Source organism: Caenispirillum bisanense (assembly GCF_900230255.1).
GTDB lineage: Bacteria > Pseudomonadota > Alphaproteobacteria > Rhodospirillales > Rhodospirillaceae > Caenispirillum > Caenispirillum bisanense_A.
Map to the genome: position 1 here is coordinate 278,564 of NZ_OCNJ01000007.1, position 41,396 is coordinate 319,959.

Genomic DNA, 41,396 nt, shown 5'->3' on the forward strand with positions numbered 1-41,396 from the left:
CTGCTCAACTCCACCCGCTCCACCGACTTCATCACGCCCAAGAGCGCCATCAGCCGCGCCTTCCGCGATGCGACGCTGGACCTCGCCCGCGACCTGCCCTTCGCCCGCGGCCTGGTGAACTCGGGCCGGCTGTCGCTGCCGACGCCCTATGTCGGCAGCCGCCTCAACACGCCCGACCGAGACGCCTTCCAGGGCCGCATGGCGCCGGGCTGCCCGGCGGCCGATGCGCCGCTGACCGTGGACGGGCGCGACTCCTGGCTGCTCGACCACCTGGGCGGCTGCTTCACCCTGCTCTACTTCAGCCCCGACGGCACGGTGCCCGAGGCGCTGACGGCCTTCGAGCAGGACCCGGTGCCGGTGAAGGTGCTGGCCGTCGGCACGCCCCGCATCGCCGACGCCAAGGGCGTGGTGACCCAGCGCTACGACGGGCGGCCGGGCACCCTCTACCTCATCCGCCCCGACCAGTACGTCGCCGCCCGCTTCCGCGCCTTCGACCCGCGACTGGTGCGCATCGCCCTCGACACCGCCTGCGGCAAAGGATGATCCCCGTCGCCGGCCTGCCGGCGACGGCAAGGCCGACCGGCCGCCGCGCCCCCTGGCGCGAGAGCCCGCGTGGCACCTGAACGCATCCCGCGGCGGCCGCAGGGCGTCGCGGGCAAACAAAAACGGAGGACCGGGAGATGTACATGAAGACCGACGCCACCACGGCACCACGCAGCGCCGCCCTCGTCACCGCGCCGAACATCGGCCGGCCCGACGACTTCTACGAAGCGCTCATCGACACCCATCGCGGCCTGACCGACGACCAGAGCCGTGACGTCAACTGCAAGCTGGTGCTGCTGCTCGCCAACCACATCGGCGACATGGACGTGCTGCGCGAGGCCATGGCGATCGCCCGCCGCGGCTACGACGACCAGGCGTGACGGGACCGGAGCGGCGGGCCTGCGCCCGTCGCTCCGCCGCCCTCAACTCACCGGCGCGGCGTCGTCGACCACCAGCTGGGCCTCCGTGCGGCCCTGCCAGGTGTCGGCCCGCAGGGTGCCGGCAATGTGCAGCAGGCGGCCCGACGCATTGAGCAGCATCTGGCCGAGGTCGCCGTCGACACAACGGAAGGCGATGGCCTTCAGGCGCCCGACGCCGCTCGCCCCCGACAGGAACAGCCGCACGTGGCCCGACCCCACCACGTCGGCCCGCGCCACCCGGCAGTTGGCGACCACGAAGCGCGGTTCCTCGTTGCCGGCGCCGTAGGGGCCGCACTGGGCCAGCGTCGCCACCAGATCGGCCGAGGCGGCGCCGACGTCGAGCGCGCCGTCCAGTTCCAGGGTCGGCACGATGCCGCCGGCGTCGAGCTGGGCGCGCAGGCGCTCCACCAGGAAGGCGCGGAAGGCCGGCAGCTTCTCTTCCGCCAGGGTGAAGCCCGCCGCCATGGCGTGGCCGCCGCCGGCCATGAGCAGCCCGGCCTCGCGCGCGGCGATGACGGCGCGGCCGAGGTCCAGCCCCGGCACCGAGCGGCCGGAGCCCTTGCAGATGCCGCCTTCCACCGCCAGCACGCAGGCCGGCATGGCGTAACGTTCCTTCAAGCGGCTGGCGACGATGCCGACCACGCCCGGATGCCAGCCCTGGCCGTGGACGAAGACCAGCGGGTCCTCGCTCGGGGTGCCTTCGGCCAATTCGATGGCGTCGAGCAGGCAGGCGGCCTCGATCTCCTGGCGCTGGGAATTGTACTCGTGCAGGCGCATGGCGAGCGCCACCGCCTCGTCGCGGTCGTCGGTGGAGAGCAGCCGGGTGCCGAGGTCGGATTCGCCGACGCGCCCGCCGGCGTTGACCCGCGGCCCCAGGATGAAGCCCAGGTGATAGGCGTCCAGCCGGTCCTTCACGCCGGCCACGTCGGCCAGGGCGGCGATGCCGGCGTTGCCGCGCTTGGCGGCGACCTTCAGCCCCTGCGTCACCAGCGCCCGGTTGAGGCCGGTGAGCGGCACCACGTCGCAGACGGTGCCGAGCGCCACGATGTCGAGCCACTGGCGCAGGTCCGGTTCCTTGCGGCCGGCGGCGGCGTACCAGCCGCTGTCGCGCAAGGCCCGGTTGACGGCGACGCACAGCAGGAAGGCGACGCCGACCGCCGCCAGATGCCCCTGGCCGGAGGTGCAGTCGAGCCGCTTCGGGTTCACCACGGCGACGGCGGCGGGCAGCGTCGGCTCCGCCTGGTGATGGTCCACCACCACCACGTCGAGCCCGGCGTCGTAGGCCGCCTGCAAGGGCTCGTAGGCGGTGATGCCGCAGTCCACGGTCACCACCAGCGAACAGCCGGCCTCGCGCAGCTTCAGCAGGGCCGGGGCGTTGGGGCCGTAGCCCTCGGCCATGCGGTCGGGGATGTAGGCCCGCACGTCGGCCCCGACGGCGCGCAGGAAGCGCAGCAGCAGCGCCGAGGAGGTGGCGCCGTCGACATCGTAGTCGCCGAACACGGCGATCTTCTCGCCGCCTTCCAGGGCCACGGCGACGCGCTCGGCGGCATCGTCCATGCCGGCGAAGGTGGACGGGTTGGGGATGAGGTCGCGCAGGGTGGGGTTGAGGAAGCCCTCGGCCGCCTCCAGGCTGACGCCGCGCGCCGCCAGCACTCGCCCGACCACCTCGGGCAGCGCCAGCCGCTGGCTGATGGCCAGCGCCATGCGCTCGTCACCCTGCCGCAGGGTCCAGCGCCGGCCGTTGACCGAGCGGTCGACACCGAGGAAGGGCGGGACGGTCATGCGGGGGCTCTCCGACGTGAGGGGCGATGGAACCACCGTATCATAGGGAGGCGGCCGGCCTGCGTCCACCGGGCGCCTCCCCGTCTCCCCGTCGCGCTCAGTCGGCGTGCTCGGCGTCGAAGGCCCAGACGCGCTCGAAGCCCATGAGCTTGCTGAACTCGGTGAAGGAATACAGGTCACCGGCGATGGCCTGCGACGAGCCGTCGCGCCGGATGGTCTCGTAGGTGCGGCGCAGGGCCGCACCCGCGGCCAGGAAGCCGGTGCCGGGGAAGATGGCGATCTTGTATCCCAGTTCCTCCAGCTCCGCCTTCGAGAGGATCGGCGTGCGGCCGCCTTCAACCATGTTGGCGAGCAGCGGCTTGTCGATGGTGGCGCAGATGCGGCGCATTTCCTCCACCGTCTCCGGGCTTTCGACGAACAGCACGTCGGCGCCGGCTTCGGCATAGGCCTCGGCGCGGCGCAGCGCCTCGTCCAGGCCGTGGGCGGTGCGGGCGTCGGTGCGGGCGACGATGAGGAAGTCGTCGGACTCGCGGGCCTGGACCGCCACCTTGATCTTCTTCACCATGTCGGCCATGGGGATGACGCGGCGGCCGGGGGTGTGGCCGCACTTCTTGGGGAATTCCTGGTCTTCGAGCTGGATGGCCGCGGCGCCCGCCGCCTCGTAGCCCTTCACCGTGAAGTCGACGTTGAGCAGGCCGCCATAGCCGGTGTCACCGTCGGCGATCAGCGGCGTCGCGGTGCCGCCGGCCAGGGTGCGCACCCGCGTCACCATGTCGGTGTAGCTGGCGAGCCCGGCGTCGGGCAGCCCGAGGTGGGAGGCGACCGTGCCGTACCCGGTCATGTAAAGGGCGTCGAATCCCATGCCGTCGGCGATCTTGGCCGAGATCATGTCGAACACCCCGGGGGCCACGATGAGCCCGGGGGCAGTCAGGCGTTCGCGCAGGCTGGTCACGCATCGTCTCCTTGTCGTCACTTGGTCTTTCTGCGGCCATTGTATACAATGGATGCATCCCAAATCGAGTCCGGAGTTGCCATGACCGTGCCCGACCCCTCTCCGCCGCCCGCCGACGGCGGTGAACGCGCCGCCGATCGCGCCTACAAGCTGATCCGCGAAGGCATCCTGCGGCAGCACTGGAGCGGCGGCGAACACCTGCGGGAGCACGACCTGGCCGCCTTCACCGGCGTCAGCCGCACGCCGGTGCGCGACGCCCTGCGGCGGCTGGCGGCGGAAGGGCTGGTGGAACTCACGCCCAATGCCGGCGCCCGCATCTGGGAATGGACGACGGAGGAACTGGACGACATCTTCGACCTGCGCTCGCTCATGGAGGGTCACGCCGCCAACCTGGCCGCCGCCCGCATCGGCGCCGAGCAACTGGCCGAACTGGACGAGCTGTGCGACCGCATGGAAGCGGTGGTGGAGGGCTCCGGCGACTCGCAACTGGCCTTGGCCGAACTGTCGCCGCTGAACGAGCGGTTCCACGGCGTCATCCTGGAAGCCTCGGGCAGCCGGCGGCTGCGACTGGCCCTGCGGCAGGTGATCCAGGTACCGCTGGTGATGCGCACCTTCGCCGTCTACAGCGCGGCGGAATTGCGCCGCAGCATGTCGCACCACCGCGAGATCGCCGAGGCCCTGGCCGCCCACGACGGCGTGTGGGCAGAAAGCGTCATGCGGTCGCACCTGCACGCCGGCCACGCGGTGATGACGCGAGGTCGCGCAAATATTGACCGAGCGGCGGAGTAGTGTATACAATCCCTCCCTGACCGGCCAAAAGAGCCGGGTCGCCCGCGGCTACCGCGCCGCGACCACAACGGGTTTCGACACGCGAAACCACAGGGAGGAAACCATGCGGAAGATGCTCACCGCCGCGGCCATGGCCGTCGGCATCGCGGCCCTGTCCATCAGCCCCGCCCTGGCCGAGCGCACCCTGCGCCTGTCGCTGCAGGTGTCCAGCAGCCATCCCATCGGGCAGAACATCGACTACTTCAAGAAGATGGTCGAAGAGGAATCGGGCGGCGACATCAAGATCGAGGTCTACGATTCCGCGCAGCTCTACAAGGGCAGCGAGATCCCGCAGGCCGTCGCCTCGGGCGCCATCGACATCGGCCTCGTGCTGATCGACGAATTCGCCGGCACGGTGCCCGTCACCGGCATCTTCGGCGTCGCCTTCATGTTCCCGAACTACGATGTGCTCGCCCGCGCCGCCGCCCCGGGCAGCGAGGTGCGCACCATCATCGACGAGGAAATCCGCAAGACCGGCGCCCGCGTGCTGTGGTGGCAGGATTACGGCCCCGTGCAGTTGCTGTCCAACGGCGAGGCCATTCGCCTGCCGTCCGACCTCAAGGACAAGAAGATCCGCGTCCTCGGCAAGCCGTCGGGCGACTTCATCAAGGCGGTCGGCGGCGTGCCGGTGAAGATCGGCGGGTCGGAACAGTTCCTCGCCTACCAGCGCGGCACGGTCGACGTCGGCATGACCGGCACCACCGCCATCGAGACCCGCAAGCTGCACGAGGTGATGGACCACGTCACCATCACCAACCACGCGCAGACCGAATTCCTCATGGTCATCAACGACAAGCTGTGGGATTCGCTGACCGACGAGGAACGCGCCATCCTCGGCAAGGCGGCCCAGGCGGCGGAAGACAAGCTGCGCAGCGAGACCGAGGCCAACAACATCGCCTCGGAAAAGGTCATCGCCGAAAAGGGCATGACCGTCGTGCACCTGACGCCGGAAGAGCTGGCCGAGTGGCAGCGCGCCGCCGCGCCGGCGGTGGAAGCCTTCATCGCCTCGTCGGGCGACGAGGGTCGCAAGCTGGTGGATGCCATTCGCGTCCTCTACTGATCGCGCGCAGGCAGGCCCGGTGACGCCCATGACCACGACCGCCCGCAGCACCCCCGACACCACACCTCCCTCTGGTCCGCCCGGCCGCGGCGGCGGCTCGCGGCTGCTGTCGGCAGTCGACTGGATTTCCGACCAGTGCGCCCGCCTCGGCATGGTCATGGTGGCGCTCATCGCCGGCTTCCTGTTCTACGAGGTGGTGGCGCGCTACGTGTTCCTCGCGCCCACCATCTGGACCCAGGACGTCTCGGTGACGCTGCAGGTGTGGTTCACCTACCTGGGCATGGCGTGGGTGCTGCGGCATCGCGACATGATCCGCATCACCGCCGTCACCGGGCTGCTCGGCCGCGGGCCGCGCAAGGTGCTGGAGGCCTTCTCGCTGCTCGTCATCGTCGCCTTCAGCGTCATGGCGGTATGGGAAGGCTGGCGGGTGGTGGAGGACAGCATCCGCCTCGGCCGCCGCCAGCCCACCATGCTGGAACTGCCCAACTGGATCGCGGAAGTGCCGGTCATCCTCGGCTTCCTGCTGCTGGCCGTGCAGGGCGTGGCGGAGTTGATCCGCCTGCCCTCCCGCACCGACGACGACAGCGCCGGCGGCAGCCACTTCGCCCCGCCCGAGGGCGCCGACGCCGAGCCCGTTCCGCCCCCTGCTCCCACCGGCCGGAGGGCCGCCGAATGACCCTGATCCTGATCGTCGGCCTGCTTCTGCTGCTGCTGTTCAGCGGCCTGCCGGTGGCCTTTTCCCTCGCCGGGCTGGGCGCCGCCATGCTGGTCGCCAAGGGCCTGCCGCTGGTGATGGTGGCGCAGAACCTGCACGGCGCCATCGACAACTTCGTGCTGCTGGCGGTGCCGCTGTTCCTGCTGATGTCCAACATCCTGCTGCGCGGCGGCGTCGGGCGCGACCTGTTCGAGGCGGTGCAGAGCTGGGTCGGCCACTGGCCGGGCGGTCTCGGTGTCGCCACCCTGCTGTCGTGCGGCCTGTTCTCGGCCATCTCCGGCTCGTCCGTCGCCACGGCGGCGACGGTCGGCACCGTCGCCATCCCCGAAATGACCAAGCGCGGCTACAAGCAGCCCTTCGTGCTCGGCCTGCTGGCGGCGGGCGGCACGCTCGGCATCCTCATCCCGCCGTCCATCCCGCTCATCGTCTACGGCGTCATCACCGAGGAGAGCATCGGCAAGCTGTTCCTGGCCGGCATCGGCCCGGGCCTGCTGCTGATCGTGCTGTTCGGCGCCTATTCCATCCTCAACGCCGCCTTCACCGGCGACTACGAGCGCATGCCCAAGGCGACGTGGGAGGTGCGGCGCCGCGCCTCGTGGCGGGCCATGCCGACGGCCGTGCTGGCGGTGCTCATGGTCGGCGGCATCTACAGCGGCGCCTTCACCCCGACGGAAGCCTCGGCGGTGGGCGCCGTGGCGGCGCTGCTGCTGACGACGCTGGTGCTGCGCACCCTGACCTGGGCCGCCTTCAAGGACGCCGTGCGGGCGACGCTGTCGACCAGCGTGGTGCTGTTCCTGGTGGTCATCGGCGCCAAGATCTTCGGCAAGGCGGTGACGCTCTACCAGGTGCCGGCGCAGGTGGCCCAGTTGGTCGACACCCACGTCGCCGACCAGACCGTGTTCCTGCTCATCGTCGCCGCCATCCTGCTGTTCATCGGGCTGTTCCTGGAAAGCCTGAGCATGCTGCTCATCATGGTGCCGGTGCTGTTCCCGACGGTGCTGGCGCTGGGCGTCGACCCGGTGTGGTTCGGCATCTTCTTCGTGGTGCTGATCGAGATCGCGCTCATCACCCCGCCGGTCGGCCTGAACCTGTTCGTCATCCAGGCGGTGGCACGAACGCCGCTCGGGGTGGTGGTACGCGGCGTGTCGCCGTTCATCGCCCTCATGCTGCTGTCGGTCGGCCTGCTGTGGCTGATCCCCGGCATCGCCCTCTACATCCCGTTCGGGCTCTGACGAGCCTGCGCCCCGGAGACTCTGCAATGCGCAAGACCACCCGCCTGCGCCGCCTGATGGAAGCGCCCGAGATCCTGCGGCTGCCGGGCATTCATGATGCCCTGTCCGCCAAGCTGGCCGAGGAAGCCGGTTTCGCCGCCGTCGGCCTCGGCGGCTTCCCGGCGACCGGCACCCTGCTGGCCGAGCCCGACAGCTCGCAGCTTTCGCTCTCGGAACTGGCCGAGCATCTGGCGCGCATCTGCGATGCCACCAGCCTGCCGGTTCTGGCCGACGCCGACACCGGCTTCGGCAACGTCACCAACACCGCCCGCACGGTGCGCACCCTGGAGCGGGCCGGCGTCGCCGGGCTGTTCATCGAGGACCAGGTGTTCCCCAAGCGCTGCGGCCACACGCCCGGCAAGGCGGTGGTGCCGCCCGCCGAGATGGCGGCCAAGATCGCCGCCGCCTGCGACGCCCGCCACGACCCCGACCTGCTGATCATGGCGCGCACCGACGCCATCGCGGTCAACGGCCTGGACGACGCCATCGCGCGCGCCAACCTCTACCGCGAGGCGGGCGCCGACGCCCTGTTCGTGGAGGCGCCGGCGACGATCGACGACATGCGCCGCATCGTGGCGGAAGCACCGGGCCTGCACATGACCAACATGGTCGACTTCGGCATGAGCCCCGCCCTGACGGGGGCCGAGGCCCAGGCCATGGGCTTTGCCTGCATCATCTGGCCGGTCACCACCATCCTCGCCCAGGTGAAGATGCTGCGCGACCTGTTCGCCCGCCTGAAGGACGACGACGGCACGGCGGGCCTGGCCGACCGGCTGGCGCCCTTCGACGACTACACCCGCCTCGTCGGTCTGCCGCGCCTGCGCGAGCGGGAACAGGCCTTCCTCGACCATGCCGCGGCCCTCGCCGACGGCCGGTAACCACCTGCGGGACGCATGGCGCGCGACCTTTTCGCAACCAGGTAGAACGGGGCGCGGCGGCTGGACGTTGTTGGCGAGCACTCCCGCTTGACGAGGTTCGCCATGAACAGAACAGACACCCTGGCCGTCTGGGCGCCGCGGGCGCTCGCCGTCCTGCGCATCGTCGCCGCCCTGATCTTCCTGGAACACGGCACGCAGAAGCTGCTCGGCTTCCCCGACGGCGAGCGCGCCGGCGTCGCCTTCGGCACCCTGTCGTGGTGGGCCGGCGCCATCGAACTGGTGACCGGCGTCCTGCTCGTGATCGGCCTGTTCACCCGCGCCGCGGCCTTCATCGCCTCGGGCGAAATGGCCGTCGCCTACTGGATGGCGCACGCACCGCAGAACTTCTTCCCGGTGAACAACGGCGGCGACGCGGCCATCCTGTACTGCTTCGTCTTCCTCTACCTGGTCTTCGCCGGACCGGGCGCATGGAGTATCGACGGCCGCAGGAGCAAGGTGTAGAGGAAAGGGCAACACACGCCCGGAGGAGCATCATGTCGTCCGTCGCGGCGTCGCCGGCGGCAGTTTGTTTTCCTCTCGCCGGGCGGCGCATCTGGGTCACCGGCCACACCGGCATGGTGGGCGGCGCCTTGGTGCGGCGCCTCGCCGACCTCGACTGCCACGTCCTCACCGCCCCGCGCGCCGCCGTCGACCTGACGCGGCAGGCAGCGGTGGAGGACTGGATGGCGCGCGAACACCCCGACGTGGTGATCGTCGCAGCGGCCAAGGTCGGCGGCATCCATGCCAACGACAGCCGACCGGCGGAGTTCATCCACCAGAACCTCGCCATCGCCACCACCGTCATCCACGCCGCCCACGTCTGCGGCGTGCGGAAGCTGCTCTATCTCGGCTCCTCGTGCCTCTATCCGCGCCTCGCGCCCCAACCGATGACCGAGGACGCACTGCTGACCGGGCCGCTCGAGCCGACCAACCAGTGGTACGCCGTCGCCAAGATCGCCGGCCTGAAGATGTGCCAGGCTTATCGTCGGCAGTACGGCGACGATTTCATCGCCGTCATGCCGACCAACCTCTACGGCCCCGGCGACACGTACGACCACGCGACGGCCCACGTTCCGGCGGCACTCATCCGCCGCTTCCACGAGGCGCGCCTGCGGGGCGATCCCGCGGTGGTGGTATGGGGGACGGGCACGCCCCGGCGGGAGTTCCTCTGCGTCGACGACCTCGCCGATGCGTGCGTCTTCGTCCTGGAGCGCTGGTCGTCGGAGGAGCCGCTCAACGTGGGTACCGGCGAAGACGTCACCATCGCCACGTTCGCCGCCATGGTGGCCAAAGTGGTGGGCTATGACGGCCGCATCGTCTTCGACCCGTCCCGCCCCGACGGAGCCCCCCGCAAGCTGCTCGACGTCTCCCGCCTCGGCGCACTCGGCTGGCGTGCCCGGACACCGCTGGAAAGTGGCCTGCGGGCCGCCTATGCCGACTTCCTGGCCGGCGGCGGGCGTTAGCGGCGGCGTCATTTCCAGGACCGAGGAACCGAATGCGGAGTTCCCCCACCCATCGGTAAAGGTCACGTCCGCGCACCCCTCTTCTCGCCGCTCGCGGCGCGGTCGGACGGGTCCGCACAAGTGCGAAACAACTCATGAAATGGCCCAGTGCGTCATCGGCGATGCCCCGGAGCTAACGGCGGTCCACGTCAACCGGACGGTGAAAGCCCTGCGCGCCGAGGGACTCCTCCGTGCCACCGCCCGCCATGAGGGCGCGGTAGGCCATCTGGTCCTCGTAGAGGCGCAGGAAGACGCGGTACTTGCGGTCGTGGTAGGCACGCACCGCACCCACCGCCGGCTCGATCACTCGCCCCGGCCGCGTCATGGCGGCCATGGCGGTGGCGATGTCGGCGTGGGTTCCGGCGGCCACGGCACCGAGCAGGGCGGCGCCCAGCAGCACCGCCTCCGGCTCCTCGGGCAGCACGAGGCGGCAGCCGGTGGCGTCGGCGTGGGCCTGGAGGAAGACCGGGTTCTTGGTGCCGCCGCCGCAGGCCAGGATGGTGTCGATGGCGTAGCCGGCGGCGTTCATGGCCTCGACGATGTGCCGCGTGCCATAGGCCACCGCCTGCACCGTCGCCAGATAGAGCAGCGCCAGGTCGTCACGCTCGGCCGACAGGCGCAGGCCGCTCACCATGCCGCGCAGCCACGGCTCGGCGCGCGGCGAGCGGTTGCCGTGGAAGTCGGGCAGCACGTGCAAGTCGGCGGTCAGCTCCGCCACCGGCACACCCTGCTCCACCGCCATGGCGTCGAGGTGCTCGTTCAGCAGTTGATAGACGGTGCGACCGCCGGCGTCGGCCTCCGCCGCGAGGTCGGCATGGGCGGCATGGCTGCGCACGACGTGGTCGATGAGTGCCCCCGTCGCCGACTGGCCGCCCTCGTTGAGCCACAGGCCCGGCACCATGGCCGAGTAGTACGGCCCCCACACGCCCGCAATGAAGCGCGGGTCGCCGGGGCTGACGGTCATGTGGCAGCTCGACGTGCCGCCGATGAGGGCGAGACGACGGTCGAAGTCGACGGCGCCGCCCGCGCCGTCCTCGGGCAGGCGGGCGCCGATGACGCCGAGGCCGCCGGCGTGGGCGTCGATGAGCGAGGTGCCGACGGCGATGCCCGGCGCAAGCCCCAGGTCGGCCGCCGCCTGCGCCGTCAGGCCGCCGGCGATGGCGCTGCCGACGGCGCCGACATCGGTGCCGATGCGGCAATGGGCCTCGTCGGCCAGATCGCCGAGGCCGACCGCCCGCAGATAGGCGTCGTCCCAGCGGTCCTCGTGGCCGAGATAGGTCCACTTGCACACCAGCGAGCACAGCGACCGCCGCGGCGAGCCGGTGGCCCGCCACGTCAGGAAGTCCGGCAGGTCGAAGAAGTGCGCCGCCCGCGCCCAGGTCTGCGGCAGAGTCTCCTTCAGCCACAGCAGCTTGGGCGTCTGCATCTCGGGCGAGACGCGGCCGCCGACGTAGCGCAGCACGTCGTGCCCGCCGGCGTTGATGCGCGCCGTCTGGTCGAGCGCCCGGTGGTCCATCCAGACGATGACGTTGCGGGCATCGTCGCCCGCCGGGTCCACCGTCACCGGCCGCCCCTCGCCGTCCAGCACCACCAGCGAGCAGGTGGCGTCGAAACCGATGCCGACCACGTCGGGCGGCTCGGCGCAGGCTGCCACGGCCTCGCGCACGCAGGCGCAGACGGCGGCCCAGATGTCGTCGGAGGACTGCTCCGCCCACTCCGGTTCCGGGTGCCACATGCGGATGGGCCGCACCGCCATGGCGAGGCGGTGGCCGTCGAGGTCGAAGATGCCGGCGCGGGCGCTGCCGGTTCCGACGTCCACTCCGATGACCGCGCGGACCATGGCGGGGCTCCCTTCCTCCGGTGTGGCTCAGGCGTCGCAGGTGGCGCAGAAGGCCTCGAAGGCCTCGCGCGTGGCGTAGGACTTCTGCGTCCCCGGCCGGGTGATGCTGTCGGCGGCATAGCGCACCGCCTTATGCAGCGAGGCGTCGAGGTCGTGGGTCTCGACGTAGTAACGGGCGAAGCTGCCGATGAAGGCGTCGCCGGCGCCGGTGGTGTCGACCGGGGTGACGCGCACCGGCTCGATGCGCCGCGTCGCCTCGCCGGCCGTCACCAGCAGGGCGCCGCGGGCGCCGAGGGTGACGATGACGGTGCGGATGCCGCGGGCGACAAGGGTGCGCGCCGCCGTCTCCGCCTCGGCCTCGGACGTCACCGGCAGGCCGGTGATGGTCGCGAGTTCCGTCTGGTTGGGCACGAAGAAGGTTACCTGCTCGATGCGCGCGGGATCGAGGTCGGGCGCCGCCGGGGCGGGGTTCAGCAGCGTCTCGATGCCGTGCGCGGCGCCGAAGGCGATGGTGTGATAGACCGTCTCCAGCGGCACTTCCAGTTGCATGACGATGAGGTCGCACTGCTTGAGCGCCTCCGCCGCGCGGTCGACGTCGGCCGGCGACAGCAGGGCGTTGGCGCCCTTGACGATGAGGATGCTGTTCTCGCCCGACGGCTCGACGAAGATGGGCGCGACGCCGCTGGAGGTGCCCGGCACGCGCTCCACGAAGCGGGTGTCGATTCCCGAGGTTTCGAAGTTGCGGATGGTGTTGTCGGCGAAGATGTCGTCGCCGACCTTGGTCAGCATCATGACGTCGGCGCCCAGGCGGGCGGCGGCGATGGCCTGGTTGGCGCCCTTGCCGCCGCAGCCCATCTCGAAGCGCGGCGCCTCGATGGTTTCGCCGGGGGCCGGCATGCGGTCGGTGTAGGTGATGAGGTCGACCATGTTGCTGCCGACCACGGCGATCTTGCCCGACATGACGGGGGCCTCCTCTCTCACAGGCTGGCGATGACGGCTTCGGCGGCGTCCGCCTCGGACGCGGTCAGGTAGCCGAGGCGCACGGCGAAGCGGCGGGTCTCGCCGCCTTTCAGGGTCTGGACGTTGCCCTTGGCCTGCTCGGCGAGGAAGCCCTCGGGCTCGCAGGTCGACGGCAAGGCGAAGGCGGCCACCTTCTGGTCGCTGTTGACCAGAATCCACCGCACCGTCTTGGGGAAGTCGGCGGTGTCGTAGGCGATGTGGAAAGCATCGCCCTCGCGGCGGCGCATCATCAGGGCGGTGCGGCCGGCGGCATCGGTGCGCAGGCCGCGGATGTAGAACACCTGCTCGGGGTCGTAGCGGCCCGGCTCGTCGAGCACTTCCATGACCGACGGGTCGGCCGCCAGGTCGGCCAGCAGGGCGTCGTAGGCGGCACTGCGCGGCACGTGGGCCGGCACCTCGGTGCGCACCGCCGTCGCCTCCGGCGTGAAGGGCGCCGGCTGGACGATGCGCGCGCCCTCGCAATAGGCGAAGTTGACGTGGCACATGTACATGAGGTCCATGGCCGCGCCCGACAGGTTCTCGACGCTCATCTCGATGTCGAACAGGGTGGCGTCGGGGCGCAGCACGACGCGCGGCCGGGCGACGTAGTGGGCGCCGAAGCCCATGACGTACTCGCGCCGGCCGGTGAGCGCCATGTAGGGCCCCTCGGCGTCCTCGCCGATCTCCAGCCCGGCGGCGTCCATGGGGGCGCAGGGCATCTCGCCGTGCAGCGGATGGGCGTCGCGCGGCCCCGGACAACCGTTGCGCAGCAGGCCCGAGTGGAAGGCGAAGCAGCCATAGGTGCCGACGATGACATCGGCCGGGCGCGGCATGTCGAACATGTTGGCCATGGTCAGGTCGACGCCGTCGAACACCGCGTCCCAGATCATCTGCCCGAAGTACGGCAGCACCACCAGATGGCCGCGCCGGTTGGTCAGGCGCACCGCCTCGATGCCGCTGTCGTAGCGGAACAGGCTGGCCGACAGGCCGTCGATCTCGGCGACGGGGCGCTCGGTCTCGCCGAAGAAGCTCTTGCGGAAGTGGATGGTCGTGCGGACGCTCATGATGTCCTCCGGCACCCTTTAGCGGGTACGGTTCTTGTAGGCGTTGATGGCGATCACCAGGAGCAGGAAGGCGCCCCAGATGAAGTCGATCAGGTGGTTGGAGAACCGCAGGATCTGGAAGCCGCTCGACAGCAGCATGAGGGCCACCACGGCGATGGAGACGCCGAGCACCGTTCCCTTGCCGCCGGCCGGGTTGGTGCCGCCGAGCACGGCGATGAGCACCGCCTGCAGCAGGTAGGACGTGCCGTAGTCCGACTTGGCGGCGTTGGTGCGCCCCGACAGGATGATGCCGGCCACCGACGCCAGCACGCCGGTCAGCATGTAGCTGTAGAAGATCATCCGCTCGCGCTTCAGGCCGGCGAACAGGGCGGCCTTCGGGTTGGTGCCGATGAGCAGCAGGTTGATGCCGAAGGCGGTGCGCGACAGGATGAAGGCGATCACTATTGCCAGCACCACGAACAGCACGAAGGGCGTGGCGATGCCGAGGATCTTGCCGTTGCCGAGGAAGGCCCAGGCCTGCGGGAAGCCGACGATGGCCGGCCCGCCGGTCAGCACGATGGCGAGGCCGGTGAATACCTGCCCGGTGCCGAGGGTCGCCAGGATCGGCGTGATACGCAAGCGGGTGATGAGGAAGCCGTTCAAGGCCCCGGCCACCACGCCGGTCCCCACCGCCACCACGCCGCCGAGCAGCACCGTCATCACGCCGGTGTCGGCGACGCCCGTCTCCTGCGCCAGGCGGTGGAACAGCACGCCGGCCAGGATGCCCGACAGGTTGGCGATGCCCACCACCGACAGGTCGATGCCGCCGGTCAGCATGGCGATCATCATGGCGATGGACAGCAGGCCGAGTTCGGGGAAGATGTAGGTGATGGACTCGAAGTTGTAGTAGCGCAGGAACTTGTCCGGGCTGAGCGCCGTCATGACGACGAAGATCAGCACGGTCATGATGAGCAGCTGGGCGATGTTGTTGTCGCGGTTCAGCAGGCTGCGGAAATCCGTCTGGAACTTCATGATCGGCCTCCTCACGCCTGCCGGCGGCGATCGCGCCAGGCGGTGACCGCCGTGGCGATGACGATGATGACGCCCACCACCACGCGCTGCCACGTGGTGTCGACCTTCATGATGATCAGGCTGTTCTTCACCATCACCAGCATGAAGACGCCGAGCATGGTGCCGAGCACCGTGCCGCGCCCGCCGAAGATGGAGGCTCCGCCCAGCACCACGGCGGCGATGACGTCCAGCTCCAGCCCGACGAAGTCGCGCGGGTTGGCGAGCCAGATCATGCCGCTGTGCAGCAGGCCCGCGAAACCGGCGAGCGCACCGGCGGTGCAGTAGATGAAGAAGATGGTCTTGCGCAGGTCGAAGCCGGCGCGGCGGGCCGCTTCCGCGTCCCCACCGAGGGCATAGACGCTGCGCCCGATCATGGTGTAGCGCAGCACCACGTGCATGAGCACGGCGATGCCGACATAGACCAGCACCATGGCCGTCAGGCCGTAGGTGGTGCCGTCGACCTTGGTCAGGCTGATGACTTCCGTCTTGGCGAAGTCCATCAGCGCGTCGGGCATCTTGTTGATGTTGACCATGCTGGTGCCGACGACGCCGAGCAGGAAGCCGCGCACCATGCTGCCGGTGCCGAGCGTCACGATCAGCGGGATCATGCGGAACTTGTAGACGAAGAAGGCGTTCAGGCAGCCGAACAGCAGGCCCATGACCGCCGCCGTCAGGAACGGCAGCGCCACCCCGTCGTAGCCGAAGTAGATCATGCCCTTCACGGTCAGGTACATGGCCGCGACCGCGAAGGCCGGGAACGACACGTCGATGCCGCCCGAGATCATGACGAGCAGCACGCCCAGCGCCATGATCCCGATGATCACGTTGCTGCGCGCGAGGCTGAACAGGTTGTCGAGCTGCCAGAAGGCAGGGTTGACCAACCCGATGAGGATCATGGCGAGCACCAGAATGCCCGCGATGACCACTTCCGAACGGCGGAGCCAGGCCATCACATCCCCCTCACGCGAACGTCTTCAGCGTCTCGCTGACCTGCTCTTCCGAGGTCGCGGCGCTTTCCCTTTCGTCGACGAACCGGCCGCGGTGCATGAGCACGATGCGGTTGCAGTTCTGCACCAGTTCGAGGACGTCGTCGGAGATCATCAGGACGGCGAGCCCGTGGTGGACGGCCAGTTCCCGGATCTTGCGGTGAATTTCTGCCTTCGAGCCGACGTCGACGCCGACGGTCGGCCCGTTGAGGATGAGCACGCGGGCGTCCGTCAGCAGCCAGCGGGCCAGCACCACGCGCTGCTGGTTGCCGCCCGACAGCTGGATCACCGGCTTCTCGCCCGAGGGTGTCGCGATCTGCATGGCGCCGATCATGTCGGCCGCCATGCCGTCGGCCTTCTCGCGGTCGACCACGAGGCGCGGTGCCAGCCGCTCGTAGATGGTCGCCAGCATGTTGCGGTCGATGCTCTGGGCGAGGAACAGGCCTTCCGTCAGCCGGTCTTCCGGCACGTAGGCGATGCCCGCCTCGATGGCGTCGTGGGTGGAGGTCAGGCGCACCGGCTCGCCGTCGATGCGGATCTCGCCGCGGTAGCCGGGCATCATGCCGAACAGCGTCAGCGCCACCTCGGTGCGCCCGGAGCCGAGCAGGCCCGACAGCCCGACGATCTCGCCCGGCCGCACGGCCAGGTTCAGGCCCTCGAAGTGGCAGGGCAGCGTCAGGTCGCGGATCTCGACGCGCGGCGCCGGTGCCGTGCCCGCGGGCGGCGTCCAGACGTAGGGCTCGTTGAGGATGTCGGTGCCCGTCATGTGGCGGGTGATGGAGGCTTCGTCGAAGTCCGACGTCGGCCCCTCGGCGACCTTGCGGCCGTTGCGGATGACGGTGATGCGCTCGCTGATCTCCAGCATCTCGCGCATCTTGTGGCTGACGAACAGAATGGCGATGCCGCGCGCCTGGATGTCGCGGACGATGCGGAACAGCGTCTCCACTTCCTTACGGGTGAGCGCCGTGGTCGGCTCGTCCATGACGATGAGGCGGGCGTCGGACATGAGCGCGCGCGCGATGGCGACCAGCTGCTTGCCGGCGGTCGGCAGGTTGCCCACCTCGGCGTCCAGATCGAGGTCGACGCCCAGCCGGCTCACCGCCTCGCGGGCGATGCGGCGGGTGCGGCCCCAGTCCATGAACCGGCGCTTCTCGCGCAGGTGGACGTTCATCGCCAGGTTCTCGGCGACGGTCAGGTTCCCGAACAGCGAGAAGTCCTGGTAGATCACCTGCACGCCGTGACCGATGGCGCGGATGGGGGAGAGCTTGTCGACGGGCTTGCCGTCGATGAGCATCTGGCCGCCGTCCGGCTGGTAGACGCCGGACATGACCTTGATGACGGTCGACTTGCCCGACCCGTTCTCGCCGGCCAGGCAATGGATTTCGCCGGGGCGGATGACGAGCGAGATGTCGTCCAGGGCGACGACGCCGGAGAATTCCTTCCGGATGTCGCGCAGTTCGATGAAGGCTTGCGGTGACATGGTCGGGCCCGCCTGCTGGGGACTGAGGAACGTGCGAGGCGGCGGGCGGCGAAGGCACCGGCGGTGAAGCCGGCGCCTCCGCGCCCCGCGGTCAGGCTCAGAAGTCGTACTTGTCCATGTTTTCCTGGGTCACGCCGACCCAGCCCTGGCCGTACAGCAGGTTGCCCTTGCTGCCTTCCGGCGCGGACAGGTCGGTGTAGCCGGGCAGGCCGAGGTCGAGACCGGCCTTGATCTGGTCGGCCTTGCCGTCGAGCGCCATCACGGCCAGCATGTTCATGGCATAGCCGGCGACGGCCGGATCCCAGAACTGGATGTACTGGATGTTGCCGTTGGCCAGGTACTCACCGGCGACCGACACGAGGCCGGTGCCCGCGAAGTACAGCTTGTCCTTCAGGCCGCGCTCGGCGATCAGGCGACCGGCGCCCGCCGAGGTCGGCATCGGACCGCCGACGATCCCCTTCAGGTCGGGATAGGTCGTCAGCACTTCCTTCAGCTTGTTGTAGTCGGTGTTGGCGTCGTCGTAGGTCTCGAGCCGGTTAGTGACCATTTCCATCTTCGGGAAATGCTGCTTCTGGTACTCGATGGCGCCGTCGATCCACTCGTTCTGCGACTTGGAGGTCAGGCTGCCGACGGTGGCGATGTACTTGCCCTCGCCGCCCATGTACTCGCCCAGCACTTCCATCAGCTTGGCGCCGTAGGCCTTGTTGTCGAAGGCTTCCAGGACGAAGTCGGCGTTGGTGATGTTGGACGCCTCGTGGGCGATGACGACGATGCCGCGGTCACGCGCCTTCTTCAGCACCGGCTCCACGGCCTCGACCGAGAACGGCACGATGGCGATGGCGTCGACGCCCTGGGCGATGAGGTTCTCGACCAGCTGCACCTGCGCCGCGGCGTCGGCCTGGCTCGGGCCGACCATCCAGGTGTCGTGGCCGGTGTCGGCGCCGAACTGCTTGACGCCGTCGCGCATGCGGTCGAACCAGGCGATGCCGTCCACCTTCACGACGGTGGCGATGGAGTAGGTCTTGCCCGTCGCCTCGGAGGTGAGGGTCTTGACGGCGTCCGGCGTTTCCACCGGGTCGGCGGCGAGCGCCGGGCCGGCGGCCAGCGCGCCGGCGATCATCAGCGATGACAGAAGCTTCTTCATGACGGAACTCCCTTGGAAGTCGTGCCCTTAAGTGAAGCGGTCCCCTAAGACCGTGGCGCGCCGGCCGGTTGTTGGTGCCGGTTCTGCGGTTCCGTGGCGCTGCGGCACGCGGCCGGGCGGACGGACGGAACGGGCCGCCGCCGGAAAAGGCGCGTCAGCCGCCGATGATGGCGACGCTGGCGCTGGCTCCGATGCGCGAGGCGCCGGCCTCGATCATGCGCAGGGCATCGGCCGTGGTGCGCACGCCGCCGGAGGCCTTCACGCCCATGTCCGGGCCGACGGTGCGGCGCATGAGCGCCACGTCGGCGACGGTCGCGCCGCCGCCGGCGAAGCCGGTGGAGGTCTTGACGAAATCGGCCCCGGCCTCCTGCGACAGACGGCAGGCGAGCACCTTCTCGTCGTCGGTCAGCAGCGCGGTCTCCAGGATGACCTTGAGCAGCGCGTCGCCGCAGGCCTGCTTCACGGCGGCGATGTCGGCGCGCACGGCGTCGGCGTCGCCGGCCTTCAGCAGACCGATGGGGATGACCATGTCGACTTCGCGGGCGCCCTGCTCCACCACCCACGCGGCTTCCGCCGCCTTGATGGCGGTTGGGTCGGCGCCGAACGGGAAGCAGATGACGGCGCAGGTCGCGACGCCCGACCCGGCGAGACGCTCGGCCACCAGGGGCACGAACAGCGGGTTGACGCAGACCGCCTTGAAGGCGTGCGCGCGCGCTTCGTCGCACAGCCGCACCACGTCGGCGGGCTGGGCGTCGGGGCGCAGCAGCGTGTGATCGATGTAACGCGCCAGATCGGCCGGCGCGGGGGCGACGGGATGCTCAGACATTTTCTACTCCCGGCCGGCGCGGGGGATCGCCGGGCCACGTTGGATGTTATCATCCTAACAAATCTTGATATGATGGTTTCACGTTGACGCGACTTACGTCAAGGTTAAACCATTCCTGCGGGAGGGCGGCTTACGCTTCGGGCGGAGGCTCGCCCTCGAACACCGCAGAATCCGGGGCTCGGACGGCCGGTCCGGCCCTTTCCGACAACGCGAGGCTGCCATGTCGAAACAGAGGAAGCACCGCCTGGACCAGTTGCAGGCCGCCCTGGCGGCCGGCGGATTCCTGCGCCTGAAGGACGCGGCCCGCCTGCTCGACGTGTCGGAAATGACGGTGCGCCGCGACATCGCGGCCTGCGACGGCTGCGTCACCTACCTCGGCGGCTACATCATGGCGGCCGGCGAGGCGCCCGGCAGCATGGGCTACATCCTCGACCGCGAGCGCGACTCGCACACGCCCCTGAAGCGGGCCGCCTGCGACGCGGCGGCCACGCTGCTGAAGCCCGGCGAGACCATCTTTCTCGATTGCGGCACGACGATCCCGCATCTCGCCAGCCGGATCCCGCCCAACAGCGGCATCACGGTGGTGTGCTACGCCATGAACGTGGCCGAGATCGTGTGCAAGAAGCCGGGGGTGCGGGTGGTGATGCTCGGCGGGCTCTATCACAGCTCGTCGGCATCGTTCTCGAGCCCGGAGTCGCTGGAGACCCTGCGCGGCATCGGCATCAACACGGCCTTCATCTCGGCCGGCGGCATCCATGCGGCGTTCGGCGTCAGCTGCTCCAACTTCCACGAGGTCGCCGTCAAGCAGACCGCCATCGGCAACGCGGTGAGCAAGGTGCTGGTGGTCGATTCCAGCAAGTTCGACGTGGTGAAGCCGGTGTTCTTCGCCGGCCTCGACCGCTTCGACACCGTCTGCTGCGACGACGCGCTGAACGCCGCCGGCCGCGACCTGGTGGCCGACGCGAAGTGCCGGCTGCTGACCGCCTCCCCCGGCGCCGGCCGCGGCTGACCCGACGCGGCCGGACCGGACGGAGCAGCGCCCCGCCCGGTCCGACTCAGCGGACCGCCGTCACGACAGGTGATGCACCTCCTGCAGGCCGTAGACCGGCGTCGGGATGTCCTCGTACCGCGCCTTCAGTTGCAGGGCGAGGTAGAGCGAGTAGTGGCGCGACTGGTGCAGGTTCCCGCCGTGGAACCACAGCGCCTCCTGCGCCGTCGGCTTCCACATGTTGCGCAGCTCGCCCTCCCACGGGCCGGGGTCCTTGCGGGTGTCGGAGCCGAGGCCCCACACCTTGCCCACCTTGTCCGCCACCTCCTGCGAGATCAGGTCGGCGGCCCAGCCGTTCATGGAGCCGTAGCCGGTGGCGTAGACGATGAGGTCGGCCGGCAGCTCCGTGCCGTCGGAGAAGGCGATGGCGTGTTCGCGGATCTCGTCCACCTCCACGCCGCTCTTCAGCTTGATCTGCCCGTCCACCACCAGCTGCGAGGCGCCGACGTCGATGTAGTAGCCCGAGCCGCGCCGCAGGTACTTCATGAACAGGCCCGAGCCGTCCTCGCCGAAGTCGAGCATGAAGCCGGCCTTGCGCAGGCCGTCGTAGAAGACCTTGTCCTCTTCCTGGATGCGGTCGTACACGGGCTTGTGGAACTCGTGCATGATGCGGAACGGCACCGAGGCGAAGATCAGGTCGGCCTTGGCGGCGGTGATGCCGGCGGCCACCGCCCGCTCCGAGTAAAGGTCGCCGAGCGCGTATTCCATCAGCGGCTCCGACCGCACGATGTGGGTGCTGGACCGCTGCACCATGGTGACGTCGGCCCCGGCCTCCCACAGCGCCGCGCAGATGTCGTGCGCCGAGTTGTTGGAGCCGATGACCACGGCCTTCTTGCCGGCGTAGGCGTCGGGGCCGGGATGCCGCGAGCTGTGGTGCTGGTCGCCCTGGAAGCGGTCCATGCCCTTGATCTGCGGGATGTTGGGCTTGCCCGACATGCCGGTGGCCAGCACCATCTGCCGCGGCCGCAGCACCACCTCTTCCCCGGCCCGGTCGACCACCAGGGTCCAGGTGCCGGCGGCCTCGTCGTAGGTGGCCGACTTGCAGGTGGTGGAGCCCCAGTAGTTCAGCTCCATGACCTTGGCGTACATCTCCAGCCAGTCGCCGATCTTGTCCTTGGGCGCGAAGACCGGCCAGTTGGCGGGGAAGTCCATGTACGGCAGGTGGTCGTACCAGACCGGATCGTGCAGGCAGAGCGACTTGTAGCGCTTGCGCCAGGAATCCCCCGGCCGCTCGTTGCGTTCGACGATGATGGTCGGCACGCCCAGCTGGCGCAGCCGCGCCCCCAGCGCGATGCCGCCCTGGCCGCCGCCGACGATGACGACGTAGGGCTGCGTCGTATAGCCCAGCTCCCGCGCCTCTGCCTCGCGTTCCTCCAGCCAGGTGCGGCGATTGCGGTCGGCGCCGTGCTTGGCGCCCTTGGGGCGGCGGGTGCGCAGGGGCTCCTCGTGCCCCTTCAGCTCCTGGATGGCGGTCAGCATGGTCCAGCACTTGCCGTCCTTGAGGCGCAGCAGGCCGCGGCCGCGGGCGACGGCGGTCTCGAAGGTGAACCAGCTTTCGGTGACCCCATTGGCCTCCGTCGGCTCCTCGTCGATGGCGAAGGCGTGCGGGCCGGTGTGGGCGAGGGTCGCGTCGAGCAGGGCGCGGACGTCCGCCTTGCCCTCCACGGTCTTGATGTTCCAGGTGAAGGTGACGAGGTCGCGCCAGAAACAGACGTCGGCGAACAGCTCCGTCGCGCCGGCCGCGTCGCCGGCGGCGAGGGCGATCTCGAAGTCGGCCAGCCAGCGGGCGACGGTGTCGCGCGGGGTGGCCGGGGCGGTTCGCGTCTTGTCGAGCAGCGTGGTCATGCAGATCCTCCCATGGCGGCGGCTTGTGTGCCGCTCGTGTGATGGTGGGCGGGCGGTTAGGCCCACCCCGCCATCAGCACGCGCCGTGCCAGGAGGATCGCGACGGAAGACTGCGGCTCACCGGCTCCTGACGGCCTCCGGCTGCGACAGGTGTGGCGCCACAGGACGCCTCAGGTGTGGCGGCGGTTGGGCGGCACGAGCCCGAGCCGCTTCATGCGCCGGTGGACGGTGGTGCGGTCGACGCCGAGCCGCCGCGCCACCTGCGACACGTTCCAGCCGCAGGCCGCCAGCACCGCCGCCAGCTCGTCGTCCGCGTCTTCGGCCGCGGCGGCGACGGGCACCGCCCGCCGCGCCAGCACCGTCTCCGGCAGGTCGGCGGCCTCGATGGCGCCGTCGCCGGCCATGGCGGCGGCGAACTGCAGGGCGTTGACCAGCTCGCGGATGTTGCCCGGCCAGTCGTGGCGGATGAGCGCGAGGCGCGCGCTTTCGCCGACCACCCGCCCGGCCGGCAGCAGGCGGCGCACCAGCCACTCGAAGTCGGAGCGCGCCCGCAAGGCCGGCAGCGCAAGCTCTGCGCCGGACAGGCGGTAGTAGAGGTCTTCGCGGAACCGCCCCTGCCGCACCAGGTCGGCGAGGTCGCGGTGGGTGGCGGAGACGATGCGCAGGTCCACCGGCACGGGCCGCGCGCCGCCCACCGGGACCACCTCGCGCTCGGCGATGACGCGCAGCAGGCGGGCCTGCAGCGCCAGCGGCATGTCGCCGATCTCGTCCAGGAACAGGGTGCCGCCGTCGGCCTCGCGGATGAGCCCCTTGTGGCCGCCGCCGACGGCGCCGGTGAAGGCGCCCGGCACGTGGCCGAACAGTTCGTTCTCGATGAGGCTTTCGGGGATCGCCGCGCAGTTGACGGCGACGAAGCGGCCGCGCCGGCCGCGGCACTCGTGGATGGCGCGCGCCATGCGCTCCTTGCCGCTGCCGGTCTCGCCGCAGATCAGGATGGGCAGGTCGGTGCGGCTGAGCTTGAAGGCCTTGTCGATGGCCGCGTCCATGACCGCGTCGCCGCCCGACAGCTCGGCCAGCGGCGAGGCGACGGGGCGGCGCTGGGGCGCGCTGACCACCGGCTGCGGCGCGATGGCATGGGCGAAGACGGCGCCGCCGCCGCGCGTCAGCACCAGGCGGTCGCGGGCGGCGCGGCTGCGGGTGAGCGACGGCAGGTCGTCGGGGTCGACGTCGAGGAAGTCCGACAACCGCCGCCCGATGACGCCGCCGCCGGCGGCACCGGGCGCGCCCTGCCCCACCGCCTCGCAGAGCATGCGCTGCGCCAGGTGCGTGGTGGCGGTGATGCAGCCGCTGCCGTCGACGGCGACCGCGCCGTCGGGATCGACTTCGATGAACTCGGGCGAGCGCGAGAAGCGGATCACCCACTCGCCGCGGGCCTGCGCCATGAGGGTCGCCAGCTCGATGCGCCGCGCCGTCGCGCTGACCATGTGCAGCACCAGGTTCTGGCTGGTCTTGGCCTCCGCCGAGCGCAGCGCCGAGACGTCGAGCACCGCCGCCAGATTCCCCAGGCTGTCGTAGATGGGGGCGGCGCTGCACGTCAGCGGGACGTGGGTGACGTCGAAGTGGTCCGACTGGTGGATGGTCAGCGGCTCGCCGGTCACCAGGCAGGCGCCGACGGCGCAGGTGCCGGCGCGCCGCTCCGACCACTCCGAGCCGAGGTAGAGCCCCGCCTTCTGGAGGGCGCCGTCGAAGGCCGGGTCGCCGATGAAGTCCACCGTGACGCCGCGGTCGTCGGACAGGAGAAGGACGTAGCCGAGCCCGGCGAGTTGCTGGTGCAGCGTCTCGATGCCGCCTCGGGCGGTGCGGATCAGACCCTCCGCCCGCTCGCGGTGCTCACGCAGGCGCGACCGCGGGACGATATAGGCCTCGCAGGCCCGCGCCGGATCGAGCCGGTAATCGTCGAGGCAGCGCCGCCACGACCCGAGGACCACCGCGTCCCGACGCGAGGGCGCGCCGAGGGCGACGCTCTCCAGTTCGCGGATGTGGTCGATGCCCGTGGCCATGGCGCGCCTCCCGCCGAATCACCGTCTCCCCTGACGGTGCCGGAGCGATGCGCGCCCTTCAACCACAAGAAAGAAGGTCCAAAGGCCCCATCCGACCGCCGACCGGCTGTGACGGCCCTATTCGATGCGCCCGAGGGGTCGGGTTCGGCATGCTCCCGATCGCCGCCGCCCGATGACGCCGCACCGCGGGCGTGTTCCATCCATTGGGGACACGCCCGCGGCGGCCGGTCAGTGCGAGGGCAGCCCGACGACGCAGCGGGTGCGGTGATCGCCGACGACGCTTTCGTCCGGTGCGGTGACGGAACAGGTCGCGACGGCCTCGGCGCAGCGCGGGTGGAAGACGCAGCCGGACGGCAGGTTCATGGCGTCCGGCTGAACCGCCTTCAGCGGCACCGACGGCGGCCCCCGGTGCGGGTCGGGCACCAGGATCGAGGCGAGCAACGCCTTCGTGTAGGGGTGCGCGGGCGCCCGGAACAGGGTTTCCGCGTCCGCCTCCTCGACGATCTGCCCGAGGTACATCACCGCCACCCGGTCGGAGATATGCTCGACCACCCCGAGGTCGTGGCTGATGAACAGGTAGGTCAGGTCGAATTCCGCCCGCAGGTCCATGAGCAGGTTCAGCACCTGCGCCTGCACCGACACATCGAGCGCCGAGGTCGGTTCGTCGCAGATGACGACGTCGGGCTCGGTCACCAGCGCGCGGGCGATGGCGATGCGCTGGCGCTGGCCGCCCGACATCTGGGCCGGGTAGGCGTCGATGACGCGCGACGGCATCCCCATCAGATCCAGCATCCGCCGCACGCGGCGCTCGCGGTCGGCGCTGTCGCGGTTGCCGTGGACCACCAGCGGCATCTCGATCAGCTGGCGCACCGTCTTGCGCGGATTGAGCGACGAATAAGGGTCCTGGAAGATCGGCTGGATGCGGCTGCCGAAGACCTTGCGGCCGTAGTCGGCGATGGGCCGGTCCTCGAACAGGATCTCGCCGCCGGTGGGCCGGTCGAGGCCGAGCAGGATCTGCGCCAGCGTACTCTTGCCGCAGCCGGACTCGCCGACCAGCCCGAGCACCCGGCCCTTGGGAATGTCGAGGGTGATGCCGCGCAGGGCCTGCAGCGGCCGGCGGCCGCGAAACAGCCCCTGCGAGACCTGATAGGTCCGGGTGACGTCGCGGATCTTCATGATCGGGTCGCCGGGACGGGTCATGGCGCCGAAGCCTCCTGCACGAGGGGAGCGGCCGCGGCCGCATCGGCCAGGGCGACGCAGCGGGCGCGGTGCCCGTCGGCGACGGCGGCGGCGGGAACGGCCTCCAGGCACGCATCGCGGGCGAGCGGGCAGCGCGGCCGGAACATGCACCCCGACACGTCGCCGATCAGCGACGGCACCACGCCGGGAATGGAGCCGAGCGGCGCCCCGCGCGCCACCAGCCCGCTGTTGGGCAGGCAACGGAACAGGCCTTGCGTATAAGGATGGGCGGGGGTGCCGAACACCTGCGCGGTGCTGCCGCCCTCCACCTCGCTGCCGGCATACATGACGCTCACCTTGTCGGCGACGCGCGAGATGACGCCGAGATCGTGGCTGACGAAGATCATGGCCGCCCCGCTCTCGCGCTGCAGCTCGGCCAGCAGGGCGAGGATCTGCGCCTGGATGGTGACGTCGAGCGCCGTCGTCGGTTCGTCGGCGATGATGAGGTCGGGGTCGCACATGAGCGCCATGGCGATCATCACCCGCTGGCGCAGGCCGCCCGACAGCTGGTGCGGATACTGGCCGAGGCGGCGCTCGGCCGAGGCGATGCCGACACGGTCGAGCAGGTGCAGCGCCTTCTCGCGCGCTTCGCGGCGGCCGGCGGCGCGATGGCGGCGGAAGGTCTCCATCAGCTGCTCGCCGATGGTCAGCAGCGGGTTGAGCGCCGTCATCGGCTCCTGGAAGATCATCGCCATGCGGTCGCCGCGCAGGTCCGCCAGGCGGCGCTCCGGCAGGCCGAGCAGGTCCATGCCCTCGAACCGCAGCGTCTCGGCCCGCACGGTCACATGGCGCGGCAGCAGGCCCATGATCGCCATGGACATCATGGACTTGCCGCAGCCGGACTCGCCGACGATGCCCAGCGTCTCGCCGCGATCGAGGGTGAAGCTCACCGAGCGCACGGCGGACAGGATGCCGGCGGGCACGGGAATGGAGACCGACAGGTCCTCGACCGTCAGCAGGGGTTCGGTACGGTTCGTCATGACGCCCCCTGCGGTGCGACCACGTCCTGGAAGCCATCGCCGATCAGGTTGATGCACAGCACCAGCAGCGCGATGGCGGCGCCGGGAATGGCGACCAGACGGGCGTCGAAGAAGATCATGCCCTTGCCCTCCGCCACCATCAGGCCCCACGACGGCGTCGGCGGCTGCACCCCGAGGCCGAGGAAGGACAGGGCCGATTCCAGCAGGATGGCGTGCGCCACCTCGAGACTTCCGACCACCGCGAGCGTGCTCCCCAGGTTGGGCAGCACCTCGCGCACCAGGATGCGGCCGGTGCTGCAGCCGACGGCGCGGGCGGCCTTGATGTAGTCGTTGGCGCGCACCTGCTTGGTGGCCGAGCGCACCACCACCGCGAAGCGGTCCCACAAGAGCAGGCTCAGGACCACGATCACCACGGTCAGCGAGCCGCCGAACAGCGACACCACCGCCAGCGCCACCAGCACCACCGGCAGGGCCAGCCGCGCCGAAACCAGGAAGCTGACCACCGCGTCCACCCGCCCGCCGAAATACCCGGCGAGCAGGCCGAGGGTGGTGCCGATCAACCCCGAGCCGAGGGCCGCGAAGAAACCGATCAGCAACGACACCCGCGCTCCGTACAGCAGGCGCGACAGGTAATCGCGGCCGAGCGCGTCGGTGCCGAGGATGTGGGCCCAGCTGCCAGCCTCCGCCCACACCGGCGGCACCAGGCGGCGCGACAGGTCCTGGGCATAGGGGTCGTGCGGGGCGAGCCACGGCGCCAGCAGCGCCACCGCCACCACCACCGCAAGGCCGCCGAGGCCGATCATCAGGCCGACATGGCCGGTGATTCGCCGCCACATCAGGCTGCGCGGCGACGGGCCGGCGACGTCTTGAATCGTGTAGGCTGTCGTCATGGTCAGGCCACCCTTATGCGCGGATCGATCCAGGCGTTGAGGACATCGGCGAGGAAGGTCAGGCAGACGTAGATCATGGCATAGACCAGGATGATGGCCTGGATGGTGGGGAAGTCGTTGCGCCCGATGCTCTCCCACGCCAGGTAGCCGATGCCGCGCAGCGAAAACACGCTCTCCACCACCACCGAGCCGCCGAGGATGAAGCCGAACTCCACCGCCGCGACGCTGACCACCGGCAGGACGGCGTTGCGCAGGGCGTGCTTCAGGATGATGGTGCGCGGCAGCATGCCCTTGGCACGGGCGGTGCGGATGTAGTCCGAGCGCAGCGCCTCGATCATGCCGCCGCGGGTCAGCCGCATCATGGACGGCGAGGCGTAATAGCCGAGCACGATGGACGGCAGGATGAAGTGCGCCAGCGTGTCGGCCCCGGACACCGGCAGCCAGCGCAGGTTGACCGCGAACAGGACGATCAGCATCAGCGCCAGCCAGAAGCTGGGCGTCGCCTGCCCCACCGTCGCCAGCGCCAGCGACAGCCGGTCGGCCAGGGAATTGCGCTTCACCGCCGCCAGGATGCCCAGCGGAAGCGCCAGCAGCAGGGCGAAGCCGATGCTGAAGACGGCCAGCGTCGCCGTCACCGGCATGCGTTCGGCCAGCAGTTCCACCACCGGCTGGTTGAAGTAGAAGCTCTGCCCGAAGTCGCCGCTGGCGGCGCCGGAGATCCAGTCCCAGTACTGGACGGCGAAGGACCGGTCGAACCCGAAGGTGCGGCGGATCACCTCGATATCGGCCTCGGTCGCCCCTTCGCCGGCAATGGCGATGGCGGGATCGCCGGTCAGGAACATCAGGCTGAAGCTGATCGACGATACGAAGATCGCCACCAGCAGAGCAAGCGCCAGGCGCTTGGTCACGAAGGCTGCCACGGCATCGCCCCTCTTTGTCGCCAACTCGTAAGAAGCCGGAGGGGGAGGCGGCCGATGCGCCGGCCTCCCCGCCCCGTCAGGTTACTTCCAGCTGGCCCGGAAGAACCGGGGCAGTTCGTCGGGCGTCGGCGCGAATTGCAGATCGGCCGAGAAGGCGTAGTTCTTGGTGTAGGTGAACAGCGGCACCCAATAGGCCGCCTCGGCGATCTTCGCCAGCGCCTCGGCATAGGCCGCCCGCCGCTCGGCGGGGTCGGTGGCGCTGTCGCCGCGGGCGATGATCGCCATCACCTCCGGGTCCTTGGCCGGATCGTCGGGGCCGCCGCCGAAGAAGTAGCTGGTGATGGCCGAGACGTCGGGGATGGAACTGGACCCCCAGGTCATGTTGGCGACCCCGACCTTGCCCTCGCGGATCATGTCGCGCAGGGCGGCATACTTCAGCCACCGCAGGTCGGACTTCATGCCCGCCGCCGCCAGATCGCTGGCGATCGCTTCCGCCACCTGGCGGTCGCGGTAGCCATAGAACTCGAACGTCAGGCCGTCGGGATAGCCCGCCTCGGCCAGCAGGGCGCGGGCCTTGGCCGGGTCGTAGTCATAGCCGGCGATGTCGGCGGCGCAGCCGAACTGCGTCGGATGGCAGGCGGCGGCGATCACCTGGCTGCTCTCGCCCATCAGGTTCTTGGCGATGTTCTCGCGGTTCACCGCATGGGCGAAGGCACGCCGCACTTCCGGCTTGGTGAAGGCGTCGGACCCGGCCGAGCCCTTGATGTCGAAGGTGAGGTAGCTGATGCGCATGGTGGGCGCGTTCAGCACCGTCAGGTTGGGCGCCTGCTTCAGCATCTGCGCCTGATCGGTGGACATGCCCCAGATCCAGTCGACGCCACCGGTCATCAGCTCGGCGATCTGGGTGGTGTCGTCGGTGATGGTGCGGAAGGTGAGGCGCTCGATGGCGGGTTTGCCCTTGGGGCCGTCGGCGAAGTAGTCGCCGTTCGCGACCATGTCGACGTGGTCGCCGGGCTTGAACGACGTCACCTTGTAGGGGCCGGTGCCCACCGGCGGCACCGCCTGATAGCGCTTCTTGCCGTCGGTACCGACGGGAGCCGCGTCATAGTGACCCTCGGGCAGGATGGGCAGGGTCAGGGCGAGGTAGGCGAGCGCCGAGGGAAACGGCTCGTCCAGCAGGATCCGGACGGTGTCGGCATCCACCACCTCGGCGCGGTCCAGCCACTTGATGTCGCCGTAGTTGAGGACGCCGTTGGCTTCATCCGCACCGAAGTTGATGGTGTAGGCCACGTCCTCGGGGCCGAAGCTGGAGCCGTCGTGGAAGGTCACGCCCTGGCGCAGATCGAATTCCAGGGTGCGGCTGTCGACCCAGCGGTACGCGCTGGCCAGCAGGGGCAGGTAGTCGCCGGTCGCCGGGTCCCAGTAGACCAGCCCGTCGTGGACGTGCTGCGCCAGTACGATGACCTCGCGCGAGGTATCGAAGAACGGGTCGACGGCCGTGACCTCGGCATTCGACGACCACACCAGCGAATTGTCTGCCTTCCCCGCCTGGGCGGCGGGAGCCGCCAGGACGGCGGCGGCAGCAGCGGCGGCAAGCGCCGTGGCGGTCGAGCAATGGCTCAGGAATTTCATTCTGATGTCTCCCTGTGACGATCGGGCACTGGCCTCCGAGGCACCGCACGCAGTTCATTGCCATGCGTGTCTTTTGTATTGAATATTGATACCTTGAATTAAACTATGATGGATGGCATACAGAACGCTGTCAAGCCGGTTGGCCGGCACGGCACGCCCGCACCCCGCTCGCCGGTTCCGGCAGGCGCTTCTCTGGATCGGAACTCCGCCCATGGACAAGAAGGACCCGCTGTTCGTCGGCACCCTGGAAAAGGGCATGCGCATCATCGAGCTGTTCCGCGGCGTCCACACGCCGCTCGGCCTCAGCGACATCGCGCGACGGACGGACCTGGAGAAAAGCGCGGCGCAGCGCCTGTGCCACACGCTGTTCAAGCTCGGCTTCCTGGAGCGCGACGACGACACCCGGCGCTACCGCCCCGGCATGCGCATGCTGGAGATGGCCTTCGCCTACCTGATCCAGGACCGCCTGGTGGAACTGGCCATGCCGCGCCTGATCGAGGTCGCGCGCACCTTCGACACCACCGTGAACCTGAGCGTGCTGGACGGCGTGCACATCGTTTACAAGACGCGCATCCCGCACGCCCGCCAGGCCTATGACACCACCCTGATCGGCGTCCGCCAGCCGGCGCTCAACACGGCCGCCGGGCTGGTCATGCTGGCGTTCCGCCCGCCGGAGGACCTGGAGGCCGTGCTGGCCGGGTGGCAGCCCGCCGCCATCACCCCCCATACCACCACCGACCCCGACCTTATCCGCGCGCAGGTCGCGGCGGCCCGGAACGACGGCTACACCATCACCAGCAATCAGTTGCTGTTGCAGGAAGTCGGCGTCGCCGCGCCGGTCCTGGGCGACGGCGGCACCGCCGTCGCCGCCGTCAGCATGCCTGTCTACATGCCCGAATGGACGGTGGACCGGGTGCGCGACGAGCTTGTCACCGTGGTCACGGAGACGGCGCGGTCGGTCTCCTCCGCCTGCTCGGCGGCAAAACTCTAGAACGGGGAATCCGGATGACGTTCCATGTGCTGGCGGCCATGTTCGGCCACGAAACCAACGTGTTCTCGCGCATCCCCACGACGCGCCGGAACTTCGAGGACAGCATCTTCCTGCGCGACGACGCCGTGCTGCCGCGCCTGGGCGCCACCAGCACCGAATTCGGCGGCCTGACGCGCGCCGTCGCCGATCTCGGCTGGACGGTCCGCACGCCGCTGGCGGCCTGGGCGACGCCGGGCGGCCGCGTGGACGAAGACACCTTCGAGACCTGCGCCGGCATCCTCACCGACGCCTGCCGCGACGCCCTGGCGCAGGGGCAGCTGGACGGCGTTCTGCTGTTCCTGCACGGTGCCATGTCGACCACCAGCCACGACGACGCCGAAGGCCGCCTGCTCACCCGCCTGCGCAGCGTGGTGACGGCCGGCATTCCCATCGCCATCACGCTGGACCTGCACGCCAACGTGACGCCCGAGATGTGCCGCGGCGCCGACATCCTGTGCGCCTACCGCACCTATCCGCACATCGACCAGGCCGACACCGCCCGCCGGGCCGCCGGGCTGCTCGACCGGGCGATGCGGCGCGAGATCGCGCCCCGCCTGCTGCTCGACCGCGCGCCGACGCTCACCGGGCTCGACGACGGCCGCACCACCGCCGAAGGCCCCATGACCGCCGCCCTGCGCATGGCCGACGAGGTCGAGGCCGGCGGTGACGACGGCGTGCTGTGCGTCAGCCTGCAGGCCGGCTTCATCCATTCCATCCTGCCCGAAGCGGGGCCGTCGGTGGTGCTGACCTGCGACGGGACGCGGCCCGAACACACCGCCGTCGCCGACCGCTTCGTGCGCCACATCTGGGACACCCGCGGCTACAATTCCTGCACCTTCCTGTCGCCGCAGCAGGCCATGGAGCGAGTGGCTGCCCGCCACGCCGCGCCGCTCGACGGGCCCATCGTGGTGGCCGACTATTCCGACAATCCCGGCGGCGGCGCCTATGGCGACGCCACCCGCCTGCTGGAGGCGGTGCTCGCCGCCGACGTCGGCCGCTGCGCCTACGGCACCCTCTACGACCCCGACGCCGTGCGCACCCTGTGGTCGGTGCCGGAGGGGGAGACGGCGACGCTGCCCATCGGCGGCAAGATCGACCCCGCCTTCGGCCCGCCCCTGACCGTCACCGGCACGGTGGTGCGCAAGACCGACGGCACCTTCGTCGGCGGCGGGCCGCGGTGGAAGGGGGTGAAGATGAACTTCGGCGACACCGTCGTGTTCCGGGTCGGGACGGTCGACATCCTGGTCTCGTCCAAGCGCGTGCAGTGCACCGAGATCGAAACCTTCACCCACGCCGGCATCGCGCCGGCGGCGCTCGACGTGGTGGTGGTGAAGTCCATGCAGCACTTCCGCGCTGCCTTCGCCCCGCTGGCGTCGGAAATCCTGGTGGTCGATGCCGGCGCCCTGTGCAGCGAGGCCAACCGCCCCGGCGGCCTGACCGCCGTCGAGGCGCCGCAGCCATGAAGGTGCTCGTCCTCGGCGCCGGCGTCGTCGGCGTCACCACCGCCTGGTATCTGGCGCGCGCCGGTCACACCGTCGCCGTCGTCGACCGCCAGCCCGAGCCGGCCGGCGAAACCAGCTACGCCAACGCCGGCCTGCTGACGCCGAGCGATGCCCTCAGCTGGGCCGCGCCGAGCGCGCCGCTGCGCTTCGCCCGGTCGCTGCTGCATCCCGAATGGGGCGTGCGGGTGGTGCCGACCGCCCGGCCCTCCGACTGGGCGTGGTACGGCCGGTTCCTCGCCCAGTGCCCCGCCGAACGCCACCGCGCCAACAGCCGGACCAAGCTGGACCTGGCCACCCGCTCGCTGGCGCTGCTGGAGGAGTTGATCGCCGAGACCGGCATCGCCTTCGATCATGCCCGGCGCGGCGTCGTCTATGCCTACGAGACGGAGGCGACGCTGCGCGACGCCTTCGCCGGCTTCGGCGTGCTGCGCGATCTCGGCTGGCCGCTGCACCAGCTCGACCGGGCGGAGCTGTTGGCGCTGGAACCCGCCTTCGCCCACAGCACGACGCCCATCGCCGGCGCCATCCATTCGCCCGGCTGCCAGACCGGCGATTGCCGCCGCTTCACCCAGGCGCTCGCCGACCTGTGCCGGGCGACCGGCCGCGTCACCTTCCACCTGGGCGAGACCATCGGCGGCCTGACCGTCACCGGCGGTCGCGTCACCGGCGCCACCACCGACCGCGCCCGCCACGCGGCGGATGCGGTGGTGCTGTCGCTCGGCTGCCAGAGCCGCGACATCGGCGCCGCCGTCGGGCTCGATGTGCCGATCCTGCCGGTGAAGGGCTATTCGGTCACCTACCGCATCAAGAACCCGGCGGGCGCCCCCGCCATGGGCGGCGCCAACGAGGACCGCTTCATCGCCTTCTGCCGCCTCGGCGACCGCCTGCGCCTCGCCTGCAAGGCCGAGTTCGGCGGCCGCGGCCTGACCGGCACGGCCAAGGACTTCGCCATGCTGTCGGAGGGCGTCGAGCAAATGTTCCCCGGCGTGGTCGACCACGCCACCGCCGACTTCGCCGCCCGCACCCGGCCGATGACGCCCTCGTCGACACCGCTCATCGGGCCGTCGGGGCTCGACGGGCTCTACTACAACACCGGCCACGGCCACCTCGGCTGGACGCTGGCCTGTGCGTCGGCGGAGCGGTTGTTGCAGGCGCTGGCTTAGGTCGGCGTCGCCGGCGAGGCTTCATGGCTGTCGCCGGAGGATCATGCCTGCGTGGTGCAGCGTGTTTTCATCAACGAAGACTCCATCGGCGGTGAAGCCGGTATCATCCCAGTACTGGATGTAACTCCCGTCCACTTCGTAACGACCCTGGTAGGCACTTTCGCGCGTTCCGCGCGCCTCGTCGTAGCGCCCGTTCGGCAACAGTTCATGGCGGACTCTGTCGTCGTCGGTGTGCCACATCCCGACATAGGGGTGACTGGGCTGAGCACTTTCGGAAGCCGCGCCGGACGGTTGCCCGAGAAGGGCCAGGGCCACGGCGGAGGCAAGTGTTTTCTGCATCTCTGTCTCGTCCATCCGAGGAGGGTGGAAGGGGGCGCCCTGTAAAAGCGCGCCCCCCGGATCGGGTCACTTCGGGGATGTGATGGGAGGTAAAACGGCGGTCGCCGCTCATCCCTGCTGCCCCTGCGGGCGCACGGTGATCTCGTTCACGCCGACGTTTTCGGGGCTTTCGACGATATGGCGCACGAGCCGGCCGATATCGGCAGGCTGAAGGGCGACGGCGCGATATTCCTCCATGAAGGCCATGGTCTCTTCATGGGTGATCGTCTGCGCCAGTTCGCTTTCCACGACCCCCGGGTTCACGCAGGTCACCCGGATATGCGGGCTTTCCTGCCGCAACCCGTCCGAGATCGCCCGAACGGCGAATTTCGTGCCGCAGTAGACGGCCGCCGTCGGCACCGCGTTCAGGGCGCCGATGGAGGCGATGTTGATGATCTGGCCGGCGTTCTGCCGGTCCATGGCGGGAAGAACCGCGCCGATGCCCCAGAGCACGCCCTTGATGTTCACGTCGACCATGCGCTCCCACTCGTCATGCTTGCCCACCGACATGGGCGACAGCGGCATGACCCCGGCGTTGTTCACCAGCACGTCGATGCGGCCCCAGAGGTCGAGGGCGGTGGCGGCAAAGGCGGCCATGTCCTCGCGACGGGTGACGTCCAGCGCGCGGAACTCGGCGGTGCCGCCTTCGAACCTGATCTCCTCGGCGATCGCGGCAAGCCGGTCGGTGCGCCTTGCGCCGAGCAGCAGCTTCGCACCGGCGGCCCCGAGGGCGCGCGCGATGCCTTCCCCGATCCCGCTCGAAGCGCCGGTGATGAGAATGACCTTGTCCATGTGCAACTCCTTGCGTCAGGTCCTCTTGCGTCCGGGGAAAAGGTGGCAGCGCTTGAGTGTCGCGTGTAGATGCCTTTCTATTGATGCCATGGTTAGCAGCGTTGGACAGTGACCATGGATCTCAACCTTCTTCCGCTTCTGCTCGCCGTTGCCGAAGAACGGAATTTTCGCGCCGCCGCCGACCGGATGGGGGTCACGCGCTCGGCCGTCAGCCAGGCCATCAGGCGGCTCGAAGACCAGCTCGGCATGGCCCTCGTCGTCCGCACCACCCGCTCGGTCCGCCTGACCGAGGCGGGCGCGGATCTCGTCGGCGCGCTGCAGGCACCGCTGACCGAAATCGGCAGCGCACTGGAAGCCGCGGGGGCGCGGGACGCGCCGCGCGGCCACCTCAGGCTGACGGCGACCTCGATCGCCGAGCCTTTCCTCGCCGGCCCGCTTCTGGCGGATTTCATGGCGGCCCATCCGCATGTGACCGTGGACGTGACAGTGACGGACGAGGAATTCGACATCGTCGCCCATGGCTTCGATGCCGGGGTCCGGCTGGGCGAGGTCATCGAGAAAGACATGATCGCCGTGCCGGTCGGCGGTGAGCAGCAGGAACGCGCCGCCGCCTCTCCGGCCTATCTGGCCCGGCATGGTGCGCCGGCCCATCCCCGCGATCTGGTCGATCACCGCTGCATCGGATGGCGCCGCGCGCCGGAGCTTGCCCCCCACCGCTGGGAATTCGTCGAAGACGGCCAGCCGTTCGACGTGGCGGTGAACCCGGTGTTCACCACGAACGACCTGCGCCTGATGATCCGGATGGCCCTTGCGGGCGCCGGGATCACCTTCGCGCCGGAGGAGTGCCTGCGCGAGCAGTTCGACGACGGGTCTCTCGTCCCATTGCTGGAAGAGTTCCTGCCGCCCTTTCCGGGGTTCTTTCTCTATTTCCCGCAGCGGCGCAACATGCCCCCCAAACTGCGGGCGCTGGTGGACCATGTGAGGCGTTTCCGGCTCCCGACGGAGGCCGTCGACCGTCCTGCCCGAACCACCTGATCCTGATCCCGCCCGCGATCGAGCGGCGGTCAGCGCAACAGGGCTGCGAGCAGCTCGGCGACATGCCGCAGAGCGCGATCCCGTCTGCGTCGGCTATGCCACGCCAGAGACAGGGTGAACCCTTCGGTGTCGATGGGCGGCTCGAAGGCCGTAAGGCCCGTCGTTCCGTCGACGATCCGCCGCGGCAGCAACGCCACCATCGAACTGGAGCGCAGAAGCGGCGGCACCATTCCGAACGTCGGGACAACCAGCCCGATACGCCGCCGGAGGCCCCGACGCGCCAACGTTGCGTCGACCGGGGTCCGCGTATCGCCGCGTCCGGAAACGATGATGTGCGAGAGGGCGAGCCAACGCTCCAACGTGAAGTCCTGCGCCGACGGATGATCGTCACGCATCACGACGACGTAGGTTTCGTGGCTCAACGGCTCCACGTGCAGATCATCGTCGGTTGCCGGGAAGACGGAGACGGCGATGTCCGTCGTGCCTTCTGCCAAAGCTCGCCTCGCCGCATCGACGCCGTGCCAGGGTTGCAGGACGAGATCGATGCCGGGGGCGGATGCTGCCAGGTCGCTCAGGAGTGGCTCGATCACCAGCATGGCCGGAAGATCCGCCATGCAGAGCCGCATGACCGTTTCGATCTCGGCCAAAGGCGTCTCGGGGGGATCGATCATGTCGGCGGCGGCGGCCAGCCAGGCCTTGAGCGGTACACGCAGGCTCTCGGCCTTCGGGGTCAGGCGCATCGTTCCCCGGCCCCGCTCGAGAAGCCTGTCGTCGAAGATGTGCCGGCACCGTTGCAGCGCCGCCGATGCCGCCGACTGCGTGAGGCCGACACGATCGGCGGCGCGGCTCACGTGCGCTTCGTCGAGGAGGGCGTCGAGGACGACGAGGAGGTTCAGATCGATCGACCGTAAATTCATGGGATCGATAATCGCATAGTCAGAATATCGATTGGAAGAGTTCAGCGGCGAGGTCCAGAGTTCGGTGCGTCGCCTCTACCCCTCACCGCGCCCGGGCATTCCGGCCGGTCGCGCGTCGTCGGGACCTTCGCCAAACCGGAGACTCCTCATGTCCAGAACCATCATCCTTCTCTTCCATCCGAACTTTGCTCGATCCCGCGCGAATGCCGCCTTGATCGAGGCGGCGTGGTCCAACCTCGATGTCGAGATCGTCGACATGTACGGATGCCATCCGGGCGGCCTCGACATGATCCGGGACGGCGAGGCAGAGGCGCAGCGTCTGATGGCCGCCGCCCGCGTCGTCCTTCAATTCCCCATGCAGTGGTATTCGACGCCGGCGCTTCTGAAGTCGTGGCAGGATACGGTCCTGACCCGCATGGGCTACATCCATCCCGCGACCGAGGGAGCGGCGCTCGAAGGCAAGCCCCTCATGGTCGCCACGACCATGGGAGCGGAAGAGGAAACCTATCGACCGGAGGGGCGGAACGGCATCACCGTTCCGGAACTCCTCGCGCCGCTGCGCACGACGGCCCTCCGGTTCGCGATGACCTGGTGCGAGCCGTTCCTCCTCTATCGCGCCAATGACCGCAGTGATGCCGAACTCGCCGCCGCGGGTGACCGCTACCGGGAAGCCCTCGGCAGCTTTGCAGGCGTGTCTTCTGCCCGCGAGGCGGCGTGATGGCGCTTCATCCGCACGGCGGCCTGATCCGCCCACCGGGCAAGACGCCCGTTTGGTTCGCGACCTGCATCCGGATCATGCCCCTCGGGGTTCTGATGCAATTCCTCCTGGCTGGGTTCGGTCTGTTCGAGGATGCGGGGTTTGAAATGCATGTGGTGGTGGGGGCCGCCCTCGGCGTTCCGGCATTCGCGATCTTTGCGGGGGCCGTTCTGGTCGCGCGTCTGCGCCCACTGGCATGGTGGGCCGGCAGCCTTGTCGCGTCTTACCTCGTGCAGGTCGCGCTCGCGGCTGGCGGTGATCCCTCGTTGCTTGCCTACCACCCGTTCAATGGCGCGCTCGTGCTCGTAGCGAGCGTCGTTCTCTTCGCGGAAGTCGAACACGGCAAGGCGAGCCTTGACTGAGAGACGTCCATTTCCGCCTCTCCGCGATCCCCCTCGGCAGCAGCCCTAAGCGCCGCCCCGGTGGTCCGGAAGCGCACCGGCACCGGTGTTTCGCGCGGCGAAGACGCCCGGAGATACGCCCTCGTGTCGCGCAAAGGCCAGGCCGAACGCGCTGGCCGACCCGTAGCCCACCCGCTCGGCGATCTCCCCGTTGGTCAGCCCGCCGCGCAGCAGCAGATCGCGCGCCACGGCCATCCGCCATGCCGTCACGTATTCCATGGGCGCGCAGCCGAGGGCGTGCTGGAAGCGCTCGTAGAAGGACGAGCGCGACATGCCGGCATCGCGGGCGAGCGTCGCGACGGACAGCGCGCCGGCCGTGTCGGTGTGGATCCGCTGCAGCGCCGCCGCCAGTCGCGGATCGGACAATCCCCGAAGCAGACCCGGCGACCGCTCCGGCCCCGGGCTCGACCGCAGTGCTTCGATCATCAGGACTTCGAGAAGCCGCTCCAGGATCATGCCCCGGGCCGGCCGGTCGGAGCGGGTCTCCTCGTGGATCGCGGGCACGAGCGCCATGAGCCGGTCGTGTCCGGACAGGTGGATCATCTCTGGCAGAAGTGACAGGAGAAGCGCCCTCCCCGCGGCAGCGAACCGGCAGTGACCGACCAGTGCCCGCAGGTCGACGGGCGTCTCGGCGGATCCGAGGCGAAACGTGCCCGGCCCCGTTTCGATCGGGAGACGCGCCACGCCCGCCGGCGGGGGGATCTCGCTGCACATGGTGAAGCCGTGAAGGTCGGGGATCAGGACGAAGTCGCCTGCCTGCAGCAGGACCTCCGCCCGCCCCCTGACCGTCAGGCGGCAACGCCCCTCGACGATCGCGGCATAGAACGGGCTCGCCATGTCGGTCCGCTCGACCTGCCACTGGCCGCTCGCCTCCACCCTTTTCGCGACGGAGGGCCGAGGCTTCAGCAGGGCGACGACGCTGGAAAGCGCATCCGTCGGGGTGTCGAGCATGCCGGCCTGGACTTTCGATGGATTATTTCGGACGTTCAGATATAGAAGGTCCGGACGTTCGCGTCTATCTCTCGCTTGGACAGAAACAGGAGAGAGATCCCCATGCCCCGCATCCTCATCACCGGTTGTTCCTCCGGCTTCGGCCAGGCCATCGCGGCGCGTTTTCTCGCAGAAGGCTGGGACGTCGTCGCCACCATGAGGACCCCGTCAACCGACGGGCTACCGGCATCCGACCGCCTGCGCGTCCTGCCGCTCGACGTGATCCGGCGCGAGAGCATCGACGCCGCGCTGGAGGCGGCCGGCCCCCTCGACGCGCTGGTCAACAACGCCGGCGTCGGCATGTTGAACGTGCTGGAAGGGTCCGAGATCGCCAAGGCCCGGGAGCTGTTCGAGACCAATGTCCTCGGCACCATGGCGATGACGCAGGCTGTGATGCCCACGATGCGGGCGCGCCGCAGCGGCGTGATCGTCAACATCAGCTCCAGCGTCACGCTACGAAATTTGCCCGCGCTGTCGATCTACTCGGCCAGCAAGGCGGCGGTGAATGCGTTCACGGAGAGCTTCGCTCTGGAGGCGGCTGAATTCGGCGTCCGCGCCCGGCTGGTGCTGCCCGGCAGCGCGCCGGAGACGTCCTTCGGCAAGAATGCCGTGGCGCGCATGGGCATGACCGTGCCCGCTCCCTACGAGTCCTTCGTTCAGGCCTATTTTCAGACGCTTCGGACTGCGGCGGAGAAGACCCAGGCCAAGGATGTGGCGGATGCGGTCTGGCGCGCCGTCACCGATGGCGATGCGCCGATGCTGCTGCCTGCCGGGGCAGACGCCGAAGCATGGTTCCGTGACTCCGGCCGAAACGCCGGTTGAACATGCTTGGAAGCAGGGAGCGCAGATAGCCGGCCCGGCGCGTCACTCCGTGTCTTTCCATCACCACCACGGCGGCCGCCAGGGCCGCCCATCCATGCCGGACGAAGGCCTCGTCCAGGCCCGCTGGACACCCCCACCTCACGCACGAAAGCGCCCACGGCCACCGTGAGCCGGTTCAAAACCGGCGGCGGTGGTCGCGGGCGCTGCTGGTCGATCAGGTCGCAAGCTGAGAGCAACGCCCGGAGCCGCGGCGAGGCCTGCGGTACGAGGGTCACCAGCTCGTCGATGGCTCCGACCTCGGCGGGCGGTACGGAAGGCGAAGGCTTGGGAGGTCCACTTTAGGATTTTCAGATGGACGGATTCATCCGGCACCCCTGACTACTCTGTCCGCCCATCCGGCCGCTCGGTGTCGGCCTGCCGCCGGGCCTCCCTGCCCTCCTTAGCCCCCCATGCGACGGCCTCGCGCAGGTCGGCCAGCCTCGCCGCCACGGGTGCCGAGCCGATCCCGGCCTGCGGACGGCTGCGGCAGTTGCTGGCGGTGTAGTGGCGACGATCCAGCGGTTGGCCTCAAGCAGGCTCATCAGGCCGCGGATGCCGCGCTCGCAGGGTGCCATCATCGCCGCCAGCCGAGCGTCACTCGGCACCACCCGCAAGCGGCCGAGGCGCCACCGGTCGTCGCCGTGGAGGTGCTCCACCAGCAGGGCCAGCAGATGCACCGCCGCCAGCGTCAGTGCCGGCGCCAGCACCTTCACGCCGCGCGGCACCAGGCCGATTGGCGTGGCCGGTGTGAGCCCTGGCGCGGAGCCGCCGCGTGCGGAGGCTTCGAGTTGTGAGTCACTCCCAGTCTGCCAGGCAATGCCGACGGAATTCGCCTTGAGCGCTTCCCCAGCGGGCACACACGAAAAAGCCCGCCAAGCCATAGGCCTAACGGGCTAATTGGTTGCGGGGGCAGGATTTGAACCTGCGACCTTCAGGTTATGAGCCTGACGAGCTACCGGGCTGCTCCACCCCGCGGCAGGGTGTGGGGTGTTCGGGGGACATCGTGTAGGTCATTGTGGTGTGCGGTTGCGGTGTGTTTCGCGCTTGGAAGACCCGGCGGCGTTCTACTCTCCCACGCCTTGAGACGCAGTACCATCGACGCTGTGGGGTTTCTCGGCCGAGTTCGGGATGGGATCGGGAGTGGCACCCACGCCATGACCACCGGGTCGTCGAAGCGCGAAACGGGCAACCGTGTGAAGCGGTGACTGTAGTTGGTGGCGGGGAGCGCTGTGATCGTACGGCCCGGCGGCGGATTTGCCGCTGCGGGCGGTGATCGAAGCCTATCGAGCGATTAGTACCGGTTAGCTGCATGCATTGCTGCACTTCCACACCCGGCCTATCGACGTGATGGTCTTTCACGGCTCTCAGGGACGCCTGGTTTTGAGGTGGGTTTCCCGCTTAGATGCTTTCAGCGGTTATCCCGTCCGTACATAGCTACCCAGCGGTGCCGCTGGCGCGACAACTGGTACACCAGAGGTACGTCCATCCCGGTCCTCTCGTACTAGGGACAGATCCTCTCAAGCGTCCTACACCCACGGCAGATAGGGACCGAACTGTCTCACGACGTTCTAAACCCAG

At 69.6% G+C, this 41,396-nt stretch carries 38 protein-coding genes, 1 tRNA gene and 2 rRNA genes (1 of these 41 cut by a window edge); 17 read left to right on the forward strand and 24 right to left on the reverse strand.

Annotated features, from left to right (window positions below; all coding sequences use genetic code 11):
* Positions 1-543: the 3' portion of an FAD-dependent oxidoreductase gene (locus tag CRP50_RS16935; RefSeq protein WP_097280353.1), read on the forward strand. It extends 1,089 nt beyond the left edge of the window; only the last 543 of its 1,632 coding nucleotides appear in the window; its start codon lies off the left edge, out of view; the stop codon is at positions 541-543.
* Positions 544-686: 143 nt separating this feature from the next.
* Positions 687-923: a DUF2783 domain-containing protein gene (locus CRP50_RS16940; RefSeq protein ID WP_097280410.1), complete on the forward strand. Its 237-nt coding sequence runs from the start codon at positions 687-689 to the stop codon at positions 921-923.
* A 42-nt stretch (positions 924-965) separates the two neighbouring features.
* Here CRP50_RS16940 and recJ read toward each other — a convergent pair whose 3' ends face one another.
* Both recJ and CRP50_RS16950 read right to left on the reverse strand, forming a co-directional pair.
* Positions 966-2,744 carry a single-stranded-DNA-specific exonuclease RecJ gene (recJ, locus tag CRP50_RS16945; RefSeq protein WP_097280354.1) on the reverse strand — a complete coding sequence of 593 codons (1,779 nt, stop codon included), beginning with the start codon at positions 2,742-2,744 and terminating at the stop codon, positions 966-968.
* Positions 2,745-2,841: 97 nt separating this feature from the next.
* The gene (locus tag CRP50_RS16950; RefSeq protein ID WP_097280355.1) at positions 2,842-3,696 is read right to left on the reverse strand and encodes an isocitrate lyase/PEP mutase family protein; all 855 of its coding nucleotides are present in this window, start codon (positions 3,694-3,696) and stop codon (positions 2,842-2,844) included.
* An 81-nt stretch (positions 3,697-3,777) separates the two neighbouring features.
* Here CRP50_RS16950 and CRP50_RS16955 point away from each other — a divergent pair, with 81 nt between their 5' ends.
* The 7 genes from CRP50_RS16955 to CRP50_RS16985 all read left to right on the forward strand — a co-directional run bounded on the left by CRP50_RS16955 (position 3,778) and on the right by CRP50_RS16985 (position 9,950).
* The gene (locus CRP50_RS16955; RefSeq protein ID WP_176525227.1) at positions 3,778-4,485 is read left to right on the forward strand and encodes a GntR family transcriptional regulator; all 708 of its coding nucleotides are present in this window, start codon (positions 3,778-3,780) and stop codon (positions 4,483-4,485) included.
* Positions 4,486-4,588: 103 nt separating this feature from the next.
* The gene (dctP, locus tag CRP50_RS16960) at positions 4,589-5,584 is read left to right on the forward strand and encodes a TRAP transporter substrate-binding protein DctP (protein WP_097280357.1); all 996 of its coding nucleotides are present in this window, start codon (positions 4,589-4,591) and stop codon (positions 5,582-5,584) included.
* 28 nt (positions 5,585-5,612) lie between these two features.
* The gene (locus tag CRP50_RS16965; RefSeq protein WP_176525228.1) at positions 5,613-6,260 is read left to right on the forward strand and encodes a TRAP transporter small permease; all 648 of its coding nucleotides are present in this window, start codon (positions 5,613-5,615) and stop codon (positions 6,258-6,260) included.
* On the forward strand, positions 6,257-7,531 hold the full coding sequence (locus tag CRP50_RS16970; RefSeq protein WP_097280359.1) for a TRAP transporter large permease: 1,275 nt from the start codon (positions 6,257-6,259) through the stop codon (positions 7,529-7,531). The genes CRP50_RS16965 and CRP50_RS16970 overlap by 4 nt, the downstream gene beginning before the upstream one ends.
* Positions 7,532-7,557: 26 nt before the next feature.
* Positions 7,558-8,448 carry an isocitrate lyase/PEP mutase family protein gene (locus CRP50_RS16975; protein WP_097280360.1) on the forward strand — a complete coding sequence of 297 codons (891 nt, stop codon included), beginning with the start codon at positions 7,558-7,560 and terminating at the stop codon, positions 8,446-8,448.
* Positions 8,449-8,550: 102 nt separating this feature from the next.
* Entirely contained in the window at positions 8,551-8,949 is a 399-nt protein-coding gene (locus CRP50_RS16980; RefSeq protein ID WP_097280361.1) for a DoxX family protein, read from the forward strand.
* Between the two features lie 32 nt (positions 8,950-8,981).
* Positions 8,982-9,950: a GDP-L-fucose synthase family protein gene (locus CRP50_RS16985; protein WP_097280362.1), complete on the forward strand. Its 969-nt coding sequence runs from the start codon at positions 8,982-8,984 to the stop codon at positions 9,948-9,950.
* A gap of 172 nt (positions 9,951-10,122) precedes the next feature.
* On the opposite strand, the gene CRP50_RS16990 is transcribed toward CRP50_RS16985, so the two are convergent.
* From CRP50_RS16990 to deoC, 8 genes are all read right to left on the reverse strand, one after another.
* Positions 10,123-11,829, reverse strand: coding sequence for an FGGY-family carbohydrate kinase (locus CRP50_RS16990; protein ID WP_097280363.1), 1,707 nt, complete (start codon positions 11,827-11,829; stop codon positions 10,123-10,125).
* Between the two features lie 27 nt (positions 11,830-11,856).
* Entirely contained in the window at positions 11,857-12,789 is a 933-nt protein-coding gene (gene rbsK / locus CRP50_RS16995) for a ribokinase (RefSeq protein ID WP_097280364.1), read from the reverse strand.
* Between the two features lie 17 nt (positions 12,790-12,806).
* The gene (locus CRP50_RS17000) at positions 12,807-13,892 is read right to left on the reverse strand and encodes an aldose 1-epimerase family protein (protein ID WP_097280365.1); all 1,086 of its coding nucleotides are present in this window, start codon (positions 13,890-13,892) and stop codon (positions 12,807-12,809) included.
* Between the two features lie 18 nt (positions 13,893-13,910).
* Complete coding sequence (locus tag CRP50_RS17005) at positions 13,911-14,903, reverse strand: ABC transporter permease (RefSeq protein ID WP_097280366.1); 993 nt, start codon at positions 14,901-14,903, stop codon at positions 13,911-13,913.
* Between the two features lie 11 nt (positions 14,904-14,914).
* Entirely contained in the window at positions 14,915-15,892 is a 978-nt protein-coding gene (locus CRP50_RS17010; RefSeq protein WP_097280367.1) for an ABC transporter permease, read from the reverse strand.
* A 10-nt stretch (positions 15,893-15,902) separates the two neighbouring features.
* Positions 15,903-17,408 (reverse strand): sugar ABC transporter ATP-binding protein, encoded by a 1,506-nt coding sequence (locus CRP50_RS17015; protein WP_097280368.1) that lies wholly within the window; start codon positions 17,406-17,408, stop codon positions 15,903-15,905.
* A gap of 97 nt (positions 17,409-17,505) precedes the next feature.
* Entirely contained in the window at positions 17,506-18,552 is a 1,047-nt protein-coding gene (locus tag CRP50_RS17020) for an autoinducer 2 ABC transporter substrate-binding protein (RefSeq protein WP_097280369.1), read from the reverse strand.
* 154 nt (positions 18,553-18,706) lie between these two features.
* Positions 18,707-19,378 (reverse strand): deoxyribose-phosphate aldolase, encoded by a 672-nt coding sequence (deoC, locus tag CRP50_RS17025; RefSeq protein ID WP_097280370.1) that lies wholly within the window; start codon positions 19,376-19,378, stop codon positions 18,707-18,709.
* Positions 19,379-19,598: 220 nt separating this feature from the next.
* On the opposite strand from deoC, the gene CRP50_RS17030 reads away from it, so the two are divergent.
* The gene (locus tag CRP50_RS17030) at positions 19,599-20,387 is read left to right on the forward strand and encodes a DeoR/GlpR family DNA-binding transcription regulator (RefSeq protein ID WP_097280371.1); all 789 of its coding nucleotides are present in this window, start codon (positions 19,599-19,601) and stop codon (positions 20,385-20,387) included.
* Between the two features lie 60 nt (positions 20,388-20,447).
* Here CRP50_RS17030 and CRP50_RS17035 read toward each other — a convergent pair whose 3' ends face one another.
* The 7 genes from CRP50_RS17035 to CRP50_RS17065 form a co-directional block, all read right to left on the reverse strand.
* Positions 20,448-22,271 (reverse strand): flavin-containing monooxygenase, encoded by a 1,824-nt coding sequence (locus CRP50_RS17035; RefSeq protein WP_097280372.1) that lies wholly within the window; start codon positions 22,269-22,271, stop codon positions 20,448-20,450.
* 170 nt (positions 22,272-22,441) lie between these two features.
* Complete coding sequence (locus CRP50_RS17040) at positions 22,442-24,331, reverse strand: sigma-54-dependent Fis family transcriptional regulator (RefSeq protein WP_097280373.1); 1,890 nt, start codon at positions 24,329-24,331, stop codon at positions 22,442-22,444.
* Between the two features lie 228 nt (positions 24,332-24,559).
* Complete coding sequence (locus CRP50_RS17045) at positions 24,560-25,531, reverse strand: ABC transporter ATP-binding protein (protein ID WP_097280374.1); 972 nt, start codon at positions 25,529-25,531, stop codon at positions 24,560-24,562.
* The gene (locus tag CRP50_RS17050; protein WP_097280375.1) at positions 25,528-26,550 is read right to left on the reverse strand and encodes an ABC transporter ATP-binding protein; all 1,023 of its coding nucleotides are present in this window, start codon (positions 26,548-26,550) and stop codon (positions 25,528-25,530) included. The genes CRP50_RS17045 and CRP50_RS17050 overlap by 4 nt, the downstream gene beginning before the upstream one ends.
* On the reverse strand, positions 26,547-27,440 hold the full coding sequence (locus tag CRP50_RS17055) for an ABC transporter permease (protein WP_097280376.1): 894 nt from the start codon (positions 27,438-27,440) through the stop codon (positions 26,547-26,549). The genes CRP50_RS17050 and CRP50_RS17055 overlap by 4 nt, the downstream gene beginning before the upstream one ends.
* Positions 27,441-27,442: 2 nt before the next feature.
* Positions 27,443-28,360 carry an ABC transporter permease gene (locus CRP50_RS17060; RefSeq protein WP_176525229.1) on the reverse strand — a complete coding sequence of 306 codons (918 nt, stop codon included), beginning with the start codon at positions 28,358-28,360 and terminating at the stop codon, positions 27,443-27,445.
* 81 nt (positions 28,361-28,441) lie between these two features.
* Complete coding sequence (locus tag CRP50_RS17065; RefSeq protein ID WP_097280377.1) at positions 28,442-29,992, reverse strand: ABC transporter substrate-binding protein; 1,551 nt, start codon at positions 29,990-29,992, stop codon at positions 28,442-28,444.
* Between the two features lie 211 nt (positions 29,993-30,203).
* On the opposite strand from CRP50_RS17065, the gene CRP50_RS17070 reads away from it, so the two are divergent.
* The 3 genes from CRP50_RS17070 to CRP50_RS17080 are packed head-to-tail and all read left to right on the forward strand — an operon-like array spanning position 30,204 to position 33,687.
* Complete coding sequence (locus CRP50_RS17070) at positions 30,204-30,983, forward strand: IclR family transcriptional regulator (protein ID WP_176525230.1); 780 nt, start codon at positions 30,204-30,206, stop codon at positions 30,981-30,983.
* Between the two features lie 14 nt (positions 30,984-30,997).
* Positions 30,998-32,485 carry a M81 family metallopeptidase gene (locus tag CRP50_RS17075; RefSeq protein WP_176525231.1) on the forward strand — a complete coding sequence of 496 codons (1,488 nt, stop codon included), beginning with the start codon at positions 30,998-31,000 and terminating at the stop codon, positions 32,483-32,485.
* The gene (locus CRP50_RS17080; RefSeq protein ID WP_097280380.1) at positions 32,482-33,687 is read left to right on the forward strand and encodes an FAD-dependent oxidoreductase; all 1,206 of its coding nucleotides are present in this window, start codon (positions 32,482-32,484) and stop codon (positions 33,685-33,687) included. Before CRP50_RS17075 ends, CRP50_RS17080 begins: the two co-directional genes overlap by 4 nt.
* A gap of 21 nt (positions 33,688-33,708) precedes the next feature.
* On the opposite strand, the gene CRP50_RS17085 is transcribed toward CRP50_RS17080, so the two are convergent.
* Positions 33,709-34,026, reverse strand: coding sequence for an Atu4866 domain-containing protein (locus CRP50_RS17085; protein WP_097280381.1), 318 nt, complete (start codon positions 34,024-34,026; stop codon positions 33,709-33,711).
* 108 nt (positions 34,027-34,134) lie between these two features.
* Positions 34,135-34,857 (reverse strand): SDR family oxidoreductase, encoded by a 723-nt coding sequence (locus CRP50_RS17090; protein WP_097280382.1) that lies wholly within the window; start codon positions 34,855-34,857, stop codon positions 34,135-34,137.
* A 114-nt stretch (positions 34,858-34,971) separates the two neighbouring features.
* On the opposite strand from CRP50_RS17090, the gene CRP50_RS17095 reads away from it, so the two are divergent.
* Positions 34,972-35,892, forward strand: coding sequence for a LysR family transcriptional regulator (locus tag CRP50_RS17095; RefSeq protein ID WP_217992064.1), 921 nt, complete (start codon positions 34,972-34,974; stop codon positions 35,890-35,892).
* 29 nt (positions 35,893-35,921) lie between these two features.
* On the opposite strand, the gene CRP50_RS17100 is transcribed toward CRP50_RS17095, so the two are convergent.
* Positions 35,922-36,809 carry a LysR family transcriptional regulator gene (locus CRP50_RS17100; protein WP_097280384.1) on the reverse strand — a complete coding sequence of 296 codons (888 nt, stop codon included), beginning with the start codon at positions 36,807-36,809 and terminating at the stop codon, positions 35,922-35,924.
* A 148-nt stretch (positions 36,810-36,957) separates the two neighbouring features.
* Here CRP50_RS17100 and CRP50_RS17105 point away from each other — a divergent pair, with 148 nt between their 5' ends.
* Positions 36,958-37,527, forward strand: a complete 570-nt coding sequence (locus tag CRP50_RS17105; RefSeq protein WP_097280385.1) for an NAD(P)H-dependent oxidoreductase — start codon at positions 36,958-36,960, stop codon at positions 37,525-37,527.
* On the forward strand, positions 37,527-37,928 hold the full coding sequence (locus CRP50_RS17110) for a DUF6220 domain-containing protein (protein WP_097280386.1): 402 nt from the start codon (positions 37,527-37,529) through the stop codon (positions 37,926-37,928). Before CRP50_RS17105 ends, CRP50_RS17110 begins: the two co-directional genes overlap by 1 nt.
* A 45-nt stretch (positions 37,929-37,973) precedes the next feature.
* Here CRP50_RS17110 and CRP50_RS17115 read toward each other — a convergent pair whose 3' ends face one another.
* Positions 37,974-38,918 (reverse strand): AraC family transcriptional regulator, encoded by a 945-nt coding sequence (locus CRP50_RS17115; protein ID WP_097280387.1) that lies wholly within the window; start codon positions 38,916-38,918, stop codon positions 37,974-37,976.
* Positions 38,919-39,020: 102 nt separating this feature from the next.
* Between CRP50_RS17115 and CRP50_RS17120 the strand changes: the two genes are divergently transcribed.
* A complete protein-coding gene (locus CRP50_RS17120) occupies positions 39,021-39,779 on the forward strand; it encodes an SDR family oxidoreductase (RefSeq protein ID WP_097280388.1) in 759 nt (252 codons plus the stop codon).
* Between the two features lie 937 nt (positions 39,780-40,716).
* Here CRP50_RS17120 and CRP50_RS17125 read toward each other — a convergent pair.
* The 3 genes from CRP50_RS17125 to CRP50_RS17135 form a co-directional block, all read right to left on the reverse strand.
* Positions 40,717-40,793: transfer RNA gene (locus CRP50_RS17125), tRNA-Met, on the reverse strand.
* Between the two features lie 76 nt (positions 40,794-40,869).
* A 5S ribosomal RNA gene (gene rrf, locus CRP50_RS17130) occupies positions 40,870-40,984 on the reverse strand.
* 104 nt (positions 40,985-41,088) lie between these two features.
* Positions 41,089-41,396: ribosomal RNA gene (locus tag CRP50_RS17135) — 23S ribosomal RNA — on the reverse strand; the annotation flags it as partial.

What these genes read in the sequence shown, in the direction of transcription:
- CRP50_RS16940 (WP_097280410.1), top strand. Translation starts at nt 687, where the DNA reads ATGAAGACCGACGCCACCACGGCACCACGCAGCGCCGCCCTCGTCACC.
- recJ (WP_097280354.1), bottom strand. Translation starts at nt 2,744, where the DNA reads ATGACCGTCCCGCCCTTCCTCGGTGTCGACCGCTCGGTCAACGGCCGG.
- CRP50_RS16955 (WP_176525227.1), top strand. Translation starts at nt 3,778, where the DNA reads ATGACCGTGCCCGACCCCTCTCCGCCGCCCGCCGACGGCGGTGAACGC.
- dctP (WP_097280357.1), top strand. Translation starts at nt 4,589, where the DNA reads ATGCGGAAGATGCTCACCGCCGCGGCCATGGCCGTCGGCATCGCGGCC.
- CRP50_RS16965 (WP_176525228.1), top strand. Translation starts at nt 5,613, where the DNA reads ATGACCACGACCGCCCGCAGCACCCCCGACACCACACCTCCCTCTGGT.
- CRP50_RS16970 (WP_097280359.1), top strand. Translation starts at nt 6,257, where the DNA reads ATGACCCTGATCCTGATCGTCGGCCTGCTTCTGCTGCTGCTGTTCAGC.
- CRP50_RS16975 (WP_097280360.1), top strand. Translation starts at nt 7,558, where the DNA reads ATGCGCAAGACCACCCGCCTGCGCCGCCTGATGGAAGCGCCCGAGATC.
- CRP50_RS16980 (WP_097280361.1), top strand. Translation starts at nt 8,551, where the DNA reads ATGAACAGAACAGACACCCTGGCCGTCTGGGCGCCGCGGGCGCTCGCC.
- CRP50_RS16985 (WP_097280362.1), top strand. Translation starts at nt 8,982, where the DNA reads ATGTCGTCCGTCGCGGCGTCGCCGGCGGCAGTTTGTTTTCCTCTCGCC.
- CRP50_RS16990 (WP_097280363.1), bottom strand. Translation starts at nt 11,829, where the DNA reads ATGGTCCGCGCGGTCATCGGAGTGGACGTCGGAACCGGCAGCGCCCGC.
- rbsK (WP_097280364.1), bottom strand. Translation starts at nt 12,789, where the DNA reads ATGTCGGGCAAGATCGCCGTGGTCGGCAGCAACATGGTCGACCTCATC.
- CRP50_RS17000 (WP_097280365.1), bottom strand. Translation starts at nt 13,892, where the DNA reads ATGAGCGTCCGCACGACCATCCACTTCCGCAAGAGCTTCTTCGGCGAG.
- CRP50_RS17005 (WP_097280366.1), bottom strand. Translation starts at nt 14,903, where the DNA reads ATGAAGTTCCAGACGGATTTCCGCAGCCTGCTGAACCGCGACAACAAC.
- CRP50_RS17010 (WP_097280367.1), bottom strand. Translation starts at nt 15,892, where the DNA reads ATGGCCTGGCTCCGCCGTTCGGAAGTGGTCATCGCGGGCATTCTGGTG.
- CRP50_RS17015 (WP_097280368.1), bottom strand. Translation starts at nt 17,408, where the DNA reads ATGTCACCGCAAGCCTTCATCGAACTGCGCGACATCCGGAAGGAATTC.
- CRP50_RS17020 (WP_097280369.1), bottom strand. Translation starts at nt 18,552, where the DNA reads ATGAAGAAGCTTCTGTCATCGCTGATGATCGCCGGCGCGCTGGCCGCC.
- deoC (WP_097280370.1), bottom strand. Translation starts at nt 19,378, where the DNA reads ATGTCTGAGCATCCCGTCGCCCCCGCGCCGGCCGATCTGGCGCGTTAC.
- CRP50_RS17030 (WP_097280371.1), top strand. Translation starts at nt 19,599, where the DNA reads ATGTCGAAACAGAGGAAGCACCGCCTGGACCAGTTGCAGGCCGCCCTG.
- CRP50_RS17035 (WP_097280372.1), bottom strand. Translation starts at nt 22,271, where the DNA reads ATGACCACGCTGCTCGACAAGACGCGAACCGCCCCGGCCACCCCGCGC.
- CRP50_RS17040 (WP_097280373.1), bottom strand. Translation starts at nt 24,331, where the DNA reads ATGGCCACGGGCATCGACCACATCCGCGAACTGGAGAGCGTCGCCCTC.
- CRP50_RS17045 (WP_097280374.1), bottom strand. Translation starts at nt 25,531, where the DNA reads ATGACCCGTCCCGGCGACCCGATCATGAAGATCCGCGACGTCACCCGG.
- CRP50_RS17050 (WP_097280375.1), bottom strand. Translation starts at nt 26,550, where the DNA reads ATGACGAACCGTACCGAACCCCTGCTGACGGTCGAGGACCTGTCGGTC.
- CRP50_RS17055 (WP_097280376.1), bottom strand. Translation starts at nt 27,440, where the DNA reads ATGACGACAGCCTACACGATTCAAGACGTCGCCGGCCCGTCGCCGCGC.
- CRP50_RS17065 (WP_097280377.1), bottom strand. Translation starts at nt 29,992, where the DNA reads ATGAAATTCCTGAGCCATTGCTCGACCGCCACGGCGCTTGCCGCCGCT.
- CRP50_RS17070 (WP_176525230.1), top strand. Translation starts at nt 30,204, where the DNA reads ATGGACAAGAAGGACCCGCTGTTCGTCGGCACCCTGGAAAAGGGCATG.
- CRP50_RS17075 (WP_176525231.1), top strand. Translation starts at nt 30,998, where the DNA reads ATGACGTTCCATGTGCTGGCGGCCATGTTCGGCCACGAAACCAACGTG.
- CRP50_RS17080 (WP_097280380.1), top strand. Translation starts at nt 32,482, where the DNA reads ATGAAGGTGCTCGTCCTCGGCGCCGGCGTCGTCGGCGTCACCACCGCC.
- CRP50_RS17085 (WP_097280381.1), bottom strand. Translation starts at nt 34,026, where the DNA reads ATGCAGAAAACACTTGCCTCCGCCGTGGCCCTGGCCCTTCTCGGGCAA.
- CRP50_RS17090 (WP_097280382.1), bottom strand. Translation starts at nt 34,857, where the DNA reads ATGGACAAGGTCATTCTCATCACCGGCGCTTCGAGCGGGATCGGGGAA.
- CRP50_RS17095 (WP_217992064.1), top strand. Translation starts at nt 34,972, where the DNA reads ATGGATCTCAACCTTCTTCCGCTTCTGCTCGCCGTTGCCGAAGAACGG.
- CRP50_RS17100 (WP_097280384.1), bottom strand. Translation starts at nt 36,809, where the DNA reads ATGAATTTACGGTCGATCGATCTGAACCTCCTCGTCGTCCTCGACGCC.
- CRP50_RS17105 (WP_097280385.1), top strand. Translation starts at nt 36,958, where the DNA reads ATGTCCAGAACCATCATCCTTCTCTTCCATCCGAACTTTGCTCGATCC.
- CRP50_RS17110 (WP_097280386.1), top strand. Translation starts at nt 37,527, where the DNA reads ATGGCGCTTCATCCGCACGGCGGCCTGATCCGCCCACCGGGCAAGACG.
- CRP50_RS17115 (WP_097280387.1), bottom strand. Translation starts at nt 38,918, where the DNA reads ATGCTCGACACCCCGACGGATGCGCTTTCCAGCGTCGTCGCCCTGCTG.
- CRP50_RS17120 (WP_097280388.1), top strand. Translation starts at nt 39,021, where the DNA reads ATGCCCCGCATCCTCATCACCGGTTGTTCCTCCGGCTTCGGCCAGGCC.